Source organism: Acidovorax sp. 106, from assembly GCF_003663825.1.
Lineage (GTDB): Bacteria > Pseudomonadota > Gammaproteobacteria > Burkholderiales > Burkholderiaceae_C > Acidovorax.
The window spans coordinates 1808142-1862964 of the sequence record NZ_RCCC01000001.1 but is presented as its reverse complement, the minus strand read 5'-3'; the positions used below and the strand labels follow the sequence as shown (position 1 = coordinate 1862964).

Genomic DNA, 54823 nt, shown 5'->3' with positions numbered 1-54823 from the left:
CAGCCCGCACACCGGGCGTGCGCATCGTTGCCGGGGCGCAAGTGCACCGCGTGGCCGCCCTGGCCACCCATGCCGAGGTGGACTTTGCCCTGGCCGCCCACCCTGGGCAGCCCAGCGAGCGCCTGTGCGCCCCCTTGGTGGTGGCGGCCGACAGCCGCTTTTCTGCCGCCCGGCGCCAATTGGGCATTGGTGCACAGATGACCGACTTTGGGCGCACCGTCATCGTCTGCCGCATGCGCCACGCCAAGCCCCACGGCGACACCGCCCACGAGTGCTTTGGCTACGAACGCACGCTGGCCGTGCTGCCGCTGCCCGATGTAGCCGCCGGAACGACCGACAGCGCCACTGAGGGCCACGCACAGTGCTCGGTGGTCGTCACCGCCAAAGCGGACGATGCCGCCCGCATGCTGGCACTAGAGCCCAGCGCCTTCGCTGCCGAGGTGCAAGCCCAGTTCCAAAACCGCCTGGGCGCCATGGAGCTGCTGGGCGAGCGCCACGCCTACCCGCTGGTGGCTGTGTACGCGCAGCGCTTTACCGGCCCACGCTGCGCGCTGCTGGGCGATGCGGCCGTGGGCATGCACCCCGTTACCGCCCACGGCTACAACCTGGGCCTGGCCGGGGTGGAGCGGCTGACGCTGGCCCTGGTGGCCGCCCGCCAGCGCGGGCAGGACTGGGGCGACGCGGCGGCGTTGGCGCCCTATGCGCGCGCCCACCACCTGCATGCCTGGCCCATTTACCAGGGCACCAACGCCATCGTGCGCCTGTACACCGATGCGCGCCCCCTGCCCCGCGCACTGCGCCAGCTGGTGCTGCAAGGCGCGCGGCGCCTGCCGCCGCTCAAGGCGGCCATCGTGGCGCAACTCACCGGCAAAGCCCCCCGCTGGCAAGCGCCCCTGGCCCGGCTGGGCAACGCGCTGGCCGCCGCCCGGCCACGGGGGTGACGGACAGGGGCGGCGCCCACGCGACATAAGCGGCCGCTTTGTAAAACCTGCTTACCTCGCGGTCGGTGCTTTGGCCGCTGCGGCGCGGCCGGACCACTATCATCGGCAGCCGCGCCCCAGAGGCGCAAAATTGGCCCTTGAGACGAACCCTGAGCCACTGGCGTCCCCAAGGGCCTCAGCCCCGCATTTCCACCGCTGCTATGCAAACACTCCTCTCCGCCTGGCCCGCCGTGGTCCTGCTGCTGCCCGCACTGGTACTGGTGTCGGCCATCGTCTTTCTGGCCAAGGGCGACCGCCGATCGTTCGCCTTCCTGATGGCCCTGCTGGCCTGCTACCTGATTGGCGCCTTGCTCATGGAGTTCTTTGTCTTCATGGCCGCGCGCATGGCCCGCGCCGGCAGCACGCCCACCGTGCCCGTGCTGGGCACGGGCACCAAGCAGTTGCTTGAAACCCTCAGCAACCCCCGCTCAATCACCGCACCGCCGCTGTCGCTGCCCGCCATCGCGGCCTATTCGGTGCTGGCGTCGTACCTGTGGCTGCTGGTGGGCTGGGGCTTGCACCTGCGCGGCAAAAAGGGCGGAACGGCCAAGAAAAAGCCCGCGAAGACCGCACGCAAACCCGCCAAGGCCTGAGGGGCAGGAGCGGGATCAGCCTGCCTTTACGCCGTTATTTGCTACCAAATTTATAGCTACCAGCGCTTATAGGGGAAGCGCCAGAGTCTCTTTTCTCTTAAAACCAAGCTGTTCCCCGCTCGCCCTGGTTTTACAGAATCTTTACGGCCCAGCAAATAGGAGGTGCAGTGGGCTCTCTAGATTGCGTTGCTTGAACCGCAACCACCAAGAGAGAGAGCACACGATGGACCGCACCACCCCCCACCCCTTCCCCGCAGCCGCCCCCAACGCGCATTACGGCGGCCTGGCACAAGACCTGCACCGATTGACCGAACGCCGCAAAGCCCTGCGCTGGCTGGCCGTGGGCACCAGCGTGCCCTTTTCCCTGTGGGGCTGCGGCGGCGGCAGCAGCGACGCCACCACGGCCACGGACACCACGACAGACACAGGGACCGGGACCGGCACGGGAACAGGCTCTGGCAGTGGTACAGGAACCGGCACAGGGACCGGAACGGGCACCGATACCGGTACCACCACCTGCAGCACCATCCCCAGCGAGACGGCAGGCCCCTACCCTGGCGACGGCACCAACAGCAGTGGCGGCACCGTGGCCAACGCGCTGCTGCTGTCGGGCATTGTGCGCAGCGACATCCGCAGCAGCCTGACCACCAGCACCACGGCCGCGGGCGTGCCGCTGACCCTCCGGCTCAAGCTCGTTAACACCAGCGCCAGCTGCGCCAGCCTGGCAGGCTACGCCGTGTACCTGTGGCACTGCGACCGCGACGGCAACTACTCGATGTACAGCACCGGCATCACCAACGAAAACTACCTGCGCGGCGTGCAGGTGGCCGACGCCAATGGCGAGGTGAGCTTCACCACCATCTTCCCTGGCTGCTACGACGGGCGCTACCCGCATGTGCATTTCGAGGTGTACCGCAGCCTGTCGGTGGCCACCTCGGGCAACAACGATGTGAAGACCTCGCAGCTGACCTTCACCCCCGCCGCCATGGCCGAGGTGTACGCCACCACCGCCTACGCCTCCAGCCGCACCAACTACGCGCGCACTTCGCTGGCGTCCGACAACGTGTTCAGCGACGACAGCGGTGCCCTTCAAATCGCCGACACCAGCGGTACGGTGAACGATGGCTACACCGCTGTGCTGCAGGTAGGCGTGGCGGCCTAACCGCCCAGCAGCATCCCCACCACCAGGCCCACCCCGGCGGTCAGCAGATCGCCGGTGACGGTGCGGTCGTCCTCTTGCGTGAAGCGGCGCTTTTGCTGTTCGCGCTCGGCCCGGTTGCGGTCACGCTCGATCATGATCAGGGCGTCGGCCAGGTCGGGGCGCAGCGCACCGTCACCGGCGGCGCCAGGCGCCTTGGCCGCCGAAGCCACGCGATAGCCCTCCAGGGCGCGCTTGACGGCTTCCGGGTCGATCAGGGAAAACGCCGCCCGGCAATGCGGGCAAGCGTGGTCTTTGCGGATGTCCACCGGCGCGCCGCAGCCCGTGCAGTAAATGGCATCCACCCGCCGCGCCAGGTCTTGCACCTCGGCCGGGGTGAGGTGGCGCACAAAGCCCTTCTCCACCATGAACGAGGAAAACGCGCTGAAGCGCCCGTGTTGCTGCGCGCAGCGGTAGACCATATAGCGCCCGCTGCGCACCATGTCATACCCCTGCGACAGGGGCCGCACGCAGCGCGGGCAGGCCAGGTTGTGCTGCAGCGGCCTGCGCTCATCGGTGCGGTGCTGGTGCAGCAGCGCAAACAGCTCTACCACCGCCTGGGGGTGCAGCTTCAGGTTCTCTCGGTGGTCAAACCAGATGCCCTGGCAGGCAAAGCACAGGTCCAGCTCAACCGCGCTCTGGCCCCCGCCATGGTCGTGGCCCGCCAGCGTCTGGGTCTGCATGGGCTGGCGGCACGAGGGGCAAAGCGAAGTGGTTTTCATGGCGTAGCGGCTGGACGGGAAGCGACGCGCCATCGTAACCGTCCACCCGCTGCGCCCCGGCCCCACACCACTCGCTCGCGCACGGCGGCCATTGCGGCGCCCCGAAATCCACTAGCATCCAGCACACAAATTTTCACAATAAAGGAAACACCATGGGATTCATGGACTGGAAAGTCAAAACCCCCGACGTGCTGGAGCGGGGCGGCGTGGTCGGCCCCGACGAGCGCCTGCCTTGGCCGCAAACCGCAGTAATGGGCGTGCAGCACGTCATCGCCATGTTCGGCGCCACCGTGCTGGCCCCCATCCTTATGGGGTTTGATCCGAACGTGGCCATCCTCATGAGTGGGCTGGGCACGCTGATCTTCTTCCTCATCACCGGCGGCAAAGTGCCCAGCTACCTGGGTTCGAGCTTCGCCTTCATTGGCGTGGTGATTGCAGCCACCAGTTATGCAGGCAAAGGCGCCAATGCCAACATCGGCATAGCGCTGGGCGGCATCATTGCCTGCGGCCTGCTCTACACGCTGATCGGCGCGCTGGTGCAAGCGGTGGGCACGGGCTGGATCGAGCGCTGCATGCCCCCCGTGGTCACTGGTTCAGTGGTGGCGGTGATTGGCCTGAACCTGGCGGGCATCCCCATCAAGAACATGGCCGCGAGCAACTTTGACAGCTGGATGCAGGCACTGACCTTTGTGTGCGTGGGCCTGGTGGCCGTGCTCACACGCGGCATGGTGCAGCGCCTGCTGATTCTGGTGGGGCTCATCGTGGCCAGCATCGCCTATGCAGTGCTGACCAACGGCCTGGGCCTGGGCAAGCCGATGGACCTGTCCGCCCTGGCCAACGCTGCCTGGTTTGGCCTGCCCAACTTTGCCGCACCCGTGTTCAGCGCCAACGCCATGCTGCTCATCGCCCCCGTGGCCATCATCCTGGTGGCTGAAAACCTGGGCCACGTCAAAGCTGTGACGGCCATGACGGGCCAGGACCTGGACCGCTACATGGGCCGCGCCTTCATCGGTGACGGCATTGCCACCATGGTCAGCGGCAGCGCAGGCGGCACGGGCGTGACCACCTATGCCGAAAACATCGGTGTGATGGCGGCCACCAAGATTTACTCCACCGCTGTGTTCCTGCTGGCTGGTGTGTTTGCGCTGGTGCTGGGCTTTAGCCCCAAGTTCGGCGCGCTGATCCAGACCATCCCCCTGCCGGTGATGGGTGGTGTCTCCATCGTGGTGTTCGGCCTGATCGCCGTGGCGGGCGCCAAGATTTGGGTGGACAACAAGGTGGACTTCTCGCAAAACAAGAACCTGATCGTGGCCGCCATCACGCTCATCCTGGGCACGGGCGACTTCACGCTCAAGTTCGGCGACTTCGCCCTCGGCGGCATCGGTACCGCCACGTTCGGCGCCATCGTGCTGTACGCGCTGCTCAATCGGTCTACCGACTGAAGCAAGCAACCACGGCCATAGGAGATGTGCAGACAGCCCCAGCAGATCTCCGCCGCAAATTTGACGCAAGCCTGACGCCCCCTGACTTTCACGGGGGCATTTGAGGGTAATCACTGACAGGGTTTACACGGTCGTTACCATTTGCCCTGTAGAAGACAGAACCGCCCTGTGGGGCGGTATTTTTTTTGACCGGAGATGGCCCCCATGACCCTGGCAGAGCGCGTTCGTTACCCCGACTTTCACTCACGCATCATGACGGCGCAAGAGGCCGCAGCGTTGATTCCGGCAGGGGCCAACGTGGGGATGAGCGGCTTCACCGGGGCGGGCTATCCCAAGGCGATTCCGCTGGCGCTGGCCAAACGCATTGAGGCCGAACACGCGGCGGGCAAGTCGTTTCGCATCAATGTCTGGACGGGCGCGTCCACCGCGCCCGAACTGGACGGAGCCCTGGCCAAGGTGGATGGCATCGACATGCGCCTGCCGTTCCAGTCCGACCCCATCTGCCGCGAAAAGATCAACACGGGCAAGATGCAGTTCAATGACATGCACCTGTCGCACGTAGCGCAGCATGCCTGGTTTGGCTTTTTGGGCCATCTGGACGTTGCGGTCATTGAGGTGCTGGGGATTCTTCCCGATGGGCGGCTGATCCCGTCCACCGCCGTGGGCAACAACAAGACCTGGCTGGACCTGGCCGACAAAGTCATCATCGAAGTGAACTCCATGGTGCCCGAGGCCATGGAGGGCATGCACGATGTGTACTACGGCACGGCCCTGCCACCGCACCGCAAGCCGATTCCGCTCACGCAGCCCCACGAGCGCATTGGCGAGCCCTACCTGCGCGTAGACCCCGCCAAGGTGGTGGCCGTGGTGGGCACCCACCAAAGCGACCGCAACACCGTGTTTGCCAAGCCCGACGAAGTGTCGCAAAAGATCGCTTCGCACATCATCGACTTCTTGCAGGCCGAGGTACAGAAGGGCCGCCTTCCCAAGCAATTGCTGCCCCTGCAGTCGGGGGTGGGCAATGTGGCCAACGCCGTGCTGGCGGGCCTGCAGGACAGCCCTTTTGAGGGGCTGACCGGTTTCACCGAAGTGCTGCAAGACGGCATGCTCGACTTGCTGCGCACCGGCAAGATGGCTTCGGCATCGGCCACCGCCATCTCGCTGTCCACCGCTGCGCTGGCCGAGTTTGCGAGCAACCTGGACTTCTACCGCGAGCGCATCCTGCTGCGCCCTCAGGAAATCAGCAACCACCCCGAGCTGGTGCGGCGCCTGGGCATCATCGGCATGAACGCGATGATCGAGGCGGACATCTACGGCAACGTCAACTCCACCCACATCATGGGCTCCAGCATGATGAATGGCATTGGCGGCTCGGGCGACTTTGCCCGCAACTGCTACCTGTCGTTCTTCGTCACACCCTCGCTGGCCAAGGGCGGCTCCATCTCCAGCATCGTCCCCATGGTTTCGCATGTGGACCACACCGAGCACGATGTACAGGTCATCGTGACCGAGCAAGGCCTGGCCGATCTGCGCGGGCACTCGCCCACCCAGCGGGCCGAACTCATCATCGAGCACTGTGCCCACCCGGACTTCCGCCCCGCGCTGCGCGACTACCTGGCCCGCGCCCGCAAAGGCGCCACGGGCCAACATACGCCACACCTGCTGAACGAGGCCTTGTCCTGGCACCAAAGGTACGTGGACACAGGCTCCATGCGTTGAGCCGGAGCGCCAGTCGCCCCGCAAACCAAGCCGAGGGCAGCCCCACCGCTGCCGCTCGCGGACGCCGCGCTTGCAGAAATCCTCTACCACCCGGTAAAATTAGGGTTAACCCTAGGCCAACCACCTGACGCCTGGGAATCTCAGGCCTTCGCACGGCCCCACCCCCTTCATGACTTAAGCCGACCTCCCTTAGAACAGGTTCTGAGAGGCCGGCTGTTTTACTTGCGGATTTCACAGCCATGCAACGTCGTCAATTCACACAATCGCTGGTGGCCACCAGCGCAGGCCTTCTCTTTGCCACCGCATCGCGCGCGGTGGGCGTGCAAGACCCCATGGACAGCAAAACCGTGTCCATCGGTTGTTCCTTGGGCCTGACAGGCCCTCTGGCCAGCCTGGCCCGCGAACTCAAGCAAGGTCTGGATGCCGGTCTGGCGCAGGCCAATGCCAAGGGCATCCATAGCCGCGAGATCAAGCTGGTGGCACTGGACGATGGCTACGACGCCAAGCGCTCGGAAGACAATGCCCGCAAGCTGATTGCCGACGCCAATACCGTCGCGCTGATCTCTTGCATGGGAACACCCAACAACCAGCGCATCCTGCCCCTGGTGGACGAAGCCCAGATCCCCTACGTCGCCCCCCAAAGCGGCGCCACGTCGCTGCGCAAGGCCGAGCACCGCTCGGTGTTTCATGTGCGCGCCAGCTATTCGGACGAGGCCCAGCGCCTGACGCAAAAGCTCTTTTCCATGGGCATCACCGACTTGGCCATCGTGTACCAGGACACGGTCTTCGGCCGCGAGTTTCTGGCCGATGTGACGGCGGCCCTCAAGTCCACCGGCCAGACGGCGGCGCCCAAGGCGTTCAAGCTGGATGCAGAGGGCAAGGGCGTTGAGAGCGTGGTAGGCCAGGCAGTGGCTGCCAAGCCCATGGCCGTGCTGCTGGGCACGGCCGGTGACGTGACAGCGGCGCTGGTCAATGAATTCAAGAAGGTATCGCCCAGCACCCCGCTGGCCGCCACCAGCGTGGCCTTGAGCGGTGACAACCTGCGCCAGTTGGGTGGCAAGACGGCAGGCCTGGCCCTGTCAATGGTGTTGCCCGACTCAGGCCGCACCAGCGTGGCACTGGTGCGTGAGTACCAAAAGGCTATGCGCGCAGCGGGCTTCCAGGATTTCTCTGCCCGCAGCTTTGAGGGCTACGTCAACGCCCGCGTGCTGGCCGAAGGTCTGGAGCGTGCAGGCCGCGAGCTGACCCGTGGCAAGCTGCGCTCTGCCTTGGCGAGCCTGCGCAGCCACGACATGGGAGGCATGACGGTGGACTTCAGCGGCGGCGCCCCCTACGTGGGCTCGCGCTTTGTGGACCTGGGCATCCTGGGCGCCAACGGCCGCGTGGTCGGCTGATCCAGCCCCGCAACGGGCGTGGGCACGCTGCAAGGCTGTATCAGCCGACGAATCGGCCCGAACCGTTGAGCACCCCCATATCGATAAACCGGGAACCCACGTAAGGGGCCTGACCACCGTAGTCGATGGTGAGGCCCCCCAGGTCTAGGTTGCGAATGCCTGCCAGCGCGGTGCGCAGCTTGCTGCGGGTAGGGTCTGCGCCGGCACGCTCCAGGCCTTCGGCCAGCACCCGGGTGTTGACGTAGGCCTCCAGCGTGCCCAGGTTGAACTCCTGCACCCCCTTGGCACGCATGGCGGCCTGGTAATCGCGCACCAGCGCGGTCTTGGCGCGGTTGGGGTCGGGCATCACCATGGTGACCGCCAAACCGCTGCCCGCATCGCCCAGTTGTTTGAGGCCATCGCTCGTCAGGGTCACACTCAGGCCCGCCATCAGCACGCCGGGCAGGTTCTTTTTCAGCCCGCGCACCAGCTCGACCGATGCCGTGCCAGCTGTGGCCAACAGCACCGCTGCCGGGCGCGCCTGGCCTACCTTGGCCAGCACATCGCTCAGGTTCTTACCATCGGTGGCCAAGGCCGCCTGCACCAGCGGCTTAAGGCCCTGCTCTGCCAAAAAGCGCGTGGAGTCTTCCAGCATTTCGCGCCCATAAGCGTTGTCCAAGTTCACGATGCCGATGTCCTTGAGCCCCATGCCCGCCAGGCGTTGCACCAGGCGGCGCACTTCGTCGGTGTAGCTGGCCCGCACATGGAACACGTTGCGCGAGCCCTTGCGCAGCGACGATGCCCCGGTGAACGGCGCCACATACGGAATGCCCGCTTCGTCGATCAAAGGCAGGATGCCTGCGTTGTTGGGCGTGCCCACACAGGACATCAGTGCAAACGCACTGCCCTGGCTGATGATTTGCTGGATGTTCTCCGTGGTGCGCTGGGGCACATAGCCATCGTCCACCACCTGCAGTTGCACAGCTCGGCCATGGATGCCGCCACGCGCGTTGATCTGCGCCAGCGCGGCGTCGGCGCCAAGTTTGATGTCCTGCCCAAAGCCCGCCAGCGGGCCAGTGAGCGCTGCCGAGCAGCCAATCGTCAGGCTCTTGCTGCTGATGCCGCCCTCTTGCGCAAACACATTGCGCACCAGTGCAGGAGCTGCCAGGGCAGCAACCAGACGAGGGGCATGGGTGACAAATTGGCGACGCAGCATAGAACACGGACTCCTGAGAATTGACCACAATGGCACGCGACCGACCAGCCGCCACCAGTGCCCCGAACACAGGGCAGCATGGCAATCTATGCGGTGGCTTGCGCGGGCGCCAGAGAATCAACCCTTACGACATCTGCGCACACACCGCGCGGCCCCACCCACACCTCATGCACCGACAGGACCCCGCACCCATGTCCATCTGGAAAAAGCCCATCTCCGTCCAAAGCCTGAACGACACCAGCGCCAACACGGTCACCAGCCACTTGGGCATTGAACTGACAGAAGTGGGCGATGACTTCGTGCGCGGCCGCGTGCCGGTCGACGAGCGCACCCGCCAGCCGTTTGGCCTGCTGCATGGCGGCGTGAGCGTGGTGCTGGCCGAGACCCTGGGCTCGCTGGGTGCTTACTGCGCAAGCCCCGAGGGCCATCGCGCCGTGGGGCTGGACATCAATGCCAACCACCTGCGCGCCGCCACCAGCGGCTGGGTTACCGGCACGGCACGGCCAGTGCACATTGGTCGCACGACGCAGGTTTGGCAGATTGACATGGTCAACGACGCAGGCGAGCTGACCTGCGTCTCGCGCATCACCATGGCGGTGCTGGCGCCCAAGGACTGAGCCCTGTCTCAATGCTCGCACCAACACACCAAGGCCCCTCGACACAAATCGAGCAGTCATTTCGCGCCGCAGATTGAAGAGGACTGCCGGTCGCAAGGCACAGCATTCGCCATCGCTACCGCTACTGCCGCTATTGCGCATTGACTTGAGAAGCAGACCGCCTGAGCCCCAAGGGTACCGGGTGCGCGTGACGCGATGATGAGCGCCAAGGTTTCCAAAAGGCTGATCGCTATCACTGCCCCATGCCAATACCTCCCCCCAAACGCAAAAGCCCGCAAGGCAAACCTTGCGGGCTTTTGCGTGATCCGCCCCAAAATTTGGGGCGGTTGGCGAATCAATACTCGCCGTGGGCCGTCTTGTCCGCGCGGCTGGCGGCGATGGCTTCGGCACGCACTTCAGCGCGGCTGCGGGCAGCGTGCACAGAGGCGTCGCTGTAAGCAACGTCAGAGCCTTCGGCATCGTGCGGCATCGCGCCATTGGTACGGGCGGCGGCCAGATCGGCAGCCACTGCGGCGCGGGTCAGCGTGCCTTGGGCCGATGCGGCGGCGGGGTAGTTGGAGCCTTCACCAAAAGCGCCCACCGATTGGGCTTGGGCAGCCAAGGAGCTCAGTGCGAGAACGGACAGGGCGGCGAGAGTGCGATAGTTCTTGTTCATGGTCATACCTTTCAGATCAACAGTCAGATGCAGGCGGGACCCGATTGAGGGAGCAGAGCCTGTGTCGGTGAGCGTCAGTTGACGCGCCGCTCATCGATGGAATGAACTGTACCTAGGGTTACCACCAAGATAAACGCCCTTTCGTGGAACGAAATGTTCATGAAATTGAAACAATCAAAGGGAACTTTTTGGATTGAAACTATTGGTAATCGCTATTTCATAGGAAGGGCCGCGTGGTGGCAATATCGAATATCGCGCGCGGCGCGGCCTGACCCCCGCAAAGTGCATTAAAAGTGCGGCACGGCAGGGAAAAGCAAAGGGGCTGCAACACTGATTCGGCAGCGCTCCCCAACAATGCGCGCGCAGACCATCGACATCAGGGTGTGCGGTACCAGAACCTGCAGACCGCCACGCAGGATTTCGCTAAAGGCTCTCCTGCGTTCTCCCGTCTAGCGAATCCACTCAGGGACCAGAGCGCCGCGACTCCACCACGGTCAGTACCAATCGATCTCCATGGCGAATCACCAGGCTATCGGTGCCCAGGTCGCAGATTTCCACTTGCAGCGGCAGTTCGTCTCTGAAATCGCCTGTGGAGGTCAGCAGCCACACCTCACCCCCAGCGGGTGAGGGCACCTCCAGCTTCCACCCCCAGGAGCCCGAGCATTGTTCGTGGTCCAGCCTTGCGGAAATCCATTCGGCGGAGGCCCGCGCACGCTCCACCAAAGCACGATCATCAACATGGCGTCTGTGCCCAAGCGCCTGGACCAGCAAAACCGCCCCACCCAGCCACCCCATAGCTGGGGCTTCGCAAGCCACACCCAGAGCCACCAACGCGCAGGGGACGGCAAGCCCGAGCCAGCCGGTTTTTCCCGAAGATGGATGCGCCGACTTGACCCATCGGGCGGATGTGCGGTGGTTGTCCATAGTGAAGGCAGTTAAAAACTGTTCGAAGGAGTGCCGACCGATTGCACCACAGCGCGTGCAGACGTCACAGGGCTCTCTGAAGGAGCGCACCTTGCGGGGCTAGGCCACCGCCCTATCCCGGTACTGAAACGGGTGCATCCACAGCCCTCCTGGCGCATCAAGCGCCGAATACTCCTGTCCGATTCCTTCGGCCAGGCTCTGCGACAGAGACGCCCATCCATCGCATAAGAATTTCGGTCACGGCTTGAACCGAACCGTCATCTGCGGCCTCTGGTCCAAACGGCCAATCTTCCAAGCGTACGAGCCAAACCCCAACGTGGGCGTTGAAGTCGCGTTGTGCGAGATGACTTCAGCGTTCTTGGGAAGGTTGACCTCCAGTGTTCCGTTCACCGTGATACCGAGCTGTTCGAGTTCACGCTTTTCTTTGTCCTTGATTTCCTTCGAGGCGATGGTCATCACCCCATCTTTGTCGGTGCGCACCAAAAAAATGTTGAGCATGTCCAGCGGCTGGCCTGGCTTTTTAGGGCTGTCAATTTCCAACTCGTAGCGCCCATCGCCCTTGTAGGTCGCTTTGCGAAAGCCAGGGTGGCCAGAGAGTTTTTCAGCCTCTGCTTTGAGGTCCGCCTGGTCCTTATCGGTCAAACGGCCTGCCTTCTTGATCTCGGCAGCAGCCAAAGCATGCATGGCCGTGCCCGAGTATCGGAACATGTAGCCACCGTCCGATTGCACATTCACACTGGCTGCAAACTTTTCGGGAACAAGGCATCCCGTCAACATCAGGGCACATGCGGCAATGGAATATCGAAACCCAGCAGAAATTTTCATAACAAAAGGAACGTGTGGTGCGAGGAAACCAAAAACGGGAAAAGTCGCAGAGCGGCAAACCGATGACTAAGCGCCCTCCTGGCGCGCCAGGCGCTCGCTTCTCCAATACACATCGTCCCCGCCATCCATGCGATTGAGCACACGGGCGAGCACGAACATCAGATCGGACAGGCGGTTGAGGTACTGGCGGGGCGCATCGTTGATCGCCTCTTCGTTACCCAGCGCCACCACCACGCGCTCAGCGCGGCGGGCCACGGTGCGGCAGACATGGGCCTGGGCCGCAGCGCGGGTGCCTGCGGGCAGGATGAACTCCTGCAGGCGCGGCAAGGCTGCGTTGTGCTCGGCCAGGGCGTCGTCCAGCGCAAGCACCGCCTCGGCCTTGAGCAGCTCAAAGCCGGGAATGGACAGCTCACCGCCCAGGTTGAACAGCTGGTGCTGGATCTCCACCAACAGCGTGCGCACGCCGTCGGGCAGGCGTTCACACAGCAGCAGGCCGATGTGCGAGTTCAGCTCGTCCACGTCACCCATGGCGTGGATGCGCAGGCTGTTCTTGGATACGCGCTGGTTGTTACCCAGGCCCGTGGTGCCAGCGTCCCCGGTGCGGGTGGCGATTTCGGTGAGGCGGTTTCCCATGCGATGTCTCCGGTGGGGTTCAATGTCTGTTCAAAAGGGAATTCAAAGGTCTTTGTGCGCGTCGAGCACAAAGACCATGCCCATGCAGCCCACCGACACCGTGCGCCCACGGATGCTGGTGTACGAGGCCACGCCCACCGAGTGGTAGTTGGACACAAACGCTGCCAGCGCGCCCACGCCCAACATGCCTGCCAGCGGACTGCGCTCGGCCACGGAGGCCTGGATCTGCTGGCGGTGCCGCTCGGCTGAGGGATTGAGCAGCGCTGCAGCCGCCACAAGCACGGCCAGGGCTGCGATGACGGGAAGGGCTTTGGAGGCTTGGGCCATGGGCTGAGAGTGGAGTGGGAGGTGGGTGGATCAACGAAGGCCCGATTGTGCCCGGTGCGGCGCACGCCCACCCCGACCGCCAATTGCTATTAAATTTATAGCTGCTAGCGCTTATAAATAAAGCGCTACAAGGCATTTCCATTTGAAACAACGCACCAACCCCAGCGAAGGGCTATGCCGCGTTCCATGCCGTCAGCGCCTGCGCCGTTACACCGCGCTGAAAAATGTTGGTCCAGGCAACAGCAGGCAAAAGTGCTGGCCTGCAGGGCACTGCTGGGGTGCAATGAAAGCCTGTTCAACTTTACGGAGCACTGCATCCATGAAGACCAAGCAACAACTTGCACCCCACACCGCGAGCCCCACAAACCCGGCCAGCCGCGCCACGGCCACTGGCTGGACCCGGCACTTTGAAGCCAGCAGCGTGGTGCTGTTTGCGGCCTTGACGCTGGGCACTGCCGGTGCGGTGCACGCACAAAGCGGTGCCAGCAGCACGGGCACGGCACCGTCCAAAACCGTGGTGGGCCCAGCCAACGCCACGCCCACCGCAGGCCAGGCCACCTTTGGCGGCAGCAGTGCCGGCACCAGCAGCGAAGCAGCCTTTCAGCGCGCCGATGCCAACCACGACGGCATGCTCAGCCCGCTGGAAGCGGCCACGCTGCCAGCCATTGGCAACCGCTTTCAGGCGCTGGACAAGAACAAGGACCAGATGCTGTCGCGCGAAGAATTTGAAGCAGGCGTGAAGTCATAACGCCCTGCGGTGCGGCCCCCGCCGCGCACACCCCATGAGAGCCCGGGCGGTGGTGGACGCTCCGGGCTCTTTTTTTGGCGGTATGGTTGCGCCCAGCCGCCGTTTTTTTGGGGTCGATCTCAGTCGTGCAACGACGACAGAAATTGCTGCAGCTCCGGCGTTTGCGGGCTGCCAAACAACTGCGCGGGGGTGCCCATTTCATGCACCCGGCCTTGGTGCATGAAGATCACGCGGTCGCTCACCTTGCGGGCAAACGCCATCTCGTGCGTGACCATCATCAGCGTCATGCCTTCCTGCGCTAGCGACTCGACCACGCGCAGCACCTCGCCCACCAGCTCAGGGTCCAGCGCCGAGGTGATCTCGTCGCACAGCAGCACCTGCGGCTCCATGGCCAGGGCTCGGGCAATGGCTACGCGCTGCTGCTGCCCGCCTGAGAGCTGGTCGGGCATGGCGTCGAACTTTTCGGCCAAACCGACGCGTTCAAGCAGCTTGCGCGCCTGCACCTCAGCGTCTTTGGGGCTGCGGGCCTTGACCAGCGTGGGCGCCAGCATCACGTTGCGGCCCACCGAGAGGTGCGGGAACAGGTTGAAGCCCTGGAAGATCATGCCCACCTGCTGGCGCAGCTCCCGCATGGCGGCGGGGTTGTCGTGCAGCAGCTTCTTGCCGTTCACGCTCAAAGCGCCTTCCTGGAACTGCTCGAGCCCATTCACACAGCGCAGCAGCGTGCTCTTGCCCGAGCCGCTTTTGCCGATGATGGCGATGACCTCGCCCCGCGCCACTTTCAGATCGATCCCTTTGAGCACCTCGTTGGTGCCATAGGACTTGCGCAGTGCGGTGATATCGACGATGGGGGGTGGGCCGACGAGGATGCCGTCGTGCGGGTAGACGGGGGTAGCGACGGTGGTGGTGGCTTCAGCGGCGGGTGCCATGGAGTTTCCTTTCAAGCGATTGCGCCACCAGGCTCACGGGGAAGCACAGGGCAAAGTAGAGCAACGCCACGCAGGCGTAAACAAGAAACGGTTGGTAGGTGGCGTTGGAGATCATGCTGCCCGCCTTGGTCAGCTCGACAAAGCCGATGACCGAGGCCAGCGCTGTGCCCTTGATGACCTGCACCAAAAACCCCACCGTGGGTGGCACCGCAATGCGCAGCGCCTGGGGCAGCACCACATGGCGAAGCTGCTCGGCAAAGTTGAGCGCCAGGCTCTGCGCCGCCTCCCACTGCCCCTTGGGGATGGAGGCCACGCAGCCGCGCCAGATCTCGGTGAGGTAGGCGCTGGTGTACAGCGTGAGCGCCACGGCCGCCGCCGTCCATGGCGAGGTCTTGATGCCAAACAGCGCAATACCAAAGTACGCCAGGAACAGCTGCATGAGCAGCGGCGTGCCCTGGAACACCTGCACATACGCGCCCACGGCGCGCTCCGTGCCGCGCAGCTTGGACAAGCGCGCCACCAACAGCAGCAAGCCCACCAGGCCGCCGCCGATGAAGGCGATGAGGGAGAGAGACACCGTCCAGCGCGCTGCCATCAGCAGGTTGCGCAGGATGTCCCACAACGAAAACTCAACCATGGCTTATCTCCCCACCAGAAAACGTGCGCCCACCCACATCAGCAGGCGGCGGGTGAGCATGGACAGCGCCAGGTACACCAGCGTGGCCAGGATGAAGGCCTCGAACGCACGGAAGGTGTTGCTTGAAATCAGGTTGGCGGCGTAGCTCAACTCGGGCGTGGAGATTTGCCCGCACACGGCAGAGCCCAGCATCACGATGATGATCTGGCTGACCATGGCGGGCCACACCTTTTGCAGCGCGGGCGGCAGCACCACGCGGCGAAAGGTCTGCCCCGGCGTGAGTGCCAGGCTGTGCGCGGCCTCGATCTGGCCGCGCGGCGTTGCCTCAATGCCCGCCCGAATGATCTCGGACGAGTAGGCCCCCAGGTTGACCACCATGGCCAGCACGGAAGCGAACTCGGGCGAGAGCTTGAGCCCCAGCGCGGGCAGGCCAAAGAACAGAAAGAACAGCTGCACGATGAAGGGCGTGTTGCGCACCAGTTCCACATAGCTGGCCACGGCCCAGCGCAGGGGCGCAGGCCGGTGGCCCAGGTTGCGCGCCCGTGCCCAGGCACAGGCGGTGCCCAGCAGCAAGCCCAGCACGGTGCCCACGAGGGTGAGGCCGATGGTCCACACCACGCCGCGCACCAGCAGCGGCCACGCGGCCAGCACGGCAGAAAAGTCGAGTTGAATCAGCATGGTGGGCAAACCCTGCGGCGCTTGTCACACCGCAGCCCTGTGCAAAGGAAGAGAACGGTCTTTCGCGCTTATTGGGGCAGGTCGCCTGCGGGGCGGCCCAGCCACTTGCTCGACAGCTTGTCCAGGTCGCCCGCCTTCTTGGCCTCGGCAATGATCTCGTTCACGCGGGTGCGCAACTTGTCTTCACCCTTGGCCACGCCGATGAAGTTGGGGCTGTCTTTGAGCAGCAGCTTGTATTCAGTGTTCAGCCCCGGGTTCTTCACCATGATGGTGCCGGCGGTGGAGGCACTGGTGGCAATGGCCTGCGTCTGGCCCGACACAAAGGCCGAGATGCTGGCGGCGTGGTCTTCAAAGCGCTTCACGTCCACACCGGCAGGCGCCACCTTGGCCAGCTCTTGGTCTTCCATGGCGCCGCGCGTGACGGCCACGGTCTTGCCGGTCAGGTCAGCAAAGCTCTTGATGTTCAGGCTCTTGCTGGCAAACACGGCCTGGAAGAACGGGGCGTAGGCGGCGGTGAAGTCGATCACCTTCTCGCGCTCGGCGTTCTTGCCCAGGGTGGAAATGACGAGGTCGGCCTTTTGGGTTTGCAGGTAAGGAATGCGGTTGGCGCTGGTCACGGGGATCAGTTCCACCTTCACACCCAGCTTGGTGCCGATGTAATTCGCCATTTCCACGTCCAGGCCCTGGGGCTTGAGGTCGGTGCCGACAAAGCCATAGGGCGGGTAGTCGGTAGGGATGGCAATCTTGATCTCTTTGGCCTTGAGGATGTTGTCGAGCGCGCTCTGGGCGTGCGCGGCTGGCGCCACCAGGGCCGCCGACAAGCCCGCAGCGGCCAGCACGGCCAGCGCCGTGCGACGGGTGCGGTGGCGGCCCACAGCAGCGGCAAAGGAAGAGGTACGGGAACTCATCAAGGCGGTCATAGCAAGGCTCCTAGGTAGGCAGACCCGTCGTCGGACGGTGGGGGGGTGGAAGATGTGGAAGGGAGGGGTGCAATGGCCTTGCGCGCAGCAGGCCGCTTTTTGACGGCTTGCGCAGGGGTCTTGGCCACCGGGGCCAGCGCATCGCGCAGCCCGGCCAAGGGGTCGGTCTGGGCTTGCAGGCGCAGGGCTGCCTGCACGGTGCCGATGTGCTCAGCCATCAGGGTCTCGGCGCGGTCGATGTCGCCCGCCTCCAGCGCCTCGACGATGCGCACATGGTCCGCACAGCTTTGGGCCGCATCGTGCGAAGACTGGTACAGCATGGCAATGAGCGTGGTGCGTGCGGTGTAGTCGCGCAGCGTGTCGGCCAACAGCGCATTGCCCAGGCATTCGGCCAGGCACACATGGAAGTCACCCAGCAAGTAGGTGCGCATGCCCACGTCGCTGCCCGCCAGGGCGGCCTTTTCGCGCGCCAAGTGGTTCTTGAGTTGGCGCAGCGCGCCCGGGTCTACGGCACGCGCCTTGAGCTGGTGCAACAGGCCCAGCTCGATCACGCGCCGGGCCTCAAACGCTTCGCGCGCCTCATCTTGCGAGGGCTCCACCACATACCAGCCACGGCGCGCACTCACGGTGACGATGCCGCGCGTGGACAGCCGCGTCAGCGCCTCGCGCACGATGGTGCGACTGCAGTCGAACAGCATAGCCAGCTGCTGCTCGCCCAGGCGCGAGCCGGGGGCAAGCTTCTGGGCCATCACGGCTTCCATGATGCGGTTGCTGATGTCGGTGGCGGTGGTCATTGACGATGACTTGAGCAGGTTCCGTGCCAACTGGTATACAAGACCAATGCACCACGGTGGCGCACCTGGTGTGTGCACACGGGCTGCGCCAAGGCAGGGCACGGCCCGGTCGCACCAGTTCAAAGCAAAGCACAGGGCGGTCCACCAATACTGGTGCACATGCCAACGCCAAGGCGGTGCTGCCCGCCACAGGCGTGCGGCACTGCTTCAACTTTCTTTACCGTGCGGCGGGCTATCTTTACCCCCGGCACATGTGGACCTGCAGGCGGCTTCGTAGCCTCGTCGCTTTACCGACCACCACAAGGAAATCCTGTGTCCCACCGCTCCCCTCGCTCGGCATTCACCGCCCACCTGCCCCCCACCCGCCGCAGCGTGCTGGCATCGGCCCTGGGCCTTGTGGGCGCGGGCAGCGCGCTGGCCCTGACCGGCTGCGGCGGGCTGGGCAGCGAAGCCCAGCTGCGCTTCATCAACGCCACGGTGGATTACACCCAGGCCGACTTCTACGCCGCAGGCGAGCGCGTGGCCGCTTCGCTGAGCAACGGGGGCAACATCTCTGCCTGGTATGCCGTAGAAGCCGACAGCACCCAGATCGCGCTGTACGCCGCGGGAGGCTCCAGCGCCAAGCTCACCGAAACCCGCACACTCGAAGAAGACACCTACACCAGCTTGCTGGCCTACGGCTCACTGGCCAACAGCCTCAAGTTCAAGTTCTTCGCCGAATCCAACAGCAGCGCAGACAGCAGCAAGACCAAGGTGCGCGTGTTCCACGCCTGCGAAAGCCTGGGCGGCCTGGACCTGTACCTCACCAACACCAGCAGCTTGAGCGGGCTGAGCCCCACCGCCACCGTCACGGAATACGGCGACATCAGCGACTTTGTCTCGGTGTCGTCAGGCCTTTACCGCGTGCGGCTGACCAGCAAGGACGACCAGAGCAATGTGCTGTTTGACTTCACCAGCCAGATCACGCTGGGCAGCACCTCGGTGGTCACGCTGATCGTCGTGCCGCGCAGCAGTGGCTCGTACCCCAACATCAGTGCGCTGCAAGAGCAAGGCGGCAACGCCCTGCTGGCGAACTCGCTGGTCAGTTAAGAACCAAGCCACCCAAGCCATCGGTGGCAGGCGGCGGGCGCCGGTGGTATTCTTTTTGGCCCACCCAGGAGACCCGCCCATGAACGCCCCCACCGCTGCCGCCCACCTGCTGCCCGCCATTGCCCTGCGCGATGTGCCCCAGGCACTCATCGACGCCCTGCAAGCCCGCTTTGGCGCGCAATGCTCGCTGGCCCAGGCCGTGCGCGAGCAGCATGGGCGCGACGAGGGCTCGCTGCAGGCGCCGCCCCCCAGCGCCGTGGTGTTTGCGGAAAGCACCCAGGACGTGGCAGACGCCGTCAAACTGGCCAGCGACCACGACGTGCCCGTGATTGCCTACGGCGCAGGCTCCTCCCTAGAAGGCCACTTGCTGGCCGTGCAAGGCGGCATCAGCATCGACGTAAGCCGCATGAACCGCGTGCTGAGCATCCACGCCGAAGACCTCACGGTGACCGTGCAGCCCGGCATCACGCGCAAGGCCTTGAACGAGGCCATCAAGGACACGGGCCTGTTCTTCCCCATCGACCCCGGTGCCGACGCCAGCATTGGCGGCATGTGCGCCACCCGCGCCAGCGGCACCAACGCCGTACGCTACGGCACCATGCGCGAGAACGTGCTGGCGCTGGAAGTGGTCACCGCCAGCGGCGAAGTCATTCACACCGGCACCCGCGCCAAAAAGAGCAGCGCGGGCTACGACCTCACCCGCCTCATGGTGGGCAGCGAAGGCACGCTGGGCATCATGACCGAGATCACCGTGCGCCTGTACCCTCTGCCCGAGGCCGTGAGCGCTGCCATCTGCTCCTTCCCCAGCATCGAAGCGGCCGTGCGCACCACCATCCAGACCATCCAACTGGGCGTGCCCATTGCCCGCGTGGAGCTGATCGACCGCCACACCGTGCGCATGGTCAACGCCCACAGCAAGCTGGGCCTGCGCGAAGAGCCCATGCTGCTGATGGAGTTCCACGGCTCGCCCGCCAGCGTGAAGGAGCAGGCTGAGGTGGTGCAGGACATCGCCAACGAATTCGGCGGCCAGGCCTTTGAATGGGCCAGCACGCCCGAAGAGCGCACCCGCCTGTGGACTGCGCGGCACAACGCCTACTTCGCCGCCGTGCAAAGCCGCCCGGGCTGCCGCGCCATCAGCACCGACACCTGCGTGCCCATCAGCCGCCTGGCCGACTGCCTGCTCGAATCGGTGGACGAAGTGGAAGCCAGTGGCATCCCCTACTTCCTCGTCGGCCACGTGGGCGACGGCAACTTCCACTTCGGCTACCTCATCGACCCGAACAGCGCCGAAGAACGCACCCAGGCCGAGGCCATGAACCACACCCTGGTCGCCCGGGCCCTGAGCATGGGCGGCACCTGCACGGGTGAGCACGGCGTGGGCATACACAAGATGGGCTTTTTGCTGGACGAAACAGGCACGGGCGCGGTGGACATGATGCGCGCCATCAAGCGTGCGCTGGACCCGAAGAACATCCTGAATCCTGGGAAGATTTTTGCGATGTGAGTGCTATTTTATTTATAGCTACCAACGCAATACCATCAGGCGAAAAGGCCATCTTTCTGCCATTCAGGTAGCACAAGTGGGCTGAAGAGTGCACCGACCCAGTTCTCCCGTCCCTGTAGCCGTGGGCTCGTCCCCTGCAGGACACACACCATGACCACACCCGAAACCGTCATTGCTTCCTACCTGGACCACATTGAGGACGAAGCCTATATCGAAGCAGCCATTGCCCGCTACGGCGCGGCAAGGCTTGTGGGTACCGCAGTGCGTCTTGTGCGGACCCTGGCGACCGAAAGCTTCAATGACGCCGCCCTCTTCGTCCGTGACGTTTCCATCGGTCTCTTTCGGCCAGAGATCACGCAGACATTTCGTGAACAACTTCCAGGCTCGGGCCTGTTCGATGCGCTTGACTGCGGCCTGCGCGCGCCCTCTTTTCATCTTCGCTCGCAGGCGGCCTATACCTTTGGAAAGTTAGGCTATCCCGAAAACGCCGAGCGCCTCATCCGCATCCTAGAAGAGCGGCGCGACATAGACCCGCTGCTGACGCCCCAACTCATGTTCGAGATCCGCTGGTTGAAAGACGACGAAGAAGCCCACTGGCGACGCATCCAGTGGCTTGCCGAGGCCCCTCAGGGCATCTGCCGATGGGCGACACTGCAGGCCGTAGAAGCCACAGGCCCAAGCCCGCACGGGACCCGAATCGACGATCTACTGACCATTCTGAAAAACGACCCTTTTGACGCTATCCGCGCGGAAGCGGCCAGCCTGCAGGAGACATTGCGCTTGCGCGCTGCCGCCACGCATCAAACACCAACATCGACGCACTCGCAAGACTACATCTCGCTGAACGACCAGGCAGTTCAGACGACCGCTGGGCAAACACCCATGACATTTAGCGACCTGTCCATCCGCTTCTGGCATCACCATGTTGCGGCCGACTACACCCCTGCAGACCTGCTGGCCTTTCTGGCAACACAGAATGGCCACTGCAAGACGGTCACGTAGCCTGCTTCGTATAGGTCACTCAAGTGCAATTGAGCAGCCCCAACTGCCGAGCCGCTTGCCTGTACATCAGCCACCTGGGCAACAGCCTGCTTGAGGCAGTGGATGAAGTGAAAGCCAGCGGCATCCCTTACTTCCTCGTCGGCCATGCGGACGACGGCAACTGCGCGGCTACAGCCCTCCAAAGCCATGTCTTTTGACATGTACGCCAACGGCGAGCACGCGGCCATCGAGCTCCACGAGGAGTTCATGTTCACACTGGTACAGGCAGATGCGCAGCGCTTCCCAGCGCTGTCAGCACTGTGGAAGGTGTACTACGACGATCCGGTCATCCCACCAGCACAAGCGAATGCGTTGTTGCACGAACTGATCGCGCTGCTCGACAACCACGGCGGCGCCTCGAATAAGGCGCTGAGCCATACCGTCGTACGTCTGTTGCCGTTTTTCAGCATGGCTTGCCAGGGCGGACATGAGATACACACCGAAAGCGATTGAATGGGTTGGCGCAGCCATGATCGGCGTCTCGGAGATGGCGTCGCTGGAGACTTTCCGTCACGATGTGCCGTGTGCGCAGCCGATCAAGCACAGGTCTCAAACCACTGAAGGAGTCAGCATGGCAACGGAGAAAACCAAAGGACCAGCCTCGTACTTTCCGTCCATTGAGAAGACTTACGGCAAACCGATTGCCCACTGGCTGGATGTTCTGAGCAATGCGGGCGAGCGCAAGCATATGGAGTACGTGGCACTGCTGAAAGAGCAACACCAAATAGGCCACGGGCATGCGAGTGCGCTGGTGGCGTACTTTCTCGCCAAGAAGTGAACTGGGTATTGATTTCCACGCAGGAGGGCCAGTAGCAGAGTTTTGTCGGCCACTCTATGTCCCACACCCATTTTCAGGAGCAACCCATGATCCCCATGAACTGGCAACGCAGCGTTTTCCTTGGGCTGGCGTGCATCGCGCTGACCGGCTGCGGCGCAGATGTAGCTACCACGGCAGTGACCACCACCAAGCTGCAAGCTGAGCAGGCAAAGCAAGCGGCGGCGCAGGCGGAGCAAATCAAGGCAGGCCTTGCGCAAGCGGCGCAACGCGCCGACGCCGCTGCTTCGGCCGCGGAAAGCCAGTGAAATAAGTCATATTGCAGCGTTCTCGCACCACACACACACACCAGCGGGCAGTTCGTCTCAGGCTAGGCGCAAACTGGAAACAACGTCGGTTCTCACTGCGTTTCTAGCGCATCCCCAACTGGTCTTGCGGTGACAAATTTGCGGCTACATTACCTCCTCAATTTACAATCTTTCACACATGAGGGGTGGGTTATGCAGGGGAAAGTAGCGCTTGCGAGCGCAATGTTGGTGCTAACGGGTTGTGCATCGGTTGTGAACGACACGAGTCACCCTATCAAAGTAGAAACGCTGACACCACAAGGTCAAGCCGTAGCAGGCGCTGAATGCAAGCTGTCGAATGACTATGGCAGCAGCACAATGAAGTCTGGAGATACAGCGCCCGTGCGACGTTCCAGCAAAGATCTGGACATTGTGTGTAAACACCCGGACAACCCCGACGCAACCGCACGCGGCATCTCGCGTGCCAACGGCGGCATGTTCGGCAATATCATCCTGGGCGGCGGTGTGGGCGCCATCATCGACCATAACAAGGGAACGGCTTACACATATCCCACATGGGTACAGTTAGTTTTCGGTAAAGCTCTGGTGTTTGATCGGTCCAATGAAAAGGAAGGCACTCCAGCAAAGCCAACGGAACCTGCAGCCGTCAGCGCTTCCAAATAAGCCAGCCTGAAGACTAGATGCCTGTTTGAAGGGCGCCCTCATCGGCGCCCTTTTGCGTTGCCAGCGCTGAACTGGAAATGCCTGTTCTGGGTCTATAGACCCAGAACAGCACACAAGCCCGCTTACCTTCTGTCCTCGTCGTGACGACGCTGAGAATCAGGGGGCACCTGTTGCCTGTCATGCATGCCATAGTCCCGCACCACCGCGGCCACACGCAAGCGGTAGTCACTGAAGATGTGAGCACGGCCTAGCTGCTGGGTGAGGCGGTGTGCGTCCATCTGGCGCCAGCGGGCCACAGCGGCTTCATCGCGCCAGAAGGACAGCGAGAGCAAACGGCCTGGCTCGCTCAGGCTTTCAAAGCGCTCGATGGAGATGAAACCCTCCACCGCCTCCAGCAGCGGGCGCAACGCGGCGGCGGCTTGCAGGTATGCATCCTGTTGGCCAGGGGCGGGTTGCACCTCAAAGATCACGGCCATCATGCGTGGGCTCCTTCCCCCCTGGCATGAGGGGGCAGGCTGAAGGTACCTTCCACCACCAGGGGGAAGCTGCGCTCTTCGCGCAGGATGAAGCGCTGTTGCTGGGCCATGGCGAAGTTCGCTTGCCCCTCGGGGTCGGCCCGCAGGCGGGCGCGGTAGGCCTCGTACGCGGCCAGCGAGTCAAAGCCGATCAAGCCCCAGGCCTCGCAGTTGCTGCCCTCGTGCGGCACAAAGTAGCCCAGCAGGTGGCCGCCGCAGCGGGGGATGATCTGCCCCCACCGGCGGGCGTACTCGGCAAACGCCTCGCGCTGGAAGGGGTCGATTTCGTAACGGATGAAGCAGGTGATCATGGTGGACAAACTCTGAAGTGGGTAGGCCCCGCACGATAGGCGGTTGACGGGCATGGATGGTTCGCTGAAGATCGAACCATGAAAGATGGACCCCACATTGCGCGCATTGCCGCGCTGATCGGAGACACCGCGCGGGCCGATGTGCTCACGGCGCTGATGAGCGACCGCGCACTCACCGCCACCGAGCTGGCCGCCGTGGCGGGCGTGACCAAGCAGACCATCAGCGCCCACCTGGCCAAGCTGCTGGATGCCGGGCTTCTGGCGGTCGAACAGCAAGGCCGCCATCGTTACTTTCGACTGGCCAATGCCGATGTAGCGCAACTGCTGGAGTCGCTGATGAATGTGGCCTTCCGCTCTGGCGCGGTGCGTGTGCGCTCCAGCCCCCGCGAGCCCGCCCTGCGCCGCGCCCGCATGTGCTACGACCATCTGGCGGGCGAGGTGGGTGTGCAACTGTACGAAGCGCTGGTGCGCCAAGGGCTGCTGCAGCCTGCGCCAGATGGCGTGGCCCTGACGCCTGCAGGCACGGCCTGGTTCACCCAGGTGGGCATTGATACGGCGGCCCTGCAGCAACAGCGGCGCATGCTGTGCCGCCCGTGCCTGGACTGGAGCGAGCGCCGCCACCACCTGGGCGGTGCGCTGGGGGCCGCCTTGCTGCAACGCTTGCTGGAGGGCGGCTGGGCCCGCCGGGCGCAAGCCGCAGGGGACACGCCCTCGCGGGTGGTGCAGTTCACCCCCAAGGGCGAGCTGGCACTGCGCGAGTGGCTGGCCGCCACGGCATCCGCTCAATGAACGCCACCCGCCAGAATCGCCCCCTCCCGATCACTGCATGAAAACCCTGCTGCTCTTCACCCTCACCGCCTTGGCCGAAATCGTTGGCTGCTACCTGCCCTGGCTGTGGCTCAAGCAGGGCAAGCCGGCGTGGCTGCTGGTGCCTGCGGCGGCCAGCCTGGCGCTGTTTGCGTGGTTGCTGACGCTGCACGACACGGCGGACGCTGGGCGGGTTTACGCTGCGTATGGGGGTGTCTACATTGGCGTGGCGCTGGCCTGGCTGTGGGCGGTGGATGGCATCCGGCCCACGGCGTGGGATGTGGCCGGGGTGCTGGTGGCGCTGGCGGGCATGGCCATCATCATGCTGCAGCCGATGAAATGAATACACCCCCTGAGTCGCCTTTGGCGCCTCCCCCCTCTCCTGCGGGAGGGGGGCGTCCCCGGCGCGGCGGCGCGGCCCTTGCGCGGGGACACTGGCCTGCGCCGCGCCAGTTTCGCATGCTGCGGCGCCCGGGCCTCAATTCACCTTGATCAGCCGCCAGTCGATGCGGTTGTCGGTGCGCTGCACCAGTTCGATGTTTTTCTTCATGGCCCAGGCCAGCATCTGGTGGTGCAGCGGGATGTGGGCAATGGTGTCGTTGTGCAGTTGCAGGCCTTCGGTGAGCAGGCGGTTGCGCACGGGCAGGTCGGTTTCGGTCTTCACGCGGTCCACGATGTAGTCCATGCGCTCGTTGCTGTAGCGGCCCAGGTTGTAGTTGCCGTCGCCCCCGGTGGTTTTGGTGCGGGCGAGGGACTGCAGGGTGTAGAGCGCGTCAAACGTGGGCACGCCCCAGCTGAGCATGGCAATGCTGGCCTCGTGCCGCTGCGCCATGGGGTAGTAGGTGACGGCGGGCAGTGTGCGCAGCTTGGCCTTGACGCCCACGCGCGCCCACATGGAGGTGATGGCCTGGCACAGCTCCTCGTCTTGCACGATGGCGTTGTTGCTGCAGGCAAAGTCCACCTCAAAGCCGTCTTTGTAGCCCGCCTGGGCCAGCAGGTCTTTGGCGGCGGCGGCATCAAAGGGCAGGCGCTTGTCCACGGCTTCAGCCCAGCCGTTGACCAGGGGCGAGACGATGGCCCCCGTGGGCTTGGCCATGCCGCGCATGGTCACGCGCTGCAACGTGGCGCTGTCGATGGCCTGGTACAGGGCTTTGCGCACGCGCAGGTCTTTGAGCGGGTTTTTGCCCTTGATGTTGCTGCCGGGCAGCTCGTCGCGGAACTGGTCCATGGCCAGGTACACGGTGCGGTTTTCCACCATCTCCATGACTTTGAGGTTCGGGTGGGCCTTGACGCGGGCCAGGTCCTGGATGCTGGTGTCGCGCACCATGTCCACCTCGCCCGAGAGCAGCGCGGCAATGCGCGTGGCTTCGGATTTGATGGGGGTGTAGGTGATTTCGGTGACGTTGCCTTCGGCCTTGCCGGTGCCCCACCAGTGGGGGTTGGTGGTGAAGACGATGCGCTGGTCGGGCACCCATTCCTTGAGGGTGAAGGGCCCGGTGCCCATGGCGTTGCGGTGCGAGTACGTCTCTTCTTTGCTCTTGATGTCCTTAGGCTCCAGCGACTGGTGCTTTTCGGCCCAGGCCCGGCTCATCACGCGCAGCTCGGTCAACTGGTTGAGCAGCACGGGGTTGGGGTTTTTCAAGAAGATGTCGATGGTGTCGGCATCGACCTTGGCGACGCGGTCCATGCCCTGGGTGTAGATGGCATAGGTGGAGGTTTTGCCCATGGCGCGTTGCAGCGAATAGACCACGTCTTCGGCGGTAAGGGCCGAGCCGTCGCTGAACTTCACGCGCTGGCGCAGCTTGAAGCGCACTTGCGTGGGTGTGACTTCTTTCCACGACAGCGCGAGCACGGGCTCGATCTTGAGGGTGCGGCTGTTGAACATGACCAACGACTCGTACACCGCCGCGTGGATGCCATTACCCAGGGCGCTGTTTTGCGAGTGGATGTCCATAGTCTGGACGTCGCTGGAACCCGCCCATTTGAACGGCTTGGCCCAGACGCTGGGGGTGGCGCACAGCCCCAGTGCGGCAATGGCAGTGGTGGTGACGACGGCAATCAGAGAACGCTGCAGTGGCATGTCAAAAACTCCCTGGATGAATGCAAGATGCACCGCTGGTGGTGCGGCGAACGGCGGTGCCGGGTACTGTGCAGCACATCGCGTGCCACGCCCTTGGGGGATTGCACTCTTGCAGCCCCTGGCGATCGGTGTGCAGGCGTGGGTGCGCCGAACAAATGCTATAAATTCAATAGCTGCCAGCGCTTTTACTGTAAGCTCTGGCGGCCATTTTTATTAAAACCCGTATGCGCTGGCTGACTGTCTCTCGTTGTGGTGGCGCGGCCTTGCTGCTGGCGCTGCTGGCATGGCCGCTGGGCATGCTGTGGGTGTTGTCGCATGAGGACTACCACCCTGAGCCGGGGTCGCTGGACTATTACCTGGGCCTGTCGTCCCTGGTGCGGGGCGTGCCCCTGCCAGCGGATGGGGATGCGCCGCAATACTACGGATCCACTGGCGACGGCCCCAAGCCACCGGTGAGCATGGTGACGCTGCAGGTGCCACCCGAGCAAGCCAGCGCCACCTTGGCCCGCCTGCAGGCCTATCTGCAGACCAAGGGCCTGCAACCCACCGGGCCGTTCCAGCATGAGGCCACCGGCACCGCCACGCTGCAAGACTGGGAATACGCCAACCCGCAGCGCACCGAGGTGGTGGTGCTGCGGCACGTGGTGCACGCCCAAGCCACTGCGCGCACCGATGGCGCTTCACGCAGGGTCACGTTCAGCGTGATGCACTACGACTAGGCGGCGGGGGCATTCCACCCCGCCCCACGCTCACCCCCAGCCACACCCCACTCTCAAGGCCGTTCGCGGTCTGGCACGCGGGTGTTCAACGCGGCGGGGCGGTAGTCGGGCAAAAACGCGCAGCCCTTGCCAAAGCGGGCCTCCAAGGCGGGGCACTGGCGGGCAATGCTGGCGGGGGTGGGCTGGGTGCCATCGTTCACCCAGCGCAGCAACGCCGCCATCAGGGTGGGATAGGTGGGATGGCTCAGGTAGCTGTGGCCACTGTGCTGGGTGAAGGTTTGCACCAGATGCCCGCTGGTGCCCGCGCGGTCCATGGTGGCTTTGAACACCGAGTCCAGCTCGACAAACGCAGTCGGGTCGTTCACGCCTTTGACGGTGAGCACCGGCACCGGGATGCGGCCGGTGGGGTCGGTGTCTTGCGCAAAGCGGGCCAGTGCGGCGGGGTCGGCGCGAAAGCGCTGCACGCCCGCGTTCAGGGCAGCGTCCACAGCCGCATCGCCCGAGCCGCTGTAACGCACGCCCTGGTTGCCAAACGGGCTAGCGCCGCCCGTGCGGTGCAGCACCACATCGCGGTAGTGGAAGGTGGCCCAACTCAGGTGGCTGTGGATGGAGCTGGCCGGGATGCGAATGACATCGGTGATGAGCTTCACCTTGCGCTGCTGCTCAGGGGTGCGCTCGGCCTGCGGCTTGTCCAGCCCCAGGCACTCGTTGACGCGCGCCTGTAGGTCGGCCTGGGTCATGTGGGCATCGGCGGGCAGGCCAATGTTGAGCGGGTAGTCGGCCTCTGTGGGGCGGGGGTGGTTGCCACAGAGGTACTGGTACACCACGCGCAGGTCGGTGCGAAAGTCGTACGAGCGCGAGCCCCCGGCCAGCACGCCGCTGGTGAGCAACACGGCGTCGTAGGGGCGCTTGCCGTCGGCCGTGGCGGTGAACATCTCAGCCGCCCGCACCGCCACGCTCGCCCCCCAGGACTGCCCGTGCAAGATGGTGTACTGGGGCCGAGCCACCTGGGTCACAAAGATCTGGCGCAGGCGCTCTGTGTCTTGCGCAGCGGCGCGCACGGCCACCCCGCCCTGGCGAAAAGTGCTGCCCGCCCACGCATAGCCTGCCTTGACCATGATGGCCCAGCGCTCCAGGTCTTCTACCGACCGTTCCGGCTTAGGCGTCCCCAGCGCCGGGCCGCCATGGGCGTGCAGCACCAGGTGCCCGTTCCACTGCGTAGGCATCGCGATGAGATAGTAGGCACCGGCAGAGTCATGCCCAGAAAAGCAGCGGGCGATCGACGCCACGGCTTTGGGACATACCGTGGGTGTGGGGGTACCCTCTGGTGCATTGGCCCGATCCTGCGGGGGCGGCGACGCGCAGGCCCCCAAAGCCAACGCCAGTGCGGCGACTGCAAGACGGCTCATGCATCGCGCATGACGTGAAAGGGTGGGCACAGTGGCGGCTCCTGTATGGGCACGAAGAGCGGCTCACACAACTCAGCGAAGCGGCCCTGGCTAGGCGTTGCGTCGCAGGCAGTACGCGAGGTACGACAAGACGGAACAACGACGCCAGGGGAGTTTGGTGAGCCGCTCTCAAACAGGCCATCGTAAGGAGGGCCATGGGCAGCGTCAATGCACCCCAGCGGACTGGCGACGGAGCCCCTGCGCAAATCCACTCGCACCACAGGCTCGCCCTGCCAAAAACTGCACACCGACGGCATGTAACCATTGGCAACCTGGGTGATACAGGCAGCCAACGCAGGCAAACTCTCACCCACCTGTTTACAACCCACCATGCGGCCGCGCGAGGAGCGCCCCGCCGCCCACCACCATGACACACCCCCCATCACGCATCGCACGCATGTCTCGCTGGATCACCGCCGCCTGCCTGGGCACCGCACTGCTCGCCAACGCGGCCTGGGCGGGCACCGCCGAGGGCGTGCGCGCCTACGACAAGGGCCAGTTCACCCAGGCCCTGAAAGAGCTGCAACCTGCCGCCCAAGCGGGCGACGCCGAAGCGCAGTTCCACCTGGGCCTGATGTACGACTTTGGCCGCGCTGTGCCGGTAGACCACGTCAAGGCCGCAGCCCTGTACCGCAAGGCTGCAGACCAGGGCCACGCGGATGCGCAATACCACTTGGCCGTGTCCTACGACGACGGCGAAGGCGTGCCACAAGACTACAAACAAGCCGTCTTCTGGTACACCAAGGCCGCCAACCAAGGGCTGGCCAAGGCCCAGTACAACCTGGGCGTCTCGTACGACAAGGGCGAAGGCGTGGCCAAGGATCACAAGATCGCTGCCCAGTGGTACCGCAAGGCCGCAGACCAGGGCGACTCTGACGCCCAATACAACCTGGGCGTGGCCTACGACGACGGCGAAGGCGTCGAACAAGACCACAAGCAGGCCGTCACCTGGTACCGCAAAGCCGCAGCCCAAGGCCACTCGCGCGCGCAATTCAACCTGGCCGTGTCTTATGACGACGGCGAAGGCGTAGCGCAAGACAAGAAGCAGGCTGTGCACTGGTACACCAAGGCCGCCGAACAAGGCGACGCCGATGCCCAGCAAAACCTGTCGGTCATGTACGCCAAGGGCGAAGGCGTGCCCCGCGACGCCGCCAAGTCCCGCTACTGGGCCCGCAAGGCGCGTGAATCACGGGCGCGGGACGAGAATTGATGGGATGCAAGGGCCTCGGATGAGGCCCTTTTTTATTGGGGGAAGATTGGTGAGGGTTGAATGTCGGGGGACGAAGCACCACCTGCTGCAAATTCATGAGCTCACGTTCAGAACGTGAGCTTTGGGCCAGAAGCAGCCGTTGGACCCAATTACCCCAAAGCTGCCGCTGAATCACTACCCGCTAGCCTGCTGTCCAAACCTCGCTGTTTAAGTGTCCAGTACCTGCTTACTGGCAAGCTATAGTTTGCTGCGTTGATGCTTACCGGGTTTGTCAAAAATTTTATACCTGTGCTTTTGAGCAGCGCACTGACCGCAAGCCCAAACTGCAAGCCACTTCCAGGAGGGATCAGTGTCCAGAATATCCTGCATGTTCCAGTTTATCCCGCAGGTTTTGCGGTCTAAATTACGTTATGTTCATGCGATGCCAGCGCGGTATTTTTTGGCACTGAAAACAAAGACATGAAAGCCCCCATCACGATCCCAATAATCAGCGCTTTGAATCCGGGATGAATATCTTCGACTTCACTCTCTCTGCTGTTGACCTGTGGTTGCTTGCTATCGCTGGCAGTATCGCCACTTTGTTTGTCCCGCATCTCCTCGCTATCGCCCGCGAAAACAGAACTAGACTGCGCATCGCGTCCGATAGCCTTCGAGCCACTTTCAATCCCGCGCTCGCTTTTCTCGAACAGTGCAGGCTTCATGGCTCCGACCACGAAAGACCTGACGCCAGTGCATTTCTTCGAGAGGCATACGTCTCTCACGACGCCGCCATTCGACAGTTCCGCCCGCTTGTTGGTCGCCTGCGTAGGAATGCCTACGACAAGGCATGGCAACACTATTGCGAATTGAATCCATCGAATGAAATTGGCGCGGTGTTCATGGTTTCCGATCAACCGGACCCATGGCGCTGCATTCAAGAAAGAATTCATGCGATCCTTGCCTTTACAAGAACATAACTGGTTGCTCGTCACGGACAGTCACCATCAGGAGGCGGCTTCGCCGCAGTTGGTGCCTGCCGGACAGCGCCAACGTTAGGCTTCCGACCAGCATGGCGAAACGTACCAAGCCCTATCTGCTTCACGCGTCAATCCGCCCGGATGCAGATGTCGACTACGAGAGCTATCCGTTCAGCATTCCCGCTGTCCGCGAGATCGGAAATATCGACTTCCATCCAAACGTCACCTTCTTCGTCGGAGAGAACGGCTCTGGCAAATCGACGGTCATGGAAGGCATCGCCATCGCACTCGGCTTCGGAGCTGAAGGCGGCACAAAGAATGTGCGCTTCCAATCAGCAGGCTCACTATCTGAGCTTCACGACAGCCTACGCCTTGCGCGTGGCGTGCCGAAGCCGCGTGATGAGTACTTTCTTCGAGCTGAAAGTTTCTTCAATGTCGCAAGCTACATGGATGAAATAGGCTACCTAGAAGGCTATGGTGGGAAGTCCCTGCACACCCAGTCTCATGGCGAGTCATTCATGGCAGTGCTTCTAAACAAACTGCGTGGCAACGGCATCTACCTTCTAGATGAACCCGAAGCCGCCCTATCCCCCAGTCGGCAGCTTGCCGCACTCAGCGCAATCCACCAGCTTGTAGAAGATCACTCGCAGTTCATCATCGCAACTCACTCGCCCATACTGCTTTCTTATCCAAACGCGAAGATCATTCAGTTCGATAAGTCCGGCATCAGCGAGGTCGCTTTTGAAGACACGGAGCACTTGGCTGTGACCCGAGACTTTCTCAACAACTATCCAAGACGCCTTGAGCAATTGTTCCGAGATGACACAGACGCCTAACCCGCCCATAGAGAGGACGTCAACTTTCGCTTGCAGTGACCGGCTGCTCCTGCCCAAAATCGGCCTGCTGGATACAGCGAGCACTTCACCAGCGAAGGTGCAGGAAGGGGTCTAAACCAAGCCCCCCAATCACACCATCACCCCGCCGCCACCGCCGCAGGCCGCGCCAAGCGTGCTGCCAGCCCCACCCCCACCAACGCCGCAGACACCACGCTCAGCGCCAGCGTAGCGGCAGAGCCAAAGAAGATGCCCGAGGTCATGCCATGGTCAAGCATGGCGCCGAACACGGGGGCGGACAGGCAAAAGCCGAGGTCCAGGCCCGAGTACACAGTGCCGTAGACGCGGCCGGTGGCACCGGGCGGGGCGGCGCGTTTGATGAGCATGTCGCGCGAGGGGCCGGCCAGGCCGGTGCCCAGGCCAGCGATGGAGGCCACCACCAGTGCGGCGATGCCGGGCAACAGCCCTGTGCCCACCAGCGCCAGCAGCAAGGCAGAGCCGAGCAGGCAGACCGAGATGACCTTCTCCAGCCGCTGAACGCGGCCCACCAGAAAGCCGCCCACCACCATGCCACCCGCGCCGCACAGCATGTAGCCGGTGACCACCATGGCCGTCAGGCTCAGGGGCAAGCCGTACATGGACTGCAGCGCGGGGCTGGCAAAGCTTTGGATGGCGCTGAGCGCGCAGGTGCTCCAGAAAAAGAACGAGAAGCACAGCCACACCGAGGGCAGCTTCAGAAAAGCCATGGGGTGTTCCGCCTTGGCGGCCTGGGCGCCCGCGCCCTTGGCATGGTGCGCCCACTCGCCCTTGCGGTCGTCCAGCGCATCACGGTGGATGACCATGATGGCCAGCACCAGCAGTGCGATTGCGGCGCCGCTGAGGCTGGCTGTGCGCCACGAGCCGGTGGCCGTGGCAATGCCCGCCATGAACACCGGCGCCGTGGCCCAGCCCAGGTTGCCGCTGATGCCGTGCACGGCAAACCCGTGGCCCAGGCGCTGGGGGGACACGCGCTTGTTCAAGATGGTGAAGTCCACCGGGTGGAAGGGCGCATTGCCCAGCCCGGCCAAGGCCGCTGCAACCACCAACCCCACATAGCCCTGGGCCGTGCCCGCCACCAGCCCTGCGGCTGCAAAGCTGGACAGCGCAAAGAACATGATGGGCCGCGCGCCGATGCGATCGACCAGAAAGCCCGACAGCGCCTGCCCCACGCCCGAGATGACGAAGAACACCGACACCAGCAAGCCCAGCTCAGAGTAGCTGAAGCCGAACTCTGCAATGAGCCAGGGGAACAGCGGCGGCAGCAGCATGTGAAAGAAGTGCGAGCTGCCGTGGGCCAGCCCGACGAGGCCGATGGTGCGGGCGTCTTGCCGCAGCGGCACGGCGTTGGCTGTGCCGGGGCTTGCAGGGCTTGCTGGGGAGGATTTGCTGGAGGTAGCGGTGGTCATGGGCTTGATCTTAGGCAAGCGGGGCGCGGCAGGTTTACGATAGTCGGTCAACTTCTATCGCCAATATGCCAATGCCGTCCATAGAGGCCGTTGCTGCACCTGCACCCGTACCTGCACCGCCACCGGCTGCTGGCCCCACGCAAGCTCCACGCACCAGGCGCCCTGTGTCGTATGTGGATTCGATGACTCCGCACCTGTTTGTGCCCACGGCCCAGCGCCCGGTGCGCGCCAAGGTGCGCCAGCTGAGGGCCGACACGCGGGTGATGCCGCACAGCCATCCGTGGGCGCAAGTGGCCATCTCCACCACCGGGGTGATCCAGCTCACGGTGGACCGGGGCACTTACATCGTGCCGCCATCGCGCGCGCTGTGGATACCACCGGGCATGGAGCATGCCGTGACCATGGTGGAAGACGCCGAGATGCGCACGCTGTACTTTCACCAGCCGCGCGGGCGCTGCGGCCCAGCGGCCTTGGGCGAGCGCACTGCGCCGCACGGGCAGGCAGCGTGGCGCCAGTGCCGGGTGCTAGAGGCATCCGACCTGCTGCGCGCCGTGGTACGCGAGATGCCCACCACCCCTGACGATGGCCCCGCGCCCGATGCGGCCACACTGCGGCGCGAGCAGCACCTGAGCGCCCTGCTGTGCGACGAACTGGCCCGCGCGGCCCCGGTGCGCCTGGGCGTGGACCTGCCGCACGACAAGCGCCTGCGCCAACTGTGTGAGGCGGTGCTGGCCGACCCCACCCGCCACACCACGCTGGAAGCCTGGGCACAAGACACCGGCGCCAGCCTGCGCACCGTGGCGCGGCTGTTTCGCACCGAGCTGGGCAGCACCTTCACGCAGTGGCGCCAGCAGGTGATCTTGGCCAAGGCGGTGTCGCTGGCGGCGGGCCGCATGCCCATGGGCCAGATTGCGGCGGAGCTGGGCTACAGCCCGAGTGCTTTCAGCGCGATGGTGCGCAAGTCAGTCGGGCAGCCTCCGGGGCAGTTTTTGGGGCAGCGGTGATGAACGAGAACCTTTCGGACTGAGCCTGGCAAAGCCCTTGCGCAGCGCTTCGAGAGGCTCAGCGTGGACTGCTCGGGGGATTCATGCAAACCCAAGGAAGCGGGTTTGTCTTCGCTTCATAGCCACTAAACCGTTCGGGCTGAGCTTGTCGAAGCCTGGTGCTGCGCTTCGACAAGCTCAGCATGAACGGTTTTGCAAGTGCCGAGGGCCCCGGTGGGTCTGCCCCATCCGCAAGCCAACGGGCTCAGGGAGCAGGCAACGGCCCTGGCGTGGCAAACAAGAAGCCCTGCCCCAGGTGGCAGCCCAGGGCGCACAGGGCGTCGGCCTGGGCCTGGGTTTCGATGCCTTCGGCCACCACGCTCAGGCCCAGCGAGCCTGCCAGAGCCACCACGGCGCGCACCACGGCGGCGCTGGCGCTGTCGCTGGCGGGCGGGGTGGCCGTCAAAGGGGCGACAAAGCTGCGGTCGATCTTGAGCGTGAGCAGTGGAAAGCGGTGCAGGTAACCGAGCGACGAGTAGCCCGTGCCGAAGTCGTCCAGCGCCAACGACATGCCGTGGCTGCGCAGCTCGTTGAGCAGGTCGCAGGTGCGCTCGGGGTCGTCGATGAGTGCGCCTTCGGTGATCTCCAGGCACAGGCGCGAGGGCGGCAGGCCCGCCGCTTTGAGCATGTCCAGCAGTTGCTGGCAAAACTGTGGGTTGCGAAAGTGGCGCGGCGCCACGTTCAGGCCCAGGTAGCCGGTGAAGTCTCTCTGGACGGCAATGGCCTGGCTGGCGGCGGCAAAAATCTGCCAGTCGATGGCCTCCATGCTGCCGCTGTCTTCGGCCACCTGCAAAAAGTCGGCTGGGGCCAGCAGGCCTTCGGTGGGGTGCTGCCAGCGCACCAGGGCCTCATAGCCCAACACCTGTCCGTCTTTGAGCGACACGATGGGCTGGAAGTGCGGCACAAACTGGTGTTGCTTGAGGGCCGACCACAGTGCGTTCTCCAGGGTCAGCACGCGCAGGGCATCGCTGTGCAGGTGCGCGTCGTACAGCTCAAACCGGCGCCGGCCATTGACCTTGGCGCGGTACATGGCCGTGTCGGCGTTGCGCAGCAAATCGGTGGCGGCCGCAGTGGGTTGGTCGCACAGCATGATGCCAATGCTGACGGAGGCAAACAGCTGATTGCCTTCGATCACCATGGGTTCGTCCAGGGTCTGCAGCATGCGCCGCGCCAGGCGCACTGCGGCTTCCAGGGTGTGGGCATCGTTGACCAGCACAGCAAACTCATCGCCGCCCACGCGGGCAATCATGTCGGAGTCGCCCAAGGTCGCCTGCAGGCGCTTGCCGATCTCCCGCAGCACGGCGTCGCCCGCCTCGTGGCCCATGCTTTCGTTGATGAGTTTGAAACGGTCCACGTCCACAAACATCACCGCAAAGCGGCGCAGGCTGTGGCGCTGCAGCCGCGCCTGCAGCCAGGTCAGGCGCTCGAGCAGGTAGCTGCGGTTGGGCAGGCCGGTGAGCGCATCGTGCAGCCCCTGGTGCTGCAGCTGGGCCTCGACCCGCTCGCGCACGGCGATCTGCTCTTGCAGTTGGCCGGTGCGCTCGGCCACCCGCTGCGCGAGCTCGGCATTGGCCCGCTGCAGCGATTCGGTGGTGCGCCGGCGCACCAGGCTGCTGGCGATCTGGTGCGATACAAAGCTCAGCAGCAGGCGGTCGCGGTCGGAGTACGCGACATCGGCCAGGTAGCTTTGCACGGCAATCACGCCCAGTGCCCGCCCATCGCACACCAGCGGCACGCCCAGCCAAGAGTCGGCACGCGGCCCCGCCGTCTGGAAGATGCCCTGGGCGATGAGTTCATCGGCCTCGGCCCGGCTCACGAGCAGCGGTTTGCGCGTGCGCAGCACGTATTCGGTCAGGCCCCGGCCCATGCGCCGGGTGACGCCTTTGCCGCCCTGCTCGTCCACGTAGTAAGGAAAGTGCAGCGCCTGCCCGTCCTCCGACACCAGAGCGATGTAGCAGTTGCGGGCATTGATGAGGTCGCCCACGATGTCATGCACAGCGCGGTAGAAGTCATCCATGCTGCCCATGTCGTTGGCACGCTCGGCAATGCGGTAGAGGGCGGCTTGCAGCCGCTCGCCGCGCTGGCGGCGGGCCACCTCGGCCACCAGGGCCTGGTTGGCACGGGCCAACTCTGCGGTACCCACCAGCACGGCCTGCTCCAGCGATTGCTGGGTTTGCTTGCGCTGCACGGCGGTGAGCAGGTGGCTGGCCACAAACTCCAGCAGCGCTTGCTCCTCGGGGCCGTAGCGGTTGGGTTCGTCGTAGCTTTGCACCACCAGGGCGCCGCGCACATGGCTACCCTCGCGCAGGGGCACGCCCAGCCAGTCCTGCGCATTGGCGCCCCGTGCCCGCAAGGGGCCGGGCACCTGCTGCGCCAGGGCCTGCATGGAGCCGCGCCGGGGCAGACCGTCGCGTACCAGGTACCAGGTCAGGGCCTGGGCGTAATCGGCCATGGCAATGCGCTGGCCGCTCTGGTGCAGGTCTGGGGTGGCTTCGTCCACCATGTAGATGAAGTCCAGGCTGTCGCTGCCTTCGTCGTACAGCGCCATGAACAGGTTGCGTGCGTACATGAGTGAGCCCACGATGGCGTGCAACTGCTGCAGCATGTGGGGCATTTCCAGGTCGGAGCTGGACAGCTCGGAGATCGCAAACAGCGCACGCTGCAAGCGCTCTGCCTGTTCGGCCCGGTGCACTGCGGCACGCAGGCGCTCCAATTCGCTGGAGGTGACCTCTGATTCTGGAAACGGGGAGCGCGTGTCGTTCATGGCGGGCGGTATCCGCACATTGTTGCGCAAGCTGAAGGGGCTGATTGGCAAACGGGCTGCTGGCGTCGCTGCAACAGAGCATAACGTTGCGCTGACGCACCAGTTTCAACCGCATTCCAACAGCCTGCGCCCCACCGCCGCAAGGCTTACGTCAGCGTTGTAAGCAACTGTTTTCATATCGACCTTGGAACGCTCTTGGGCTGTGGCCCCGGTTCTCGCCTGGGCCCGCCGCAGAAACTGGCGGGCAATGTGTCACACATGGGGCGGCCTTTTTATGGATGTGCTGGCCGGTCGGCGGGGGCCACTGCAAGCCCCGCCCCATCGGTACAGGGTGCGCACACGCCCGGCTGCCAATGCCCCCTGCGGCGGCGGTGCCGACACCGCCTGCAGCAACCCGGCGGATTGCAACTGGGCGAAGGTGCGGTACACCGTGCTGAGGCTGGCGCGCGTGCCACGCTCGAGCAAGCGCAGATAGGCATCGTCTGCGTCGATGCCGGGCGCTGGCGCGGCCTGCACCACCTGCAAGATGGCAATGCGCGCCACGGTGGGCCGCAGGCCGGCGCGGCGCAGGTGCTGCAAAACGCTGTGTTGCGACAAGCGGCTACTCCGATGCCAGGGCCACCACCGGGTCCAGCGCGGCGGCGCGGCGGGCAGGCATGTAGCCAAACACCAGGCCCGTGGCCACGGCGCAGGCAAACGCGCCCGCCATGGCCGTGACAGAAAAGATGGCGGGCACACCCGCCACCATGAGCGCAGCGCCCACCACCAGCCCGATGGCCACGCCCGACGCACCGCCCACCAGCGTCACAAGCACCGCCTCGGTCAAAAACTGCCGCAGGATGTCGCCCTGGCGCGCACCCGTGGCCATGCGGATGCCGATTTCGCGCGTGCGTTCGCGCACGGTCATCAGCATCACGTTCATCACACCAATGCCGCCCACCACCAGCGATACGGCGGCAATCAGCCCCAGCATCAGCGTCATGGCGTTGCGCGTCTGCGCCTCGGCCTGCAGCTTGGCGGCGGGGTTGCCAATGGCAAAGTCCTCGCGTCCGTGGCGCTGCAGCAGCAGGCTGCGCATGGCCTGCTCGGCCGCCTGCACCTGGGCCACCGATGCAGCGGCCACCACGGTGTAGTCGGGTTGCGTCTGGGCGCGGTACACGCGGGCGCGGCCCGACTGGAAGGGGATGAACACCATGTCGTCGTAGCTCTCTGCGCCCGAGTCGGCACCGCGCTCGGCCATCACCCCAATCACCTCAAACGGCGCATTGCCGATGAGCAGGTGGCGGCCCAGCGGGCTGGGTGTGTCGGGGAAGAACTGCCCACTGGCCTTGTGCCCCAGCACCACCAGCGGTGCCATGTCGCGGTCTTCGGCGGCGGTGTAGTAGCGGCCCTGGGCCACCGGCCAGTGGTGCACGCGGGGCATGTCTTCGCTGGCGGCAAACACGTACAGCTGGCGCTCCACATTGGCATAGCGCACGGGCGTGGGGTCGCCAATGACGGGCATGACGGCGCCGATGTCGGGCAACTGCGCCAGCGCCTCCAGGTCTTGTGCGGTGATCTCGCCCATGGGCCCGCCTTCGCGCGGGTGGGTGGCCCCCAGGTACATGATGGTGGTGCCCATGGCGCCCATCTGCTCCACCACGCGCTGCTTGGCGCCCTCGCCTACCGCCATCATCACAATGACGGACGCCACCCCGATGACGATGCCCAGCAGCGTGAGCGCCGTCCGCGTGCGGTGAATGCGCATGCCGCGCCAGGCGCCGCGGGCGGCCTCTGCCAGCTCGGCCCACAGCGCGCCTGCCCTGGCCGATTCACTATTATTTTGATAGCTGCCAGCGCTTATTTCTTGAGCGCCAGAGGCCAATTTGGCTTCAAACCCCAGCACTGGTGCAGGCGCACCGCTGTCGGCCACGATCTGCCCGTCGCGGATCTCGATGACGCGGCGCGCCTGCGCGGCCACCTCGCGGTCGTGGGTGATGAGCACGATGGTGTGGCCTGCATCGGCCAGCTCGTGCAGCAGCGCCATCACCTCGGCGCCGCTGTGGGTGTCCAGCGCGCCCGTGGGCTCGTCGGCCAGGATGATGCGCCCGCCGTTCATCAGTGCCCGCGCAATCGACACCCGCTGCTGCTGCCCGCCCGAGAGCTGCGTGGGCCGCAGGTGCTGCTTGCCTGCCAGGCCCAGGCGGGTGAGTAGCGCACTGGCGCGTTCGGCCCGCTCGCTGCGCGGCAGCCCCGCATAGACGGCGGGCACTTCCACGTTTTCGCGGGCCGATTCCGAGCGGATGAGGTGGTAGCCCTGGAAGACAAAGCCAAACGCCTCGCGCCGCAGCCAGGCCAATTCGTCGGGGCCCAGGCCCGCCACGTCCTGCCCCTGGAACAGGTACTGGCCGCTGCTGGGCCTATCCAGGCAGCCCAGCAGGTTCATGAGCGTGGACTTGCCCGAGCCCGACGCCCCCACGATGGCCACGAACTCGCCCGCGTGGATGCGCAGCGACACGCCGCGCAGCACCTCCACCTCGGGCTGCTCGCCCCCGCCGTAGCGGCGGCGCACGCTGCGCAGCTCGATCAGCGGGGCGGCGCTGTGGGTGGCATCCACGGGCCCACTCACAGCTTGAACCTTTGCGGCCCGCTGCGCGCCGGGCGCTCGCCCGTCACCAGCCGCTCGCCCTCTTGCAGGCCGCTGCGCACCTCGGCCAGGTGGCGGTTCTTCACGGCCACCCGCACCTGGCGGGTTTCCACCTGCCCATCAGCGAGCAGCACGCGGGCGCTGTGCGTGGGGGCCTCGGGTGTGGAGGCATCAGGCGCAGGCGGTGTGCTGGCGGGCGAAGCCCGTGCAGGCAAGGGCTGCAGCGCGGCCAGCGGCACGGCCAGCACGCCCTGCGCCTGGGCGGTAATGAAGCTGGTCTGCGCGGTCATCTGCGGCATCAGCTCACCGTCGGCGTTGTCCACATCAAACAGCACGGTGTACGACACCGCCTTGCTCGCCGCCGCCTGTGCCCCTGCGCCGCCAGCGGCCTTGGCCTCGGGCGTGGGGGGGGCGGGCAGCAACTGGCGCACGCGGCTGTGCCAGCGCCGGGCCGTGGCATCGGCCTGGCCACCCAGGGTGGTGAAGTACACCGGCATGCCCACCTTCAGGCGGCGGATGTCGGCCTCCGATACCTCGGTCCACACCGTCATGGTGCTCAGGTCGGCAATGCGCAGGATGTTGGGCGTCTGGTAGGTGGCGTTCAGCGTCTGGCCCTCGCGCGCCTCCAGCGCCACCACGGTGCCCGCCATGGGTGCGTAGATGCGGGTGTAACCCAGGCGTGCCTCGTCGGCCTTCAGGCTGGCCTGGGTCTGCTCGATCTGCGCCTTGAGGTGGTCAATGCGCGCGGCGGCCGATGCCTGCGTGGCCTCTGCAGCCTGCAGGTCGTTGAGCGTGGTGGCCCCCAGCGGCTGCAGCGCCTGCTGGCGGGCGTGCTGGCGCTGGGCCAGCAGGTGCTGGGCCTGCTGCTCGGCCAACTGGGCGCGCAGCCCGGCCAGTGCGGCGCGGCCACCATCCACCGTGGCCTGCTGCACGCTGGGGTCAATCTCCACCAGCAGCTGGCCCTTCTTCACCTCGGCCCCCGGCTGCACCAGCAGGCGCAGCACCTGGCCCGACACCTGCGCGCCCACGTCCACATAGCGGCGCGGCTGCAGCGTGCCAATGGCGGCCACGTTGGCTTCGATGTCGGCACGCGCCACAGGGATGGTGTCGTACAGCACATCGGGCTGCTGCACCCACCACGCGGCAGCGCTGCCCAGCACGGCTGCGGCGGCCAGCCCCAGCACGGTGCGGCGCACCCAGGGCCGGGTCTTGCTCTGCTCACCCATCAGCGCACCACCTCAAAGCTGAGCGTGGCGGTGTGGCGCACGTCTTCGTACTTGGTGCCGTCCACCATGGCCGACCCGTTGATGCGGGCCGAGACCTCCATCACATACAGGCCCGCAAACGGGGTCTCCAGCTGCACGGTGCCATCGGCTGCGGGGGTGAGCGTGCGGCTCCAGCCCGCGCTGGTGTCCACATTCACGCGCGTGGCGGGCACGGTCTGGCCCTTCCACACCAGCTTGAAGGCATTGCCGCCCGGGGTGGTGGGCACCAGTTCCAGGTCGCTCTGGGCCTTGGTGTCCTGGCGGCCCAGCTTGGCCTGGTAGTAGGTGAGCACGCCCTTGGGATCGACATGGCGCGCTTGCAGACGCAGGTCGGGCGCTGCTGCGCCGCCACGGCCCTGGGGGCGCTGCACCTGGATGGAAGCAGCCTGCACCGACGCCTGCAGCGGCTGCGCATCGCCTTGCACAGCGCGCACGGCTTGCAGCGGCGGCAGGCTGGGGGCGGGCTGCGTCACCGTGCCTGCCAGGGCTTGCGCACCATCGGCATGGGGTTGTAGCCACAGGGCATCGGCCTGGGCTGCAACAGGTGCCAGAAGGGTCAGGCATCCGGCGGTGAGGGCAATGGCGCGGGTGATCCACGGGGTCATGGCGGTCAAGCTCCTGCGCGCCATCAGAACCGCACGTCCACACCCACGCGCACGTTGCGCGGTGCACCGTAGTACGAGTTGCCGGTGGTGGTGTAGTAGCTCTTGTCAAACGCGTTGTAGAGGTTGGCAGTGAGCGTGACGCTGGAGGTGACGGCGTAGCGCACCATCAAGTCCACCACAGCGTAGGCGGGCTGGGTGTTGCGCACCTTGAGCGGGCCCTGGTTCTCTGCATAGATTTCGCTTTGCCAGCGCAGGCCGCCGCCCACCGTCAGGCCCTTGCCCACGCCCGCGATGCGGTAGCTGGTGAACAGCTTGGCCGTGGTTTGCGGCACGTTGGTCAGCAGCCGGTTGCGCAGCCGGTCGTGCGTGATGTTGCGGGCCAGGCTGGCGGCCAGTTGCCAGCCGGGGCGCAACTCGCCCGAGGCCTCCACCTCCACCCCGCGCGTGCTGGTGCCCGACACCGCTTCGTAGGCCTGCGAGCCATCGGGCGCGAACGCGTTGGGAATGGCCACAGCCAGGTTGTCCTGCCGCGCCTTGTACACCGAGGCGCCCAGGTTGAGCTTGTCGCCCCAGAACGCGCCCTTGACCCCCAGCTCAAAGCTGTCGCCCGTTTGCGGGTCGAGGTAGGCACCGCTCACGGTGCGGTTGCTTTGCGGCTGAAAGATGCTGGTGTAGTTGGCATAGGCCGACCAGTGCGCGCCCAGGTCCACCACCAGCCCCAGGTAGGGCGTGACCTCGCCCGACTCGGACCGGTCGGTGAGGTCCATGCTGCCCGTGCTGTAGGTGAGGTCGGTCTTGTAGCGGCTCCAGTCCGTCACACGCGCCCCGACCAGCACGGCCACGCCGTCCATGGGCTTGAGGCGGGTGGTGGCGAAGGCGCTGTTCATGCGCTCGTCCGATTGGTAGTGGCCCACGCTGGGGTTGTACGGGGCAGCGGGGCTGTTGCCGTCCCAAGTATTGATGTTGGGCACGGCGCTGCTCCAGTTGTCGTGCCACCAGTTGGTGTAGGTGGGGTCGCTGAAGGTGGTGCGGCTCATTTGCGCGCCCAGGGCCAAATCGTGCGTGCGGCCCAGCAGCTGGTAAGTGCCGGTGGCCTGCACGTCCAGATTGTCTTGGGTGGGCTTGGCAGCCCAGCGGCCCGCCCAGAGGTTGACGCCTGCCCCCGTGGCCCGGTCAGGGTTGCCGCCGCTGGCATAGCCCACCAGCTCGTCGTACTGGCTTTGCGTGCGGCTGGCGGTAGCGCGCAGCTGCCAGTCGCCCGCCAGGCGGTGCTCCAGCGTGGCAAACACGCTGTTGTTGTGCCGCTTGGAATACGCCCAGCTGGGCGCGGCCGAGGCCGAGCGGCTCCACTGCGTGCGTGTGCCATCGGCGTAGTAGGCGGGCAAGCCGCCGCGTGCGTGGCCGGTGGCATCGTGGTTTTGCAACGATGCCCCTGCGCGCAGCAGCGTGCCGGGCGCCAGGTCGGCCTCCAGCACGCCGTACAGCAGCTTTTTGCGCTCGTTCAAGCGGTCGATGTACGAGTCGTTGTCTTGCGCAGCTGCCACCAGCCGCCCGCGCAGCGTGCCCGCCTCGTTCAGCGGGCCGCCCACATCGGCCTCCAGGCGGCGCAGGTTCCAAGAGCCTGCCTCGGCCTTCACCTGGGCCTGAAAATCTTGCGTGGGCCGCTTGCGGATCAAGTTGATAGCGGCCCCCGGTGTGCCCAGCCCGTTCATCAGGCCCGAGGCACCGCGCACCACTTCCACCCGGTCAAACATCGCCATGTCATTGGTCTGGAAGACAGCGCTGTAGTTGGAGTCGAGCTGGCGCACGCCATCGACCATGTAGGTGTCCACCTCAAAGCCACGCGAGTAAATGGGCGATGAGTCCGACCCCGCATTGCCCGCCTGGCTCACCACCAGCCCTGCGGTCTGTGCGGCCACATCGGCCAGTTGGGTCAGCCCCTGGTCTTCCATGCGCTGGCGCGTGATGACGCTGACGGACTGCGGCGTCTCGCGCAGGCTCAGGCCCAGCGGCGTGGCCGTGCCAGCTTGGGCAGTGGTGTACGAGCCCGTGTGCTCCGTCAGCGGGCCACGCTCGGCCTGCGCCTGCACGCGCACTTCAGCCAGCGCCACACCCGCAGCAGCAGCACCCGAGGCCCCGGCGGCGGGGTCGCGCTGCACCGTGACCAGGCTGCCCTCGATCACCGCCACCAGCCCGGTGCCTGCCAGCAACCGGTCCAGCGCCTGCCGCGCCGTGAACGTGCCCTGCACCGCAGGCGCCTGGCGGCCCTGCACCAGCGCAGGCTGCACCACCAGTTCCAGTCGCGCCTGGCGGGCCAGATCGTTCAAAGCCTGGGCCAGGGGCTGCGCCGCAATCTGCACTGGCAGGGCTGCAGTGGCGGCGACGTTGGGCGCGGGTGCTGGAGTGGCCGCAGAAGCCTGGGCCTGTGCGGCCAAAGCATTCAGGGCCAGACAGGCCGCCAGGGCCAGGGGTGCGGGGCGGAGGCCAAGGCTGCGCATGGACGGAAATTCCCTCGGGTGTGAGTGCATGGTGAACGTTGCGAACAAGAAGTGTTCTCATGTAGACGCAGCACTTTGCGCATTCCCTAGGTCGGTGGGGAAAAAATTTTTGGAGGGATATTTCTGCGCAGGGCCCCCTTGCGAATGAGAGGCGGTTTGGCTTCACGCAGGATGGGTCCGCTGGCTCAATGCACCTGGGACAAAGCCAAGGCTCGAGGCAAGGAGGTGGGTTATGCGGGGCGGTTGGATGTCGTTAACAGCTACTGAGCCGTCAGCGATTACTGTGGCCCCATTGGGGAGCTAAGTGGCTCGGCACCGTGGGTCGCTGCGATCGGCCAGGAGCAGTTTGTCACCTCAAACGAAAGCGGGCGCTCAACGTTGGAGGCCACCGGCACGCGACATGCGCCGCGAAGCCGCAACCTGATGTTGCTTGTCTGTGTTGGCCAAAATGTTAGATGCCATTGCTGGGGGTTGCCGCAAGAATCTGGCTGCACTTCTCATTGTCAGATGCATAGCTGGCAAAAACGTTGTCTTCGGCTTCGATATGGATTCGGCCACATGCTTCACATTCATACAAGTCGCGCTTGACCAGGCACCATCGGCCATGAATGTGATCATGAAGGACATTGCCATGATCCAACATCAAGTTTGCGTAATCAGTCGAATAGCCCTTTTCGGCAAGCCATTCCCGAACAGTACCCGTTTGAGCAGCAACAACGTAGCTCTGAGTTTCCGCTGTGAGCCAGTCAAAAAATTTGTCGTTTTCGCCGTCCTTAAGCAGTGACGCTTTGTAGGCCAATCCATTCGTGTTGTCACTGATTGAGTGACCACACTTGCAACGGAGCTTACTCATGGCATCTAACGAGGCTGTAAAAAAACACCGCACATGTTGAGACAGCATGTTTTTTGGGGGTGATAAACCCCTCCCCCACAGTAGATCGGGGCGTATACGCAGTTCTGGCAGGTCTAATTTTCATGCTGTGCATCGGCAAAATGCTGACAGAAGGTTTTTTGCAGCCTCAACGTTTGACGTGAGGAGCGGCGGCGGAAATTGTTGGCCCTGGCGTTTACCAAAACCGCCACCATGGCTTTAAGCCTAAGTTGGAATGAGTTGAAGCCTCTTCATCAATAGGATTGCCATCTTGCCCATAAAGCTCGCCTTCATCACCTTGGACTTTTGCTGATAGTCGCGTAGCGATGAGACTCATTTTTCTCAGAATCTCTTCATCCGGATTATTTGCCATGACATTACCCCGGCTATGCCAAAGCCAAGCCATATTCCCGTTTTGCCCGTGCTTGGAGTACCCCACCCACACAGACATGCTTGGATCTTCCATTCTTAGAACAGCCCCAGCACCAACTGTTGCTTCGGCCTGACCATCAAGACGCATCTCGACATCCGACCGTACAACATTAAGCCATTCCTCAAGGGCTATTTCAGGCCCATCATCGAACCAGTTTTCTTTGCGCGTAATGTGGACTTCGTATCCCATGACTTCGTAATGGCTAACATTATGTATCCCGCAAAATCTGCGGGACAAACTGAATCTTGCGGGATATTCTGGACACGGATTACTCCTGAAAGTGGCTTGCAGCCTAGGTTTTCAGGGGGTGGCCCGTTCAAAAATCCAGGGATAAAAATTCCGCGAAACCCGGCAGGCGTCAACTCAACAAACTATAGCTTGCCAGTAAACAGAGACCGGTATTTCCAACAGCACGCTTGAGACTGTGAGCCAGTGCGCTGCAACTCCATGGCAGCCTCCGGGTGGAGCTTCTCAAAGCGGCTCCGGGCACGAAGCGGATAGTCCACAGTTTCTGAGACATTCACCGCCCCACGCCCGCCACTTCAGCCGCGTCAATGCAGGTGGCCTCCTTACCGCCCCTGTCCTCACCACAAGCCACCACCCGCACCGGCAGCACACGCGGCAGTGCGCGCACAAAGTTGTCGAGGTGGCGCGGGTCGAATGTGCCCGTCAGGCGCAGCGCGCCCAGTTGCGGGTCTTGCAGCGTGATGCCCGTGGGGCCGTAGCGGCCCAGCTCGGCCAGGGCCTGGGACAGGGGGGTGTCGTCAAAGCTGACGCGGTGGGCGCGCCAGGGGGCTATGCCTGAGGGCGGCACGGCCACCACGGGGCCCAGGGTGCCTGCGGCGTCCGTCACCACCTGCTGCCCGGCCTTCAGCAGCACCGGTGCGGCGCCGGGGGCGGCCACCTGCACCCGGCCCTCCTCCACCGCCACGCGCACGCCGTCGTAGCCCGCCATGCCGGGGGTGTAGCGCACCGCAAACCGGGTGCCCACCACGGTGATGCGCACCGGCCCGGCCAGCACATCAAAGGGGCGCGCTGCATCGCCCTGCACCTGGAACATGGCCTGCCCCTGCGCCAGGCGCACCTCGCGGCGCTGGGCGTACAGCGCCACGTTCAGTTGCGTGCTGGTGTCCAGCCGCAGCAGGCTGCCGTCGGGCAGTTGCACCTGGGTTTGCTGGCCCTGGGGCGCGGCAAAGGCCTGGGCAAACTGCGGCGGGCTTTGCCAGGGCGACCAGCCCACCACTTCCATCACGCCAAACGCGGTGCCCAACACCAGCGCCGCAGCCACCGCACCTTGCGCCCAGCGGGTGGATGCCGCACCCAGCCATTGGGGCAACGCCTGCCAGCCAGCGTGCAGCCCGGCCCAGGCACTGCGGTGGTGGCTGCGGTGGCCTGGCAGGCTAGCAGCGGTCTGGGCCTGAGGCGGACAGACGGCCTCGGCGGCCAGGTCGTGCGCCAGTTGGTTGCGCAGGTGCTGCACTGCGACTGGGCTGAGTTGGTCCAGGGCTTGCCAATCGGCCTGCCAGGCGGCGTAGGCCTGCTGGTGGGCGGGGCTTTGGGCCTTCCACTGGTCTAGCGCGTGCTGCTCTTGCGCGCTCAGCCCGTGCTGGCTGCGCACCCACCAGCGCAGTGCCTGCTCTGGCAGCGGCAGGTGCAGGTGGGTGTCGTCTTCAGAGAAGTCCATGGGGTCGGGCTCAGGCGGGGTGATCGGGCGCTTGGGGCGCAGCGGGCGTTGGTGGCTTGGGGGCCTTCTTGGGTGAAGACGCACCAGCAGCCGCAGCCCCCCAGGTGCGCCCTTGCTCCAGCGCCTCGCGGCACTGGCGGCAGGCCAGCATGGCGCGCTGGATGTGCTGCTCCACCATCTTGCGCGAGATGCCCATGTGCGCGGCCACCTCGGCCTGCGGCAGGCCGTCGAACTTGTGCAGGATGAAGGCCTCGCGGCAACGCAGCGGCAGCGCATCGATGGTGGCCAGCAGCGCCGCCATGCCCTGGGCCGAGGCGGCCTGCGCCTCGGGGCCCAGCGCTGCGGGCGCGGGCAAGTCGGCCACATCGGGCATGGGCTCGTCACCGATCGCGCCATCGGTGGCACCGCTTGCCGCGTGTGGCGTGCGCACGGCCTGGCGGCGGTGCTGGTCGATGAGCAAATTGCGCGCCGTGCGGTACAGCAGGGCCCGGGGCTGCTCCACCACCTGGCCCGATTGCTCCAGCGCCAGCACGCGGGTGTACGCCTCGTGCACCAGGTCCGAAGCCCGGTCACGGCTGCGCACCGCACGCGCAAAGTAGTTCAGCAGTTCTTGGTAGTAGTGGGCAAGCACGGGCACACAGCCTGTCGGTGGGGCCCTGGCGCGCGCAGTGGCGCCTGAAGGGCATGGACGGCTGGGGGCGTGGCGTGGGCTGGCCCGTGGCTGGGAAGGAGCGCGATTGTAGAACCTGAGGGCGCTACAGCGCCGTGGGCCCACGCGGCAAGCACCGCTGTCGGGTGCAGAGGGATGAGCCAAGCGCAAAGCAGCCATTTCAAGCAAAATACCCCTCCAGCGCTTGTAATATAAGCGCAAGCAGCTATATTTTTAATAGCAAAATTGCTTTGCTACGCAAGGACAGAACCCATGACCGCACGCACCCTGCACAGCTACCAGCCCCGCCAGGGCCATGGCCTGCCGCACGACCCGTTCAACGCCATCGTGGGGCCGCGCCCCATCGGCTGGATATCTACCCGCAGCGCGGCGGGCGCGCTGAACCTGGCGCCCTACAGCTTTTTCAACGCCTTCAACTACGTGCCGCCCATCGTGGGCTTTGCCAGCATTGGTGCCAAGGACACGCTGCGCAACGTGCAGGAGACGGGCGAGTTTGTGTGGAACCTGGCCACGCGCGACCTGGCCGAGGCCATGAACCAGACCTGCGCCGCCGTGGGGCCGGAGGTGAGCGAATTTGCGCTGGCGGGCCTCACCCCCCTGCCCAGCACGCAGGTGCAGCCGCCCCGCGTGGCCGAGAGCCCAGTGACGATGGAGTGCCGTTGCACCCAGGTTGTGCAGCTGCAGGGCGCCGATGGCGCGCAGGTGCCCACCTGGCTGGTGCTGGGCGAGGTGGTGGCGGTGCACATCGACACGGCTTTGCTCAAGGACGGCGTGTACGACACCGCCAGCGCGGGCCACATCCTGCGCGCGGGCGGCCCAGCCGACTACTTCACGGTGGGGCCAGAGCAGTTGTTCAAGATGTACCGGCCGCGCTGATGCAAGGCTGTGCCGCTGCCCAGCTACGTGCTGGCAGGGGCGTCTCCCGAGGTGTCCACGGGCACATACAGGCTGTTCTTGATGGTGTCGATGACCACATGGGTGGTCATGCGGGCAATCTGGGGAATGTCGCTCATCAGGCGGGCCGCCAGGGCATCGTAGGCCTTCACATCGCGCGCCACGATGACCATCACGATGTCAAAAGTGCCGGTGACGTAGTACACCTGCTGCACCCCCGGCTCGCCCTGCGACCAGCTGCGGATGCGGGGCAGCGCATCGTAGTTGTCCTTGACCTCCAGCCCAGCCAGAAAGCTCATGACCCCGCCCACGGCCTGGGGGTTGACCACGGCCACCTCGGCGCTGATGACCTTGTCGGCCCGCATGCGCCGCAGGCGGCGCTGCACGGCCGAGGCCGACAGGCCCACCTCCTGGGCAATGACCTCGGCGTTCATCTGGCAGTCGCGCTGCACTAGGGCCAGAATTTTGCGGTCGAAGAGGTCAAGGCTTGCATCCATGCGCGGCATTTTAGGGATTCGGCCTCCTTGCTCTTGAACACTTGAAATATCCCCGTGTGGACTGAGCCCTGCGACAAGCTCAGCGTGAGCGGTTCAATTGGCCTCGGCCCCATCCACAGGCGGGGGCTTGCAAGCACGCCTTCAGGCGCCAGCCCCCCGGTTCTGCACCAGCCCCATCGCCAAGCGGCCCTCGCCCACCGACCAATCGGAATAGTCGTTCTCGTGCATGAAGATGAAGACATCGGCCGGGTTCACGCCCGCTGCGCTTTGCAGGTTGCGGGCGATTGCCTCATACAGCGCACGTTTCATGGCATCGCTGCGGCCCCGGCGCAGCGTGATCTCCACCACCACCACATCCTCGGACCGGGCCACCCCGTTGAAGGTGCGGCTGCAGGCAAATTCACCCGGCTGGTAGCTGGCCACCATGTTGAACAACTCGTCCACCGGCATGCCAATGCTGCTGACCAAGGCGTCGTGAATGCCTTGGACGATCGAGTGGCGGGCTTGCACAGACAGGTGATGGGGAACGTTGGTACGGATGAAGGGCATGGCATATCCTTTTTATGTTCGTTTGATTCAAATAGAAACTGCCATAAAGCAGGCGGGCAGTCGCTACGTTGCAACGCTGTCATTTGCTATTTTGAAAAACTGTCGGCCCCTTGAAAAGCGATGATTGCGCACACCCTATGTGCATTGAGATCAAATAAATGAGCTACCGCCTTCCCCCCTTGGGCGCCTTGCGCGCATTCGAAGCAGCCGCACGCCTGGGCCGCATGACCGCAGCGGCGCACGAGCTGTGCGTGACACCCGGCGCCGTCAGCCGACAGGTGCGCCAACTGGAGGAGCACCTGGGCATCACCCTCTTCGACGGCACCAAGGCCCGGCCCACCCTGACCCCGGCCGCACGGGTGCTGCAGCCCGTGCTGAGCCATGCTTTTGCGCAGATGGCCGATGCCGTGCGCGAAGTCAGCGACTCCAGCCGAGGCCCGCTGGACGTGGCTTGTTTGAGCACCCTGACCGTGAAATGGCTGCTGCCACGCCTGTTCGACTTTCAGGCGCGCTACCCGGACATCGATGTGCGCCTGCGCACGAGCGAAGCCGACGCTGGCAACACGCCCCAGCGCAGCGACCTGGCCATCACAGCGCAGGCCACACCGCCCCACAGCGAGGACACCGGCCTGCAGCACCTGTTCATCGAGCACCTGGGGCCCGTGCTGAGCCCGCACCTAGCCCAGCGAAGCACCGCACCGCTGCAAACGCCTGACGATCTGTGCTCACCCGCATGGCAAACCCTGCTGCTGCGCACACGTACGCGGCGCAACGCATGGGCTATGTGGTGGGCTGCAGCCCATGCAGAGCCGCCCGCGCTGCCAGAAGCCCAAGGCAGCGCAGGGCCTGAATTTGAGCACTACTACTTCACACTGGAGGCTGCTGTGCGTGGCCTGGGCATCGCCGTCGCGCCTTGGCATTTGGTGATGGACGACGTACAGGCGGGCAGGCTGGTGGCGCCCTGGGGCTTCGTGGAATCGGGCTATCACTACGTGTTGCAGCGCAGAACCGCCCAGCCCCAGCCCCGTTTGGACACCTTTTGCGCCTGGATGCGCGAGCAGGCGCAGGCGAACCCGCAGCCCCCAAAGCAGCCCCTACCGCAGCCGCTACTGGAACGCCCATGATCCCACGCTGTGGCAGACGCCCCACCCTGCCGCCAAACAGCACATCTTTGCCGCCAAGCGCACAAAGACAGCGCAGTCATCGCCCAATTTGCGGCCTTGCCGCAAGTTTGTTGGCAATACTCATGTCCTTTTGCGCTCGCACGGTACGGTCGCAGGGCAGCCGGGGGTCCGGGGGGTTCTGGGGCCTGCGATGCACATGCGCCAACCCCCAACCAATCTGGAGCAGGATGATGTTCAAACGCGAGGCCCTGAAGTGGCTGGCAACAGGCGCCGTGGCAGGCAGCATGGCAATGGCAGGCGTGGCCCAGGCCCAGGCAACGCCGGACGTGGTGCGCATTGGCACCCTGTCGGACTACGCACCCTTTGAATACAAGGACGCCAGCGGCCAGCTCAAGGGCATGGAGATTGAGCTGGCCCACGCCATGTGCAAGCACATGCAGGCCAAGTGCGAGTTTTTGACCATGGACTTTGACGCCCTGATCCCCGCCCTGCGCGCCAAGAAGATCGACGCCGTGCTGGCGCAGATGTCCATCACCGACGAGCGCAAGAAGGCGGTGGACTTCACCGACCTGCTGACCCTGGCGCCTGTGCAGTACGTGGCCAAGGTGGGCTCGGGCATCACCGACAACCCCGAAAGCCTGCGCTGCAAGACCCTGGGCATCTACAGCGGCACCAACCACGAGGCGTACCTGAAAAAGCGCCTGCCCACCGCCAAATCGGGCATCCGCGTCAAAACCTACCCCTCGCAAGACCCCATCTGGCTGGACATGGAAGCGGGCCGCGTGCAAGCCACGCTGACCGACACCACTGTGGCCTACGACTGGCTGGCCAAGACCGGCAAGGCCAAGGGCTTTGAACTGGTGGGCAAGCCGATCGACGACGTGGCCATGTTTGGCGAAGGCACGGGCATTGCCGTGCGCAAGGGCGACCCGCTGCGCGTGCGCTTGAACGCCGCCATCAAGCAGGTGCTGACGGACGGCACCTTTGCCGCCGAGAACAAGAAGGTCTTCCCCTTCAGCATTGCCCCCGCCGCGAAGTAACTGGCGGGCGGTGCCACACTCCGGCCCGGCACACTGCCGGGCCGTTTTGTTTTTTGCGGAGAACCCATGGAGTTGTTGACTGGCCCCCTGGCGGACTACGCCTTGCCACTGCTGCAGGGCGCGTGGGTCACGCTGCAGCTGGCGCTGGTGTCGCTGGCGGTGGGCTTGCTGCTGGGGCTGGCCCTGGCGGCCTGCCGCCTGAGCACGCGGCCCTGGCTTCGCCGCAGCGTGGGCCTAGCCACCGCCTTGCTGCGTGGGGTGCCCGAGTTCGTCATCGTGCTGGTGTGCTACTTCGGGCTGTCCAACCTCATCAACAACCACCTGGACGGGGCCATCGACATCAGCCCGTTTGGCGCAGGCGTGTTTGCGCTCTCGGTGGTCTTTGCGGCCTATGCGAGTGAGGTGTTTCGCGGGGCTTTTGCAGCGGTGCCTGCCGGGCAGATTCTGGCCGCGCAGGCCCTGGGCATGCGGCCTGCACAGGTGTTTTGGGTGGTGCGCCTGCCGCAGGCCTGGCGCATTGCGCTGCCCAGCCTGGGCAACCTGTGGCAGTCGCTGCTCAAAGACACCTCGCTGGTGTCTGTGGTGGGCCTGGAAGACCTGCTCAAAAAAGCCCACATGGCGGCGCAGTTCACCCACCAGCCGTTTGTGTTTTACCTGGCCGTCGCAGCGGCGTACCTGGCACTGCTGGCGCTGTCGCACCCCTTGCAGGCTGCGCTGGAGCGCCGCGCCCAGCGGGGCTATGCCACCCACCCAGCGGGAGTTCAAGCATGACCGCCGACAGGGTGATTGCCTGGCTGGCCGACCTGCCCCTGGCGTGGCGGGAAACATGGGAATCCATGCAGGCCGCCTGGGACCCCATGTGGGAGGGCCTGCAGGTCACTGCGGGGCTGCTGGCAGGCTCCACCCTGCTGGGCGCTGCACTGGCCCTGGTGTTGGCCGTGGCCACGGCCCTGGGCCCCCGGCCTGTGGCGGCCGCAGCACGGCTGTATGGCGCAGTGGTGCGGGGCACGCCGCTGCTGGTGCAGTTGTTCCTGGCGTACTTTGGTCTCAGCCAATTCGAGGCCGTGCGGCAGTCGCCCCTGTGGTGGCTGCTGGAAGACGCCACCTACTGCGGGCTGGCGGTGCTGTCGCTGAACCTGGCCGCCTACATGGCGCAAGACCTGCGCGCTGGTTTGCTGGCAGTTCCGCTGGGCGAACGACAAGCGGCCATGGCCCTGGGCTTTACCCGCTGGCAGAGCATGCGTTGTATCGTGCTGCCGCGTGCCCTGCGCATCGCCTTGCCCGCACTGGGCAACCAGGCCATCGCCCAGCTCAAGGCCACCGCGCTGGTGAGCACCATCACCGTGCTGGACCTCACGGGCGCAGCGCGGCAACTGTCGGTGGCCTCGTACACCACCGACGCGCTGCTGGTAGCGGGCGCCCTCTATGCCACCATCACGCTGGTCATCGTGGCCGGGGTGCGCTGGCTGGAAAGGTGCTGGGCACGTGTGGCCCAGGGCCGCTAAACCACCGATGAACCACCGATGACCCGCCGCTGAAGGCCAGCGCCGCGCCCACCGCAGGACGGCGGCACATACACCGCACCGAATGCCGGGATGCCGCATGTGCCTGCGGTAAATGCGGCCACGCAGCAAGGGGGCTGGCGTACCTTTGGCAGGTTTGCCCACCACCCACCGGGCCCTCTTTTTCATTTTGCTGACCTTGCCACCCATGACCCCTACGCCCACCGCCAACCCGTTGCAAACCCTGCTAGATGCCCAAGGCCTGTTTGTGCTGGACGGCGCCCTGGCTACCGAGCTCGAGCGCCGTGGCGCCGACCTGAAAGACCCGCTGTGGTCGGCCAAGCTGCTGATCGAGCAGCCTGACCTGATCCGCCAGGTGCATCTGGACTACTTCCTGGCGGGTGCCGACGTAGCCACGACGTCCAGCTATCAGGCCACGTTCGAGGCGTTTGGGAAACGCGGCTATTCCACGGAAGAGTCCGCCGCGCTCATGCGCCGCTCCATCACCCTGGCGTGCGAGGCCCGCGATGCCTTCTGGGCGGATGCCGCCAACCGCCGGGGCCGCCACAAGCCGCTGGTCGCCGCTTCGGTAGGCCCCTATGGCGCCATGCTGGCCAATGGCTCTGAGTACACCGGCTACCAGGGCGTGGGCCGCGACGACCTGGTACGCTTTCATGCCCCGCGCCTGCAGGTGCTGGCCGCCGCCGGTGCCGACTTGCTGGCCTGCGAGACGCTGCCCTGCCTGGACGAAGCCCTGGCCATTGCCAGCCTTTTGCCCACGCTGGACGACGGGCACGGCAACGCGATGGGCGCATGGATCAGCTTCTCGTGCAAGGACAGCGAGCACAACAGTCAGGGCGAGCGCATGGCCGATTGCGCCGCTGCGCTGGACGGCCTGCCGCAGGTATGGGCCGTGGGCGTGAACTGCACGGCGCCTCAGTACATCCCATCGCTGGTGGCGCACATCCAGCGCCACACACGCACACCCATCGTGGTGTACCCCAACTCGGGCGAAACCTACGACGCAGTGGACAAGCAATGGCGCGGCCATGCCATCGCCACCCCCGCAGCCCCCTACGATGCTTTTGCCGATGCCGCCATGCGCTGGCACGCGCAAGGTGCGC

Annotated in this window: 58 protein-coding genes (2 of these 58 only partly in view); 28 read left to right on the top strand and 30 right to left on the bottom strand. The window is 64.9% G+C overall.

Annotated elements, in window-relative coordinates:
* From ubiM to C8C98_RS08280, 3 genes are all read left to right on the top strand, one after another.
* Positions 1–941, top strand: the 3' portion of a protein-coding gene (gene ubiM / locus C8C98_RS08290) for a 5-demethoxyubiquinol-8 5-hydroxylase UbiM (protein ID WP_147436347.1). 409 nt of this gene lie to the left of the window's left edge; 941 of the gene's 1350 nt are visible here — the last part of the coding sequence; the start codon falls outside the window, past its left edge; the stop codon is at positions 939–941.
* A gap of 200 nt (positions 942–1141) precedes the next feature.
* Positions 1142–1573, top strand: a complete 432-nt coding sequence (locus C8C98_RS08285; protein WP_121453873.1) for a hypothetical protein — start codon at positions 1142–1144, stop codon at positions 1571–1573.
* Positions 1574–1796: 223 nt separating this feature from the next.
* On the top strand, positions 1797–2735 hold the full coding sequence (locus tag C8C98_RS08280) for an intradiol ring-cleavage dioxygenase (RefSeq protein WP_121453872.1): 939 nt from the start codon (positions 1797–1799) through the stop codon (positions 2733–2735).
* Here the strand turns inward: C8C98_RS08280 and C8C98_RS08275 are convergent.
* Positions 2732–3493: a zf-TFIIB domain-containing protein gene (locus C8C98_RS08275; RefSeq protein WP_121453871.1), complete on the bottom strand. Its 762-nt coding sequence runs from the start codon at positions 3491–3493 to the stop codon at positions 2732–2734. The genes C8C98_RS08280 and C8C98_RS08275 overlap by 4 nt on opposite strands.
* 152 nt (positions 3494–3645) lie before the next feature.
* Between C8C98_RS08275 and C8C98_RS08270 the strand changes: the two genes are divergently transcribed.
* The 3 genes from C8C98_RS08270 to C8C98_RS08260 all read left to right on the top strand — a co-directional run bounded on the left by C8C98_RS08270 (position 3646) and on the right by C8C98_RS08260 (position 8048).
* Positions 3646–4935: a solute carrier family 23 protein gene (locus C8C98_RS08270; protein WP_121453870.1), complete on the top strand. Its 1290-nt coding sequence runs from the start codon at positions 3646–3648 to the stop codon at positions 4933–4935.
* A gap of 204 nt (positions 4936–5139) precedes the next feature.
* Positions 5140–6654 carry an acetyl-CoA hydrolase/transferase family protein gene (locus C8C98_RS08265; protein ID WP_199726571.1) on the top strand — a complete coding sequence of 505 codons (1515 nt, stop codon included), beginning with the start codon at positions 5140–5142 and terminating at the stop codon, positions 6652–6654.
* 239 nt (positions 6655–6893) lie between these two features.
* Positions 6894–8048 (top strand): ABC transporter substrate-binding protein, encoded by a 1155-nt coding sequence (locus tag C8C98_RS08260; RefSeq protein WP_121453869.1) that lies wholly within the window; start codon positions 6894–6896, stop codon positions 8046–8048.
* 40 nt (positions 8049–8088) lie between these two features.
* Here C8C98_RS08260 and C8C98_RS08255 read toward each other — a convergent pair whose 3' ends face one another.
* The gene (locus C8C98_RS08255; protein ID WP_121453868.1) at positions 8089–9243 is read right to left on the bottom strand and encodes an ABC transporter substrate-binding protein; all 1155 of its coding nucleotides are present in this window, start codon (positions 9241–9243) and stop codon (positions 8089–8091) included.
* A 191-nt stretch (positions 9244–9434) separates the two neighbouring features.
* Between C8C98_RS08255 and C8C98_RS08250 the strand changes: the two genes are divergently transcribed.
* Positions 9435–9860, top strand: coding sequence for a hotdog fold thioesterase (locus C8C98_RS08250; RefSeq protein WP_121453867.1), 426 nt, complete (start codon positions 9435–9437; stop codon positions 9858–9860).
* A 334-nt stretch (positions 9861–10194) separates the two neighbouring features.
* On the opposite strand, the gene C8C98_RS08245 is transcribed toward C8C98_RS08250, so the two are convergent.
* The 5 genes from C8C98_RS08245 to C8C98_RS08225 form a co-directional block, all read right to left on the bottom strand.
* Positions 10195–10515, bottom strand: a complete 321-nt coding sequence (locus C8C98_RS08245; RefSeq protein ID WP_121456139.1) for a DUF4148 domain-containing protein — start codon at positions 10513–10515, stop codon at positions 10195–10197.
* Between the two features lie 462 nt (positions 10516–10977).
* Complete coding sequence (locus tag C8C98_RS21775) at positions 10978–11148, bottom strand: hypothetical protein (RefSeq protein WP_158600151.1); 171 nt, start codon at positions 11146–11148, stop codon at positions 10978–10980.
* A 528-nt stretch (positions 11149–11676) separates the two neighbouring features.
* On the bottom strand, positions 11677–12147 hold the full coding sequence (locus tag C8C98_RS08235; protein ID WP_233574490.1) for a hypothetical protein: 471 nt from the start codon (positions 12145–12147) through the stop codon (positions 11677–11679).
* A 183-nt stretch (positions 12148–12330) separates the two neighbouring features.
* Positions 12331–12897: a cob(I)yrinic acid a,c-diamide adenosyltransferase gene (locus tag C8C98_RS08230; RefSeq protein WP_121453865.1), complete on the bottom strand. Its 567-nt coding sequence runs from the start codon at positions 12895–12897 to the stop codon at positions 12331–12333.
* 42 nt (positions 12898–12939) lie between these two features.
* Positions 12940–13224, bottom strand: coding sequence for a hypothetical protein (locus C8C98_RS08225; protein WP_121453864.1), 285 nt, complete (start codon positions 13222–13224; stop codon positions 12940–12942).
* Positions 13225–13543: 319 nt separating this feature from the next.
* On the opposite strand from C8C98_RS08225, the gene C8C98_RS08220 reads away from it, so the two are divergent.
* Positions 13544–13972: an EF-hand domain-containing protein gene (locus tag C8C98_RS08220; protein ID WP_121453863.1), complete on the top strand. Its 429-nt coding sequence runs from the start codon at positions 13544–13546 to the stop codon at positions 13970–13972.
* Between the two features lie 119 nt (positions 13973–14091).
* On the opposite strand, the gene C8C98_RS08215 is transcribed toward C8C98_RS08220, so the two are convergent.
* The 5 genes from C8C98_RS08215 to C8C98_RS08195 all read right to left on the bottom strand — a co-directional run bounded on the left by C8C98_RS08215 (position 14092) and on the right by C8C98_RS08195 (position 17930).
* Positions 14092–14901: an amino acid ABC transporter ATP-binding protein gene (locus C8C98_RS08215; protein WP_305002174.1), complete on the bottom strand. Its 810-nt coding sequence runs from the start codon at positions 14899–14901 to the stop codon at positions 14092–14094.
* The gene (locus tag C8C98_RS08210) at positions 14885–15538 is read right to left on the bottom strand and encodes an amino acid ABC transporter permease (RefSeq protein WP_121453862.1); all 654 of its coding nucleotides are present in this window, start codon (positions 15536–15538) and stop codon (positions 14885–14887) included. Before C8C98_RS08210 ends, C8C98_RS08215 begins: the two co-directional genes overlap by 17 nt.
* Before the next feature lie 3 nt (positions 15539–15541).
* Positions 15542–16216: an amino acid ABC transporter permease gene (locus tag C8C98_RS08205; RefSeq protein WP_121456136.1), complete on the bottom strand. Its 675-nt coding sequence runs from the start codon at positions 16214–16216 to the stop codon at positions 15542–15544.
* A gap of 68 nt (positions 16217–16284) precedes the next feature.
* Complete coding sequence (locus C8C98_RS08200; RefSeq protein WP_121456135.1) at positions 16285–17124, bottom strand: transporter substrate-binding domain-containing protein; 840 nt, start codon at positions 17122–17124, stop codon at positions 16285–16287.
* A gap of 8 nt (positions 17125–17132) precedes the next feature.
* On the bottom strand, positions 17133–17930 hold the full coding sequence (locus tag C8C98_RS08195; RefSeq protein WP_121453861.1) for a GntR family transcriptional regulator: 798 nt from the start codon (positions 17928–17930) through the stop codon (positions 17133–17135).
* Between the two features lie 312 nt (positions 17931–18242).
* On the opposite strand from C8C98_RS08195, the gene C8C98_RS08190 reads away from it, so the two are divergent.
* From C8C98_RS08190 to C8C98_RS08160, 8 genes are all read left to right on the top strand, one after another.
* The gene (locus tag C8C98_RS08190; RefSeq protein ID WP_158600150.1) at positions 18243–19019 is read left to right on the top strand and encodes a DUF4397 domain-containing protein; all 777 of its coding nucleotides are present in this window, start codon (positions 18243–18245) and stop codon (positions 19017–19019) included.
* 79 nt (positions 19020–19098) lie between these two features.
* The gene (locus C8C98_RS08185; protein WP_121453859.1) at positions 19099–20523 is read left to right on the top strand and encodes an FAD-binding oxidoreductase; all 1425 of its coding nucleotides are present in this window, start codon (positions 19099–19101) and stop codon (positions 20521–20523) included.
* A gap of 150 nt (positions 20524–20673) precedes the next feature.
* Positions 20674–21525, top strand: coding sequence for a hypothetical protein (locus C8C98_RS08180; protein ID WP_121453858.1), 852 nt, complete (start codon positions 20674–20676; stop codon positions 21523–21525).
* Positions 21526–21548: 23 nt separating this feature from the next.
* Positions 21549–21722, top strand: coding sequence for a hypothetical protein (locus C8C98_RS21770; RefSeq protein ID WP_158600149.1), 174 nt, complete (start codon positions 21549–21551; stop codon positions 21720–21722).
* Complete coding sequence (locus C8C98_RS08175) at positions 21712–22017, top strand: hypothetical protein (RefSeq protein ID WP_147436346.1); 306 nt, start codon at positions 21712–21714, stop codon at positions 22015–22017. Before C8C98_RS21770 ends, C8C98_RS08175 begins: the two co-directional genes overlap by 11 nt.
* A 118-nt stretch (positions 22018–22135) precedes the next feature.
* The gene (locus C8C98_RS08170; protein WP_121456134.1) at positions 22136–22342 is read left to right on the top strand and encodes a DUF4287 domain-containing protein; all 207 of its coding nucleotides are present in this window, start codon (positions 22136–22138) and stop codon (positions 22340–22342) included.
* An 86-nt stretch (positions 22343–22428) separates the two neighbouring features.
* The gene (locus tag C8C98_RS08165; protein WP_147436345.1) at positions 22429–22647 is read left to right on the top strand and encodes a hypothetical protein; all 219 of its coding nucleotides are present in this window, start codon (positions 22429–22431) and stop codon (positions 22645–22647) included.
* A gap of 192 nt (positions 22648–22839) precedes the next feature.
* Positions 22840–23310: a hypothetical protein gene (locus C8C98_RS08160; RefSeq protein WP_121453855.1), complete on the top strand. Its 471-nt coding sequence runs from the start codon at positions 22840–22842 to the stop codon at positions 23308–23310.
* A gap of 122 nt (positions 23311–23432) precedes the next feature.
* Here C8C98_RS08160 and C8C98_RS08155 read toward each other — a convergent pair whose 3' ends face one another.
* The gene (locus tag C8C98_RS08155; protein ID WP_121453854.1) at positions 23433–23789 is read right to left on the bottom strand and encodes an antibiotic biosynthesis monooxygenase; all 357 of its coding nucleotides are present in this window, start codon (positions 23787–23789) and stop codon (positions 23433–23435) included.
* The gene (locus C8C98_RS08150) at positions 23786–24136 is read right to left on the bottom strand and encodes an NIPSNAP family protein (RefSeq protein ID WP_121453853.1); all 351 of its coding nucleotides are present in this window, start codon (positions 24134–24136) and stop codon (positions 23786–23788) included. The genes C8C98_RS08155 and C8C98_RS08150 overlap by 4 nt, the downstream gene beginning before the upstream one ends.
* Positions 24137–24214: 78 nt before the next feature.
* On the opposite strand from C8C98_RS08150, the gene C8C98_RS08145 reads away from it, so the two are divergent.
* Together C8C98_RS08145 and C8C98_RS08140 are read left to right on the top strand one after the other, a co-directional pair.
* A complete protein-coding gene (locus C8C98_RS08145; protein WP_121453852.1) occupies positions 24215–24925 on the top strand; it encodes a helix-turn-helix transcriptional regulator in 711 nt (236 codons plus the stop codon).
* A gap of 37 nt (positions 24926–24962) precedes the next feature.
* Positions 24963–25286, top strand: a complete 324-nt coding sequence (locus C8C98_RS08140) for a YnfA family protein (protein WP_121453851.1) — start codon at positions 24963–24965, stop codon at positions 25284–25286.
* Positions 25287–25421: 135 nt separating this feature from the next.
* Here the strand turns inward: C8C98_RS08140 and C8C98_RS08135 are convergent, their stop codons facing one another.
* A complete protein-coding gene (locus tag C8C98_RS08135; protein ID WP_121453850.1) occupies positions 25422–27023 on the bottom strand; it encodes an ABC transporter substrate-binding protein in 1602 nt (533 codons plus the stop codon).
* Between the two features lie 224 nt (positions 27024–27247).
* Here C8C98_RS08135 and C8C98_RS08130 point away from each other — a divergent pair, with 224 nt between their 5' ends.
* Complete coding sequence (locus tag C8C98_RS08130) at positions 27248–27742, top strand: hypothetical protein (protein ID WP_121453849.1); 495 nt, start codon at positions 27248–27250, stop codon at positions 27740–27742.
* Between the two features lie 53 nt (positions 27743–27795).
* Here the strand turns inward: C8C98_RS08130 and C8C98_RS08125 are convergent, their stop codons facing one another.
* Positions 27796–29151 (bottom strand): hypothetical protein, encoded by a 1356-nt coding sequence (locus C8C98_RS08125; RefSeq protein ID WP_121453848.1) that lies wholly within the window; start codon positions 29149–29151, stop codon positions 27796–27798.
* A 436-nt stretch (positions 29152–29587) separates the two neighbouring features.
* Here C8C98_RS08125 and C8C98_RS08120 point away from each other — a divergent pair, with 436 nt between their 5' ends.
* Entirely contained in the window at positions 29588–30400 is an 813-nt protein-coding gene (locus C8C98_RS08120) for a tetratricopeptide repeat protein (protein ID WP_121453847.1), read from the top strand.
* Positions 30401–30798: 398 nt separating this feature from the next.
* Here the strand turns inward: C8C98_RS08120 and C8C98_RS08115 are convergent, their stop codons facing one another.
* Complete coding sequence (locus C8C98_RS08115) at positions 30799–31329, bottom strand: hypothetical protein (RefSeq protein WP_147436344.1); 531 nt, start codon at positions 31327–31329, stop codon at positions 30799–30801.
* A 119-nt stretch (positions 31330–31448) separates the two neighbouring features.
* Between C8C98_RS08115 and C8C98_RS08110 the strand changes: the two genes are divergently transcribed.
* Positions 31449–32192, top strand: a complete 744-nt coding sequence (locus C8C98_RS08110) for an AAA family ATPase (protein WP_121453845.1) — start codon at positions 31449–31451, stop codon at positions 32190–32192.
* A 137-nt stretch (positions 32193–32329) separates the two neighbouring features.
* Here C8C98_RS08110 and C8C98_RS08105 read toward each other — a convergent pair whose 3' ends face one another.
* Positions 32330–33634, bottom strand: a complete 1305-nt coding sequence (locus tag C8C98_RS08105; protein WP_121453844.1) for an MFS transporter — start codon at positions 33632–33634, stop codon at positions 32330–32332.
* Between the two features lie 65 nt (positions 33635–33699).
* Between C8C98_RS08105 and C8C98_RS08100 the strand changes: the two genes are divergently transcribed.
* A complete protein-coding gene (locus tag C8C98_RS08100; protein WP_370450363.1) occupies positions 33700–34638 on the top strand; it encodes a helix-turn-helix domain-containing protein in 939 nt (312 codons plus the stop codon).
* 244 nt (positions 34639–34882) lie between these two features.
* Here C8C98_RS08100 and C8C98_RS08095 read toward each other — a convergent pair whose 3' ends face one another.
* The 10 genes from C8C98_RS08095 to C8C98_RS08050 form a co-directional block, all read right to left on the bottom strand.
* A complete protein-coding gene (locus tag C8C98_RS08095) occupies positions 34883–37441 on the bottom strand; it encodes an EAL domain-containing protein (RefSeq protein WP_121453842.1) in 2559 nt (852 codons plus the stop codon).
* A gap of 252 nt (positions 37442–37693) precedes the next feature.
* Positions 37694–38038, bottom strand: a complete 345-nt coding sequence (locus C8C98_RS08090; RefSeq protein WP_158600148.1) for a Fur family transcriptional regulator — start codon at positions 38036–38038, stop codon at positions 37694–37696.
* A gap of 4 nt (positions 38039–38042) precedes the next feature.
* Positions 38043–40037, bottom strand: a complete 1995-nt coding sequence (locus C8C98_RS08085; RefSeq protein ID WP_121453840.1) for a MacB family efflux pump subunit — start codon at positions 40035–40037, stop codon at positions 38043–38045.
* 8 nt (positions 40038–40045) lie between these two features.
* Positions 40046–41293 carry an efflux RND transporter periplasmic adaptor subunit gene (locus tag C8C98_RS08080; protein ID WP_121453839.1) on the bottom strand — a complete coding sequence of 416 codons (1248 nt, stop codon included), beginning with the start codon at positions 41291–41293 and terminating at the stop codon, positions 40046–40048.
* Positions 41293–41937: a hypothetical protein gene (locus tag C8C98_RS08075; RefSeq protein WP_121453838.1), complete on the bottom strand. Its 645-nt coding sequence runs from the start codon at positions 41935–41937 to the stop codon at positions 41293–41295. The genes C8C98_RS08080 and C8C98_RS08075 overlap by 1 nt, the downstream gene beginning before the upstream one ends.
* Positions 41938–41960: 23 nt before the next feature.
* Positions 41961–44435 (bottom strand): TonB-dependent receptor, encoded by a 2475-nt coding sequence (locus tag C8C98_RS08070; RefSeq protein WP_121453837.1) that lies wholly within the window; start codon positions 44433–44435, stop codon positions 41961–41963.
* A gap of 451 nt (positions 44436–44886) precedes the next feature.
* Complete coding sequence (locus C8C98_RS21520; protein ID WP_147436343.1) at positions 44887–45288, bottom strand: hypothetical protein; 402 nt, start codon at positions 45286–45288, stop codon at positions 44887–44889.
* A gap of 214 nt (positions 45289–45502) precedes the next feature.
* Entirely contained in the window at positions 45503–45928 is a 426-nt protein-coding gene (locus tag C8C98_RS08060) for a hypothetical protein (RefSeq protein ID WP_121453835.1), read from the bottom strand.
* A 331-nt stretch (positions 45929–46259) separates the two neighbouring features.
* Positions 46260–47423, bottom strand: coding sequence for a FecR domain-containing protein (locus C8C98_RS08055; protein WP_121453834.1), 1164 nt, complete (start codon positions 47421–47423; stop codon positions 46260–46262).
* A 10-nt stretch (positions 47424–47433) separates the two neighbouring features.
* Positions 47434–48054, bottom strand: a complete 621-nt coding sequence (locus tag C8C98_RS08050; protein ID WP_233574666.1) for an RNA polymerase sigma factor — start codon at positions 48052–48054, stop codon at positions 47434–47436.
* Positions 48055–48345: 291 nt separating this feature from the next.
* Here C8C98_RS08050 and C8C98_RS08045 point away from each other — a divergent pair, with 291 nt between their 5' ends.
* Positions 48346–48969 carry a flavin reductase family protein gene (locus C8C98_RS08045; RefSeq protein WP_121453832.1) on the top strand — a complete coding sequence of 208 codons (624 nt, stop codon included), beginning with the start codon at positions 48346–48348 and terminating at the stop codon, positions 48967–48969.
* Positions 48970–48992: 23 nt separating this feature from the next.
* Here C8C98_RS08045 and C8C98_RS08040 read toward each other — a convergent pair whose 3' ends face one another.
* Both C8C98_RS08040 and C8C98_RS08035 read right to left on the bottom strand, forming a co-directional pair.
* A complete protein-coding gene (locus C8C98_RS08040; protein ID WP_121456133.1) occupies positions 48993–49484 on the bottom strand; it encodes an Lrp/AsnC family transcriptional regulator in 492 nt (163 codons plus the stop codon).
* 141 nt (positions 49485–49625) lie between these two features.
* On the bottom strand, positions 49626–50033 hold the full coding sequence (locus C8C98_RS08035) for a tautomerase family protein (protein ID WP_121453831.1): 408 nt from the start codon (positions 50031–50033) through the stop codon (positions 49626–49628).
* A 158-nt stretch (positions 50034–50191) separates the two neighbouring features.
* On the opposite strand from C8C98_RS08035, the gene C8C98_RS08030 reads away from it, so the two are divergent.
* The 5 genes from C8C98_RS08030 to mmuM all read left to right on the top strand — a co-directional run.
* Positions 50192–51157 (top strand): LysR substrate-binding domain-containing protein, encoded by a 966-nt coding sequence (locus tag C8C98_RS08030; protein ID WP_121453830.1) that lies wholly within the window; start codon positions 50192–50194, stop codon positions 51155–51157.
* 230 nt (positions 51158–51387) lie between these two features.
* Complete coding sequence (locus C8C98_RS08025) at positions 51388–52197, top strand: transporter substrate-binding domain-containing protein (RefSeq protein WP_233574489.1); 810 nt, start codon at positions 51388–51390, stop codon at positions 52195–52197.
* A 66-nt stretch (positions 52198–52263) separates the two neighbouring features.
* On the top strand, positions 52264–52968 hold the full coding sequence (locus C8C98_RS08020; RefSeq protein WP_121453829.1) for an ABC transporter permease: 705 nt from the start codon (positions 52264–52266) through the stop codon (positions 52966–52968).
* Complete coding sequence (locus tag C8C98_RS08015; protein WP_233574488.1) at positions 52965–53702, top strand: ABC transporter permease subunit; 738 nt, start codon at positions 52965–52967, stop codon at positions 53700–53702. The genes C8C98_RS08020 and C8C98_RS08015 overlap by 4 nt, the downstream gene beginning before the upstream one ends.
* A gap of 205 nt (positions 53703–53907) precedes the next feature.
* On the top strand, positions 53908–54823 hold the 5' portion of the coding sequence (gene mmuM / locus C8C98_RS08010; RefSeq protein WP_121456130.1) for a homocysteine S-methyltransferase. It continues 101 nt past the right edge of the window; the window shows 916 of its 1017 coding nt (coding positions 1–916); it begins with the start codon at positions 53908–53910; its stop codon lies beyond the right edge, outside the window.

Bases quoted from the DNA above. Each gene is read 5' to 3' on its own strand.
- C8C98_RS08285 (WP_121453873.1), top strand. From the start codon at position 1,142: ATGCAAACACTCCTCTCCGCCTGGCCCGCCGTGGTCCTGCTGCTGCCC.
- C8C98_RS08280 (WP_121453872.1), top strand. From the start codon at position 1,797: ATGGACCGCACCACCCCCCACCCCTTCCCCGCAGCCGCCCCCAACGCG.
- C8C98_RS08275 (WP_121453871.1), bottom strand. From the start codon at position 3,493: ATGAAAACCACTTCGCTTTGCCCCTCGTGCCGCCAGCCCATGCAGACC.
- C8C98_RS08270 (WP_121453870.1), top strand. From the start codon at position 3,646: ATGGGATTCATGGACTGGAAAGTCAAAACCCCCGACGTGCTGGAGCGG.
- C8C98_RS08265 (WP_199726571.1), top strand. From the start codon at position 5,140: ATGACCCTGGCAGAGCGCGTTCGTTACCCCGACTTTCACTCACGCATC.
- C8C98_RS08260 (WP_121453869.1), top strand. From the start codon at position 6,894: ATGCAACGTCGTCAATTCACACAATCGCTGGTGGCCACCAGCGCAGGC.
- C8C98_RS08255 (WP_121453868.1), bottom strand. From the start codon at position 9,243: ATGCTGCGTCGCCAATTTGTCACCCATGCCCCTCGTCTGGTTGCTGCC.
- C8C98_RS08250 (WP_121453867.1), top strand. From the start codon at position 9,435: ATGTCCATCTGGAAAAAGCCCATCTCCGTCCAAAGCCTGAACGACACC.
- C8C98_RS08245 (WP_121456139.1), bottom strand. From the start codon at position 10,515: ATGAACAAGAACTATCGCACTCTCGCCGCCCTGTCCGTTCTCGCACTG.
- C8C98_RS08235 (WP_233574490.1), bottom strand. From the start codon at position 12,147: ATGTTCCGATACTCGGGCACGGCCATGCATGCTTTGGCTGCTGCCGAG.
- C8C98_RS08230 (WP_121453865.1), bottom strand. From the start codon at position 12,897: ATGGGAAACCGCCTCACCGAAATCGCCACCCGCACCGGGGACGCTGGC.
- C8C98_RS08225 (WP_121453864.1), bottom strand. From the start codon at position 13,224: ATGGCCCAAGCCTCCAAAGCCCTTCCCGTCATCGCAGCCCTGGCCGTG.
- C8C98_RS08220 (WP_121453863.1), top strand. From the start codon at position 13,544: ATGAAGACCAAGCAACAACTTGCACCCCACACCGCGAGCCCCACAAAC.
- C8C98_RS08215 (WP_305002174.1), bottom strand. From the start codon at position 14,901: ATGGCACCCGCCGCTGAAGCCACCACCACCGTCGCTACCCCCGTCTAC.
- C8C98_RS08210 (WP_121453862.1), bottom strand. From the start codon at position 15,538: ATGGTTGAGTTTTCGTTGTGGGACATCCTGCGCAACCTGCTGATGGCA.
- C8C98_RS08205 (WP_121456136.1), bottom strand. From the start codon at position 16,216: ATGCTGATTCAACTCGACTTTTCTGCCGTGCTGGCCGCGTGGCCGCTG.
- C8C98_RS08200 (WP_121456135.1), bottom strand. From the start codon at position 17,124: ATGAGTTCCCGTACCTCTTCCTTTGCCGCTGCTGTGGGCCGCCACCGC.
- C8C98_RS08195 (WP_121453861.1), bottom strand. From the start codon at position 17,930: ATGACCACCGCCACCGACATCAGCAACCGCATCATGGAAGCCGTGATG.
- C8C98_RS08185 (WP_121453859.1), top strand. From the start codon at position 19,099: ATGAACGCCCCCACCGCTGCCGCCCACCTGCTGCCCGCCATTGCCCTG.
- C8C98_RS08180 (WP_121453858.1), top strand. From the start codon at position 20,674: ATGACCACACCCGAAACCGTCATTGCTTCCTACCTGGACCACATTGAG.
- C8C98_RS08175 (WP_147436346.1), top strand. From the start codon at position 21,712: ATGTCTTTTGACATGTACGCCAACGGCGAGCACGCGGCCATCGAGCTC.
- C8C98_RS08170 (WP_121456134.1), top strand. From the start codon at position 22,136: ATGGCAACGGAGAAAACCAAAGGACCAGCCTCGTACTTTCCGTCCATT.
- C8C98_RS08165 (WP_147436345.1), top strand. From the start codon at position 22,429: ATGATCCCCATGAACTGGCAACGCAGCGTTTTCCTTGGGCTGGCGTGC.
- C8C98_RS08160 (WP_121453855.1), top strand. From the start codon at position 22,840: ATGCAGGGGAAAGTAGCGCTTGCGAGCGCAATGTTGGTGCTAACGGGT.
- C8C98_RS08155 (WP_121453854.1), bottom strand. From the start codon at position 23,789: ATGATGGCCGTGATCTTTGAGGTGCAACCCGCCCCTGGCCAACAGGAT.
- C8C98_RS08150 (WP_121453853.1), bottom strand. From the start codon at position 24,136: ATGATCACCTGCTTCATCCGTTACGAAATCGACCCCTTCCAGCGCGAG.
- C8C98_RS08145 (WP_121453852.1), top strand. From the start codon at position 24,215: ATGAAAGATGGACCCCACATTGCGCGCATTGCCGCGCTGATCGGAGAC.
- C8C98_RS08140 (WP_121453851.1), top strand. From the start codon at position 24,963: ATGAAAACCCTGCTGCTCTTCACCCTCACCGCCTTGGCCGAAATCGTT.
- C8C98_RS08135 (WP_121453850.1), bottom strand. From the start codon at position 27,023: ATGCCACTGCAGCGTTCTCTGATTGCCGTCGTCACCACCACTGCCATT.
- C8C98_RS08130 (WP_121453849.1), top strand. From the start codon at position 27,248: ATGCGCTGGCTGACTGTCTCTCGTTGTGGTGGCGCGGCCTTGCTGCTG.
- C8C98_RS08125 (WP_121453848.1), bottom strand. From the start codon at position 29,151: ATGAGCCGTCTTGCAGTCGCCGCACTGGCGTTGGCTTTGGGGGCCTGC.
- C8C98_RS08120 (WP_121453847.1), top strand. From the start codon at position 29,588: ATGTCTCGCTGGATCACCGCCGCCTGCCTGGGCACCGCACTGCTCGCC.
- C8C98_RS08115 (WP_147436344.1), bottom strand. From the start codon at position 31,329: ATGAATTCTTTCTTGAATGCAGCGCCATGGGTCCGGTTGATCGGAAAC.
- C8C98_RS08110 (WP_121453845.1), top strand. From the start codon at position 31,449: ATGGCGAAACGTACCAAGCCCTATCTGCTTCACGCGTCAATCCGCCCG.
- C8C98_RS08105 (WP_121453844.1), bottom strand. From the start codon at position 33,634: ATGACCACCGCTACCTCCAGCAAATCCTCCCCAGCAAGCCCTGCAAGC.
- C8C98_RS08100 (WP_370450363.1), top strand. From the start codon at position 33,700: ATGCCAATGCCGTCCATAGAGGCCGTTGCTGCACCTGCACCCGTACCT.
- C8C98_RS08095 (WP_121453842.1), bottom strand. From the start codon at position 37,441: ATGAACGACACGCGCTCCCCGTTTCCAGAATCAGAGGTCACCTCCAGC.
- C8C98_RS08080 (WP_121453839.1), bottom strand. From the start codon at position 41,293: ATGGGTGAGCAGAGCAAGACCCGGCCCTGGGTGCGCCGCACCGTGCTG.
- C8C98_RS08075 (WP_121453838.1), bottom strand. From the start codon at position 41,937: ATGACCCCGTGGATCACCCGCGCCATTGCCCTCACCGCCGGATGCCTG.
- C8C98_RS08070 (WP_121453837.1), bottom strand. From the start codon at position 44,435: ATGCGCAGCCTTGGCCTCCGCCCCGCACCCCTGGCCCTGGCGGCCTGT.
- C8C98_RS21520 (WP_147436343.1), bottom strand. From the start codon at position 45,288: ATGAGTAAGCTCCGTTGCAAGTGTGGTCACTCAATCAGTGACAACACG.
- C8C98_RS08060 (WP_121453835.1), bottom strand. From the start codon at position 45,928: ATGGGATACGAAGTCCACATTACGCGCAAAGAAAACTGGTTCGATGAT.
- C8C98_RS08055 (WP_121453834.1), bottom strand. From the start codon at position 47,423: ATGGACTTCTCTGAAGACGACACCCACCTGCACCTGCCGCTGCCAGAG.
- C8C98_RS08045 (WP_121453832.1), top strand. From the start codon at position 48,346: ATGACCGCACGCACCCTGCACAGCTACCAGCCCCGCCAGGGCCATGGC.
- C8C98_RS08040 (WP_121456133.1), bottom strand. From the start codon at position 49,484: ATGGATGCAAGCCTTGACCTCTTCGACCGCAAAATTCTGGCCCTAGTG.
- C8C98_RS08035 (WP_121453831.1), bottom strand. From the start codon at position 50,033: ATGCCCTTCATCCGTACCAACGTTCCCCATCACCTGTCTGTGCAAGCC.
- C8C98_RS08030 (WP_121453830.1), top strand. From the start codon at position 50,192: ATGAGCTACCGCCTTCCCCCCTTGGGCGCCTTGCGCGCATTCGAAGCA.
- C8C98_RS08025 (WP_233574489.1), top strand. From the start codon at position 51,388: ATGTTCAAACGCGAGGCCCTGAAGTGGCTGGCAACAGGCGCCGTGGCA.
- C8C98_RS08020 (WP_121453829.1), top strand. From the start codon at position 52,264: ATGGAGTTGTTGACTGGCCCCCTGGCGGACTACGCCTTGCCACTGCTG.
- C8C98_RS08015 (WP_233574488.1), top strand. From the start codon at position 52,965: ATGACCGCCGACAGGGTGATTGCCTGGCTGGCCGACCTGCCCCTGGCG.